This is a genomic window from Marinobacter lutaoensis (assembly GCF_001981305.1).
GTDB classification, from domain to species: domain Bacteria; phylum Pseudomonadota; class Gammaproteobacteria; order Pseudomonadales; family Oleiphilaceae; genus Marinobacter; species Marinobacter lutaoensis.
This window is the reverse complement of record NZ_MSCW01000005.1, coordinates 57672-114945: the sequence shown is the minus strand read 5'-3', so window position 1 is coordinate 114945 and position 57274 is coordinate 57672. Positions and strand designations below refer to the sequence as shown.

General features: G+C 62.7%; 54 protein-coding genes and 1 tRNA gene (2 of these 55 only partly in view). 14 read left to right on the top strand and 41 right to left on the bottom strand.

The features are described 5' to 3' along the window. From pilW to trmJ, 7 genes are all read right to left on the bottom strand, one after another. Positions 1-684, bottom strand: the 5' portion of a protein-coding gene (gene pilW, locus BTO32_RS06780) for a type IV pilus biogenesis/stability protein PilW (protein WP_076723874.1). It extends 117 nt beyond the left edge of the window; the window shows 684 of its 801 coding nt (coding positions 1-684); it begins with the start codon at positions 682-684; the stop codon falls past the left edge of the window. Positions 685-724: 40 nt separating this feature from the next. Beyond that, positions 725-1837, bottom strand: a complete 1113-nt coding sequence (gene rlmN / locus BTO32_RS06775) for a dual-specificity RNA methyltransferase RlmN (protein WP_076723873.1) — start codon at positions 1835-1837, stop codon at positions 725-727. A 60-nt stretch (positions 1838-1897) separates the two neighbouring features. Beyond that, positions 1898-2326, bottom strand: a complete 429-nt coding sequence (ndk, locus tag BTO32_RS06770) for a nucleoside-diphosphate kinase (RefSeq protein WP_076723872.1) — start codon at positions 2324-2326, stop codon at positions 1898-1900. A gap of 69 nt (positions 2327-2395) precedes the next feature. Beyond that, positions 2396-3544 (bottom strand): IscS subfamily cysteine desulfurase, encoded by a 1149-nt coding sequence (locus BTO32_RS06765; protein ID WP_076723871.1) that lies wholly within the window; start codon positions 3542-3544, stop codon positions 2396-2398. 23 nt (positions 3545-3567) lie between these two features. Beyond that, positions 3568-4065 carry a Fe-S cluster assembly transcriptional regulator IscR gene (iscR, locus tag BTO32_RS06760; protein WP_076723870.1) on the bottom strand — a complete coding sequence of 166 codons (498 nt, stop codon included), beginning with the start codon at positions 4063-4065 and terminating at the stop codon, positions 3568-3570. A gap of 77 nt (positions 4066-4142) precedes the next feature. Then, on the bottom strand, positions 4143-4916 hold the full coding sequence (cysE, locus tag BTO32_RS06755) for a serine O-acetyltransferase (protein WP_076723869.1): 774 nt from the start codon (positions 4914-4916) through the stop codon (positions 4143-4145). Continuing rightward, a complete protein-coding gene (trmJ, locus tag BTO32_RS06750) occupies positions 4909-5775 on the bottom strand; it encodes a tRNA (cytosine(32)/uridine(32)-2'-O)-methyltransferase TrmJ (RefSeq protein WP_076723868.1) in 867 nt (288 codons plus the stop codon). The genes cysE and trmJ overlap by 8 nt, the downstream gene beginning before the upstream one ends. A 192-nt stretch (positions 5776-5967) precedes the next feature. Between trmJ and BTO32_RS06745 the strand changes: the two genes are divergently transcribed. After that, positions 5968-6768: an inositol monophosphatase family protein gene (locus BTO32_RS06745; RefSeq protein WP_076724149.1), complete on the top strand. Its 801-nt coding sequence runs from the start codon at positions 5968-5970 to the stop codon at positions 6766-6768. A gap of 76 nt (positions 6769-6844) precedes the next feature. Here BTO32_RS06745 and secF read toward each other — a convergent pair whose 3' ends face one another. The 18 genes from secF to BTO32_RS06655 form a co-directional block, all read right to left on the bottom strand. Then, complete coding sequence (gene secF, locus BTO32_RS06740) at positions 6845-7795, bottom strand: protein translocase subunit SecF (protein WP_076723867.1); 951 nt, start codon at positions 7793-7795, stop codon at positions 6845-6847. Then, on the bottom strand, positions 7788-9662 hold the full coding sequence (gene secD / locus BTO32_RS06735) for a protein translocase subunit SecD (RefSeq protein ID WP_076723866.1): 1875 nt from the start codon (positions 9660-9662) through the stop codon (positions 7788-7790). The genes secF and secD overlap by 8 nt, the downstream gene beginning before the upstream one ends. A gap of 91 nt (positions 9663-9753) precedes the next feature. Further along, positions 9754-10116 (bottom strand): preprotein translocase subunit YajC, encoded by a 363-nt coding sequence (gene yajC, locus BTO32_RS06730; protein WP_076723865.1) that lies wholly within the window; start codon positions 10114-10116, stop codon positions 9754-9756. A gap of 25 nt (positions 10117-10141) precedes the next feature. Further along, entirely contained in the window at positions 10142-11266 is a 1125-nt protein-coding gene (tgt, locus tag BTO32_RS06725; protein ID WP_076724148.1) for a tRNA guanosine(34) transglycosylase Tgt, read from the bottom strand. Positions 11267-11280: 14 nt separating this feature from the next. Continuing rightward, positions 11281-12390, bottom strand: a complete 1110-nt coding sequence (gene queA / locus BTO32_RS06720; protein ID WP_076723864.1) for a tRNA preQ1(34) S-adenosylmethionine ribosyltransferase-isomerase QueA — start codon at positions 12388-12390, stop codon at positions 11281-11283. Positions 12391-12430: 40 nt separating this feature from the next. Next, positions 12431-12517: transfer RNA gene (locus tag BTO32_RS06715), tRNA-Leu, on the bottom strand. A 73-nt stretch (positions 12518-12590) separates the two neighbouring features. Continuing rightward, positions 12591-13811 carry a flagellar hook-associated protein FlgL gene (gene flgL, locus BTO32_RS06710; protein ID WP_076723863.1) on the bottom strand — a complete coding sequence of 407 codons (1221 nt, stop codon included), beginning with the start codon at positions 13809-13811 and terminating at the stop codon, positions 12591-12593. Between the two features lie 31 nt (positions 13812-13842). After that, complete coding sequence (gene flgK / locus BTO32_RS06705) at positions 13843-15861, bottom strand: flagellar hook-associated protein FlgK (protein WP_076723862.1); 2019 nt, start codon at positions 15859-15861, stop codon at positions 13843-13845. A 2-nt stretch (positions 15862-15863) separates the two neighbouring features. Then, a complete protein-coding gene (flgJ, locus tag BTO32_RS06700) occupies positions 15864-16871 on the bottom strand; it encodes a flagellar assembly peptidoglycan hydrolase FlgJ (RefSeq protein ID WP_076723861.1) in 1008 nt (335 codons plus the stop codon). Positions 16872-16881: 10 nt separating this feature from the next. Then, positions 16882-17985: a flagellar basal body P-ring protein FlgI gene (locus tag BTO32_RS06695; protein WP_076723860.1), complete on the bottom strand. Its 1104-nt coding sequence runs from the start codon at positions 17983-17985 to the stop codon at positions 16882-16884. Further along, positions 17982-18689 (bottom strand): flagellar basal body L-ring protein FlgH, encoded by a 708-nt coding sequence (gene flgH / locus BTO32_RS06690; protein ID WP_076723859.1) that lies wholly within the window; start codon positions 18687-18689, stop codon positions 17982-17984. The genes BTO32_RS06695 and flgH overlap by 4 nt, the downstream gene beginning before the upstream one ends. A 40-nt stretch (positions 18690-18729) precedes the next feature. Beyond that, positions 18730-19518 carry a flagellar basal-body rod protein FlgG gene (gene flgG, locus BTO32_RS06685; RefSeq protein ID WP_076723858.1) on the bottom strand — a complete coding sequence of 263 codons (789 nt, stop codon included), beginning with the start codon at positions 19516-19518 and terminating at the stop codon, positions 18730-18732. 84 nt (positions 19519-19602) lie between these two features. Further along, positions 19603-20352, bottom strand: coding sequence for a flagellar basal body rod protein FlgF (locus BTO32_RS06680; protein WP_076723857.1), 750 nt, complete (start codon positions 20350-20352; stop codon positions 19603-19605). Positions 20353-20425: 73 nt separating this feature from the next. Further along, the gene (locus tag BTO32_RS06675) at positions 20426-22321 is read right to left on the bottom strand and encodes a flagellar hook protein FlgE (protein ID WP_076723856.1); all 1896 of its coding nucleotides are present in this window, start codon (positions 22319-22321) and stop codon (positions 20426-20428) included. 27 nt (positions 22322-22348) lie between these two features. Continuing rightward, the gene (locus BTO32_RS06670) at positions 22349-23035 is read right to left on the bottom strand and encodes a flagellar hook assembly protein FlgD (protein ID WP_076723855.1); all 687 of its coding nucleotides are present in this window, start codon (positions 23033-23035) and stop codon (positions 22349-22351) included. 18 nt (positions 23036-23053) lie between these two features. Beyond that, a complete protein-coding gene (gene flgC / locus BTO32_RS06665) occupies positions 23054-23503 on the bottom strand; it encodes a flagellar basal body rod protein FlgC (RefSeq protein ID WP_076723854.1) in 450 nt (149 codons plus the stop codon). Positions 23504-23535: 32 nt separating this feature from the next. Next, positions 23536-23934, bottom strand: a complete 399-nt coding sequence (flgB, locus tag BTO32_RS06660; protein WP_076723853.1) for a flagellar basal body rod protein FlgB — start codon at positions 23932-23934, stop codon at positions 23536-23538. 196 nt (positions 23935-24130) lie between these two features. Further along, a complete protein-coding gene (locus tag BTO32_RS06655; RefSeq protein WP_076723852.1) occupies positions 24131-24688 on the bottom strand; it encodes a nitroreductase family protein in 558 nt (185 codons plus the stop codon). A 136-nt stretch (positions 24689-24824) separates the two neighbouring features. On the opposite strand from BTO32_RS06655, the gene BTO32_RS06650 reads away from it, so the two are divergent. Further along, the gene (locus tag BTO32_RS06650) at positions 24825-25136 is read left to right on the top strand and encodes an Mpo1-like protein (RefSeq protein WP_076723851.1); all 312 of its coding nucleotides are present in this window, start codon (positions 24825-24827) and stop codon (positions 25134-25136) included. A 1-nt stretch (position 25137) separates the two neighbouring features. Then, positions 25138-26598 carry an adenylate/guanylate cyclase domain-containing protein gene (locus tag BTO32_RS06645; RefSeq protein ID WP_076723850.1) on the top strand — a complete coding sequence of 487 codons (1461 nt, stop codon included), beginning with the start codon at positions 25138-25140 and terminating at the stop codon, positions 26596-26598. 8 nt (positions 26599-26606) lie between these two features. Here BTO32_RS06645 and queF read toward each other — a convergent pair whose 3' ends face one another. From queF to BTO32_RS06630, 3 genes are read right to left on the bottom strand one after another with little or no spacing between them, the layout of a single operon-like run. Further along, the gene (gene queF, locus BTO32_RS06640; protein WP_076723849.1) at positions 26607-27431 is read right to left on the bottom strand and encodes an NADPH-dependent 7-cyano-7-deazaguanine reductase QueF; all 825 of its coding nucleotides are present in this window, start codon (positions 27429-27431) and stop codon (positions 26607-26609) included. A gap of 13 nt (positions 27432-27444) precedes the next feature. Further along, positions 27445-28218: an ABC transporter permease gene (locus tag BTO32_RS06635; RefSeq protein WP_076723848.1), complete on the bottom strand. Its 774-nt coding sequence runs from the start codon at positions 28216-28218 to the stop codon at positions 27445-27447. Further along, complete coding sequence (locus BTO32_RS06630) at positions 28215-29165, bottom strand: ABC transporter ATP-binding protein (protein WP_076723847.1); 951 nt, start codon at positions 29163-29165, stop codon at positions 28215-28217. The genes BTO32_RS06635 and BTO32_RS06630 overlap by 4 nt, the downstream gene beginning before the upstream one ends. Before the next feature lie 210 nt (positions 29166-29375). Between BTO32_RS06630 and BTO32_RS06625 the strand changes: the two genes are divergently transcribed. Beyond that, entirely contained in the window at positions 29376-30494 is a 1119-nt protein-coding gene (locus tag BTO32_RS06625) for an organic solvent ABC transporter permease (protein WP_076723846.1), read from the top strand. Here BTO32_RS06625 and BTO32_RS06620 read toward each other — a convergent pair. The 3 genes from BTO32_RS06620 to BTO32_RS06610 form a co-directional block, all read right to left on the bottom strand. After that, on the bottom strand, positions 30484-31791 hold the full coding sequence (locus tag BTO32_RS06620) for an HD-GYP domain-containing protein (RefSeq protein WP_076723845.1): 1308 nt from the start codon (positions 31789-31791) through the stop codon (positions 30484-30486). The genes BTO32_RS06625 and BTO32_RS06620 overlap by 11 nt on opposite strands. A 172-nt stretch (positions 31792-31963) precedes the next feature. Continuing rightward, positions 31964-32560: a hypothetical protein gene (locus BTO32_RS06615; protein WP_076723844.1), complete on the bottom strand. Its 597-nt coding sequence runs from the start codon at positions 32558-32560 to the stop codon at positions 31964-31966. Next, complete coding sequence (locus BTO32_RS06610) at positions 32553-32831, bottom strand: PilZ domain-containing protein (protein ID WP_076723843.1); 279 nt, start codon at positions 32829-32831, stop codon at positions 32553-32555. Before BTO32_RS06610 ends, BTO32_RS06615 begins: the two co-directional genes overlap by 8 nt. 182 nt (positions 32832-33013) lie before the next feature. On the opposite strand from BTO32_RS06610, the gene BTO32_RS06605 reads away from it, so the two are divergent. Continuing rightward, on the top strand, positions 33014-34027 hold the full coding sequence (locus BTO32_RS06605; RefSeq protein WP_076723842.1) for a Fe(3+) ABC transporter substrate-binding protein: 1014 nt from the start codon (positions 33014-33016) through the stop codon (positions 34025-34027). A 178-nt stretch (positions 34028-34205) separates the two neighbouring features. Beyond that, positions 34206-35894 (top strand): ABC transporter permease, encoded by a 1689-nt coding sequence (locus tag BTO32_RS06600; protein ID WP_076723841.1) that lies wholly within the window; start codon positions 34206-34208, stop codon positions 35892-35894. Positions 35895-35915: 21 nt separating this feature from the next. Here BTO32_RS06600 and BTO32_RS06595 read toward each other — a convergent pair whose 3' ends face one another. After that, positions 35916-36395, bottom strand: a complete 480-nt coding sequence (locus tag BTO32_RS06595; RefSeq protein WP_076723840.1) for a thioesterase domain-containing protein — start codon at positions 36393-36395, stop codon at positions 35916-35918. Between the two features lie 125 nt (positions 36396-36520). Then, entirely contained in the window at positions 36521-38188 is a 1668-nt protein-coding gene (locus BTO32_RS06590; protein WP_076723839.1) for an AMP-binding protein, read from the bottom strand. 275 nt (positions 38189-38463) lie between these two features. Between BTO32_RS06590 and BTO32_RS06585 the strand changes: the two genes are divergently transcribed. The 3 genes from BTO32_RS06585 to BTO32_RS06575 all read left to right on the top strand — a co-directional run bounded on the left by BTO32_RS06585 (position 38464) and on the right by BTO32_RS06575 (position 41213). Then, on the top strand, positions 38464-39438 hold the full coding sequence (locus BTO32_RS06585; RefSeq protein ID WP_076723838.1) for an ABC transporter substrate-binding protein: 975 nt from the start codon (positions 38464-38466) through the stop codon (positions 39436-39438). A gap of 68 nt (positions 39439-39506) precedes the next feature. Beyond that, entirely contained in the window at positions 39507-40409 is a 903-nt protein-coding gene (locus BTO32_RS06580; protein ID WP_076723837.1) for an ABC transporter permease, read from the top strand. A gap of 9 nt (positions 40410-40418) precedes the next feature. Next, positions 40419-41213 carry an ABC transporter ATP-binding protein gene (locus BTO32_RS06575; protein ID WP_076723836.1) on the top strand — a complete coding sequence of 265 codons (795 nt, stop codon included), beginning with the start codon at positions 40419-40421 and terminating at the stop codon, positions 41211-41213. Positions 41214-41259: 46 nt separating this feature from the next. On the opposite strand, the gene BTO32_RS06570 is transcribed toward BTO32_RS06575, so the two are convergent. After that, positions 41260-42069, bottom strand: a complete 810-nt coding sequence (locus tag BTO32_RS06570) for a DUF6160 family protein (protein ID WP_076723835.1) — start codon at positions 42067-42069, stop codon at positions 41260-41262. 586 nt (positions 42070-42655) lie between these two features. Here BTO32_RS06570 and BTO32_RS06565 point away from each other — a divergent pair. The 4 genes from BTO32_RS06565 (at position 42656) to BTO32_RS06550 (ending at position 47294) form a co-directional block, all read left to right on the top strand. Continuing rightward, the gene (locus tag BTO32_RS06565) at positions 42656-44794 is read left to right on the top strand and encodes an adenosylcobalamin-dependent ribonucleoside-diphosphate reductase (RefSeq protein ID WP_076723834.1); all 2139 of its coding nucleotides are present in this window, start codon (positions 42656-42658) and stop codon (positions 44792-44794) included. 28 nt (positions 44795-44822) lie between these two features. Further along, a complete protein-coding gene (locus BTO32_RS06560) occupies positions 44823-45521 on the top strand; it encodes a TSCPD domain-containing protein (RefSeq protein ID WP_076723833.1) in 699 nt (232 codons plus the stop codon). 201 nt (positions 45522-45722) lie between these two features. Beyond that, a complete protein-coding gene (locus tag BTO32_RS06555) occupies positions 45723-46763 on the top strand; it encodes a threonine aldolase family protein (RefSeq protein WP_076723832.1) in 1041 nt (346 codons plus the stop codon). Positions 46764-46784: 21 nt separating this feature from the next. Beyond that, the gene (locus BTO32_RS06550; RefSeq protein ID WP_076724147.1) at positions 46785-47294 is read left to right on the top strand and encodes a methylated-DNA--[protein]-cysteine S-methyltransferase; all 510 of its coding nucleotides are present in this window, start codon (positions 46785-46787) and stop codon (positions 47292-47294) included. Here BTO32_RS06550 and BTO32_RS06545 read toward each other — a convergent pair. Continuing rightward, entirely contained in the window at positions 47291-49354 is a 2064-nt protein-coding gene (locus BTO32_RS06545) for a dehydrogenase (RefSeq protein WP_076723831.1), read from the bottom strand. The two genes, BTO32_RS06550 and BTO32_RS06545, sit on opposite strands and share 4 nt — an antisense overlap. A 154-nt stretch (positions 49355-49508) precedes the next feature. On the opposite strand from BTO32_RS06545, the gene BTO32_RS06540 reads away from it, so the two are divergent. Further along, positions 49509-50528 carry a class I fructose-bisphosphate aldolase gene (locus BTO32_RS06540; RefSeq protein ID WP_076723830.1) on the top strand — a complete coding sequence of 340 codons (1020 nt, stop codon included), beginning with the start codon at positions 49509-49511 and terminating at the stop codon, positions 50526-50528. Here the strand turns inward: BTO32_RS06540 and BTO32_RS06535 are convergent. The 6 genes from BTO32_RS06535 to BTO32_RS06510 all read right to left on the bottom strand — a co-directional run. Beyond that, positions 50473-51474, bottom strand: coding sequence for a tRNA dihydrouridine synthase (locus BTO32_RS06535; protein WP_076723829.1), 1002 nt, complete (start codon positions 51472-51474; stop codon positions 50473-50475). The genes BTO32_RS06540 and BTO32_RS06535 overlap by 56 nt on opposite strands. 152 nt (positions 51475-51626) lie before the next feature. Further along, the gene (katG, locus tag BTO32_RS06530) at positions 51627-53798 is read right to left on the bottom strand and encodes a catalase/peroxidase HPI (RefSeq protein ID WP_076723828.1); all 2172 of its coding nucleotides are present in this window, start codon (positions 53796-53798) and stop codon (positions 51627-51629) included. Positions 53799-54199: 401 nt separating this feature from the next. Then, positions 54200-54421, bottom strand: coding sequence for a DUF2835 domain-containing protein (locus BTO32_RS06525; protein ID WP_076723827.1), 222 nt, complete (start codon positions 54419-54421; stop codon positions 54200-54202). A 10-nt stretch (positions 54422-54431) separates the two neighbouring features. Beyond that, positions 54432-56339: a molecular chaperone HtpG gene (htpG, locus tag BTO32_RS06520; protein WP_076723826.1), complete on the bottom strand. Its 1908-nt coding sequence runs from the start codon at positions 56337-56339 to the stop codon at positions 54432-54434. Positions 56340-56440: 101 nt separating this feature from the next. Beyond that, positions 56441-56875, bottom strand: coding sequence for a PaaI family thioesterase (locus BTO32_RS06515; protein WP_076723825.1), 435 nt, complete (start codon positions 56873-56875; stop codon positions 56441-56443). After that, positions 56872-57274, bottom strand: partial view of a PaaI family thioesterase gene (locus BTO32_RS06510; RefSeq protein WP_076723824.1) — the 3' portion only. The gene runs 68 nt beyond the window's last position; only the last 403 of its 471 coding nucleotides appear in the window; the start codon falls outside the window, past its right edge; its stop codon occupies positions 56872-56874. Before BTO32_RS06510 ends, BTO32_RS06515 begins: the two co-directional genes overlap by 4 nt.

Genomic DNA, 57274 nt, shown 5'->3' with positions numbered 1-57274 from the left:
AATCTGGATGCCGGTCAACAGACTCTCCGCGGAATGCGTCATTCTGGGGTTGCGTTGAATAATCGTGGTCAGCCGGCTGTAATAGCGGGATGCCGCCTCAAACTGTCCCTGCGCCACCAGGACCCGGGACAGCGCCAGCAAGGCCCGGGCCTCCCCCCGGGACAACTCCACCGACCGGCGGTAGGCCGCAGCAGCCTGATCCAGGGCGCCCAGTCGCTCCTGGGTCATGCCGAGATTGAAAAACACCGAGCCCCGGTCGTCGTATTCGGTATCCTCGGAAGCCGCCTGGAACTGGTCCCGAGCCTCCGCCATCCGGCCCTGGGCAAACAGAAACGCGCCATAGTAGACCCGCCCCCGGGTGTAATCGGCATCCTCACTGAGCGCCCGTCGGAAACTTTTTTCGGCGAGCTCGGACTCGCCCTGGGCATTGTAGATCAGGCCCAGGGCGGCATGCGCGGCCGGGTCGTCCGGGTCCAGCTTGAGGGCACGATCCAGATGGTGACGGGCCCGTTCCAAATTCCCCTGTCCGATATAGGCGGTGGCAAGCTTGACGTAGTTTTCAACCGCCTTCTCGCGATCCGCTTCCCGGGCAAACGGGCTGTCCGTGGTGGTGACGCATCCGGCCACGGCCAGGGTCAACAACAGCAACAGGGCTCCGCGAAGGTTTACCGATCTGCTTGTCACGACTGCGCCATCCTCTTTGCCTGCTTGGAGTTCCGTGGGTTCAGGGATTCACATGCTGCACCGCAATGTAGCGCTGACTCCGCCGGGTGCGGTCCTCGACCCGGCCCACCAGCTGCCCGCATGCGGCGTCGATGTCATCACCGCGGGTGGTGCGGATGGTGGTGATGTAACCGGCTTCCTGAAGAATCGACTGGAACCGGCGCGTGGCGTTCATGCTGGGCCGCTTGAAGTCGCTCTCGGGGAACGGGTTGAAGGGAATCAGGTTGACCTTGCACGGCAGACCCCGCAGTAGGGTCACCAGCTCACGGGCATGCTCCAGGCGGTCGTTGACCCCTTCGATCAGGGTGTATTCGATGGTCACCTTGCGCTTGTCGGCGAGGCGGTCCAAGTAGCGCCGGGTCGCCGCCAACAACTCCGCGATCGGGTACTTGCGGTTCAGCGGCACCAGCTGGTTACGGAGTTCGTCGTTCGGGGCATGCAGGGAAATCGCCAGGGACACATCGGTCACTTCCCCCAGACGGTCGAGGGCCGGCACCACACCGGACGTGCTCAGGGTGACACGGCGCTTGGAGAGCCCGTACGCCAAGTCCTCCATCATCAGGTTCATGGCGTCGACCACGTTCTCGAAATTCAGCAGGGGTTCCCCCATGCCCATCATGACGACGTTGGTGATCGGGCGTTCCAGGTTTGGATCGAATGGCATGAAGGCCTTGCGCGCCACCCAAAGCTGGCCGATGATCTCGGCCGCCGTCAGATTGCGGTTGAACCCCCGCTTACCCGTGGAGCAGAAGGTGCAGTCCAGGCTGCAGCCGATCTGGGAAGACACGCACAGGGTCCCCCGCTCGCCGTCGGGAATCAGCACGGTCTCGACGCTGTTGCCGTTATCCATGCGCATGACCCATTTGCGGGTACCATCCCGGGAGGTTTCGTCATACACCACCTCGGGACCGCGAATCTCGGCCACCTGCTTGAGTTTCTCCCGCAGGGCCTTGCTCACATTGGTCATTTGGTCGAAGTCATCCACCCCGCGCTGGTGAATCCACTGAAGCACCTGCTGGGCGCGGAAGCGCTTCTCACCCAGGGACTCGAAGAAGGCTTCGAGCTTGGCCTTCGGCATCCCGAGCAGATTGACTTTCTCAGCTACCGCTGTCATGACATAACCTCGATCAGATAACCAATGCGGGGCAATCGACGATTGCCCCGGCCAACGACATCAGCCGCGTGGGCAGATTTCGTCGTCATTGAAGAAGTAGGCAACCTCGCGCTCGGCGGAGGCGGCGGAATCGGAGCCGTGCACCGCGTTCGCGTCAATGGAAGAGGCGAAGTCGGCACGGATGGTGCCCGGAGCGGCTTCCTTCGGGTTGGTGGCACCCATCAGTTCCCGGTTCTTGAGGATGGCACCCTCGCCTTCCAGAACCTGAACCATCACCGGACCGGAAGTCATGAACGCCACCAGATCGTTAAAGAACGGACGCTCTTTGTGCTCCGCATAAAAGCCTTCGGCCTGCTCCTGGGACAGGTGCAGCATCTTGGCCGCCACGATTTTCAGGCCAGCCTTCTCGAACCGGCTGTAGATCTCGCCGATCACGTTCTTGGCGACCGCGTCGGGCTTGATGATAGAGAGCGTACGCTCAATTGCCATAGTCATTCTCCACTCGGGTTCAGGTTGAAAAATCAGGCCTGCGATTATACGCAGTCCGGCGGCAACTGCCTACCGCACGGAGCGAAGGCGGCTAACCACATCAACGATTTGGGCACTGGCATACGCCACCTCCTCCTCGGTCGTGAACCGCCCCATGGAAAACCTCAGGGCCCGGTGTGCCTGCTCGTCGCTCAGGCCGATGCCCCGCAGCACGTAGGATGGCTCGACGGTGGCGGAAGCACAGGCGGAGCCGGAGGAAACCGCCAGGTTCCGCAGCCCCAGCATCAGCGACTCGGCATCCACGCCCTCGAAGGACAGGTTGATCAGCCCCGGCACACGATGCTCGTCACTGCCGTTGAAGGTCACGCCAGACAGGCCCGACAAGCCATCCAGGAACAGCCGGCGCAGGGACTCGAGGCGGGCCATCTCCTCTTCCAGGGCATCCCGCGCCAGTTCAAACGCCTTGCCCATGCCAACAATCTGATGTGTCGGCAGGGTGCCGGAACGCATGCCCCGCTCATGTCCGCCCCCGTGCATCTGCGCCTCGATGCGCACCTCCGGGGAACGGCGCACATACAGTGCCCCGATGCCCTTGGGCCCATACACCTTGTGACCGGACAGGGACAGCAGGTCCACCGGCATCCGACTGACATCCACCGGCGTCTTGCCCGCGGCCTGCGCCGCATCCACATGAAACAGCACGCCCCGCTGGCGCAACTCGCGGCCGATCGCCGCGATGTCGGTGATGCAGCCCAGCTCGTTGTTGACCATCATCAGGCTGACCAGAACGGTGTGTTCCCGCAGCGCCGCCAGCACCCGCTCGACCGGAATCCGGCCATCGGCGTCCGGGGCCAGCCAAGTCACCTCAACGCCCTGCCCCTCCAGCCACTTGCAGGTGTCCACCACCGCCTTGTGTTCGATCCTGGAAGTCACCACATGAACCCCGGTGCGGCCAGCCACCGCCCCCTTGATGGCCAGGTTATCGGACTCGGTCGCACCGGAGGTCCAGACGATTTCCCTGGGGTCGGCATGAATCAGTTCGGCCACCTGCCGGCGGGCGGTTTCCACCGCCGCCTCCGCTTGCCAGCCATAGGCGTGCGTCCGCGACGCCGGATTGCCGAACACGCCATCCAGGGTCAGGTAACCGGCCATTTCCTCAGCAACACGAGGATCCACGGGCGTCGTCGCCGCGTAATCCAGATAGACGGGCTTTTTCATAATTGAGTCAGAAGCTTTGTTTGTCAGGCCGGCGTCTGATCGGTCAAACGCTCGGTATTGATGGTTTCCGACGCCGCCCCGGGCTGGCGACGGTTCTGGCGGTCCGCGACCTGACGGATCTCCCGCTTGCGCATCAGGTCGCCAAGACTGATTTCGCTCAGGAACTGATGGATCCGCTCACTCAGGTCTGACCACAGGTGGTGGGTCAGGCATTTCTCGCCATTCTGGCAATCGCCCTTGTTGCCACAGCGGGTGGTATCCAGGGATTCGCTGACGGCGTCAACCACCTCGGCGATGTAGACGTCGTCCGCGTCCCGGCTCAGGCGGTAACCTCCGCCCGGCCCCCGCACACTGACCACCAGATTGTGGCGGCGCAGGCGAGAGAACAGCTGTTCCAGATAGGACAGGGAAATTTCCTGCCGGGCTGAGATGTCCGCGAGACTCACCGGACCCTGATCCCCGTGAAGGGCAAGGTCCAACATCGCCGTAACAGCATAGCGGCCTTTGGTGGTCAGTTTCATGGCATCAGCCCCGCGATGGGATTGAATCTCGATTGACTCGTGGGAGTATGAATTGACCCACTAAACCAGTCAAGTATTCACCGCCCGTCACCGGCGTCGTCCCGAACGCAGTCGAAGTCCTCGTCCTGCAGCGGCGGCAACTCGCCGTTCTGGTATTCGCTGTTCACCTTCCGGATCGCCTTGCACATGTTCTCGATCCGCTCGTCCACCGCATGCATGTGATCCAGCAGCGCCCGCATCGCCCGGGCCACCGGGTCAGGCATTTCCTCGGTCACACCGTAGGCATCGAAGCCCATGCGTTCTTCCATCTCCTTGCGACGCACCTCGTCCTCGGACCGGCGCTTGACGATCACCCGCCCCGGAATGCCCACCACCGTCGCGCCGGGCGGTACCGCCTTAGTCACCACGGAGTTGGACCCGATCTTGGCACCGTCACCCACCTCGAACGGCCCCAGGATCTTAGCGCCGGCCCCCACCACCACGCCGTTGCCGATGGTGGGGTGACGCTTGCCCTTGTTCCAGCTGGTACCGCCCAGGGTCACACCCTGATACAGGGTGACGTCATCCCCGATCACGGTGGTCTCGCCAATCACCACGCCCATGCCATGATCGATGAAGAAACGCCGGCCAATTTTCGCACCGGGGTGAATCTCGATACCGGTCAGCCAGCGGGCAAACGTAGACACGGTACGAGCCAGCCACTTCAGCCCCAGGTTCCAAAGCCAGTGCGCCAGGCGATGAAACAAAAGCGCGTGCAGGCCAGGGTAGTTGGTGAGCACCTCGAAGGTGTTCCGGGCCGCCGGGTCCCGGTGAAACACGCTGTTGATGTCTTCCTTCAGTCGTTCAAACATGCCCTTTTTCCTGTCCCGCCTCCGATACCTGGGCATCGGAGGGCCGAGGTTGATCGGATGCCTTACCCGCCGCCTTCTGGGCCGCACTCAGAATCCCGCGCAGGATATTGACTTCCATCTGGTCCAGTCTGGCCCGTTGGTACAGCCGCCGCAAGCGGGTCATTAGCTGCCCGGGATTGTCGCGACGATGGAATTCGATGTCCACCAGCGCCTGTTCCAAATGCTCAAAAAAGCCTTCCACCTCACGCACCGTGGCGGGTGCCACGTCCCAGCCGGCCTCACCCGGCCCGGTTACCGAGCCAAGGTATGGGCTGCCCTGCCCTTGTTCAAGGTTGCGCAGGTACAGCATGCGCAGTTCGTAGCACAGAACCTGAACCGCCATAGCCAGATTCAGAGAGCTGTATTCCGGGTTGGAGGGAATATGGATGTGGTGATGGCAACGCTGCAGCTCGTCGTTGCTCAGGCCGTTGCTCTCACGGCCAAATACCAGGGCCACCTGGCCATCCGCTGCGACCCGGGAAGCTGTCGCCGCCGCTTCCGGCGGCGCCATGACCGGCCAAGGTACCTTACGACCTCGGGCGCTGGTCCCCATAACCAGCACGCAGTCGTCGATCGCCTCGTCCAGGGTGGTCACCACCCGGGCCCGGTCCAGGACATCGGAAGCCCCGGAAGAGCGGGCATAGGACGCTTCATCGGGGAAGGAGCGCGGATTCACCAGCCAGAGATTCCCCAGCCCCATGTTTTTCATGGCCCGGGCGACGGCGCCGATGTTGCCGGAGTGGGAGGTTTCCACCAGTACGATGCGAATCCGGTCGTTGTAGGTATCCGTGCCTTCCAGGGGCAGCGCGGGTTTGTGCATGTCGAAAAGCCTGTATCGGTCAGCAGGAGGGTCCCAAGCGCGGCATGATAGCAGAAGCGGCGCCCGGCCACCTCTCCGAAATACCCGCAACCTGTTGGTATCCGTGCTTTTCCGGAGGCAAAAAACAGACAAGGGAAAGGAACTTTTGCTATGATACCCGCCTTTTCCAACCTCCGGACAACGAACACTCAGATGCAACCAGCAATCAAGATGGCCCTGCGCGTCGTACGCCAGGGATCCGATTACCTGAAAGCCCATTTCGAGCGCCAGTCCACTTACGGCAAGGACGAAGGCGAGCGCCGCCGCCAGCTGGAGCGGATGGAGCAGTCCATCTATGACAACTTCAAGGAGCAACTCGAAAAGGCCTACAAGGACCACCACATTGCTCCACTGAATGAGTCAGACGCCGGTGAGCACGAAAAAAGCTGGCACATCTTCCCGCTGCTCGGCCGGGACAACTTCCTTCGGGGCCTGCCGGAGTTCGCGCTGGCACTGGCTCAGAAGAAACAGAACCGCACCGAAAACCTGCTGATCGTACAGCCCATTACCGGCGAGGAGTACTCCGCCTCCCGGGGCCACGGCGCCGCCCTCAACAGTCGCCGCGTGCGGACCTCGGAAATTCGCCAGATCAGCCAGTCTGCCATCGCCACCAATCTGCTGGATCAGGCCAGACATAGCGAGCATGCGCCGCTGTGGGGAGAAATGGCCGCCATGCTGGCCCATGACGCGGCCCTGGTTCGTTCCTCCGGCTGCGTGCTGCTGGACATCGCCCGGGTGGCCGCAGGGAACCTGGATGCCGCCGTCGTGTTCCGGCCCGAACCGGTGGACCTGGCCCTGGGCGTGCCCCTGGCCATGGAGTCCGGCGCCCTGACCGGCGACTTCTCCGGAAATCCGTCCACCGACACTGCCCGACACCTGGTCACCGCCAACCCCAAGCTGTTCCGTGAAGTGCTGAAGACCCTTCACCCGTTCCGGGCGCGCCTGCCCCGCTGACCCCGCCCGAACGGACAACGGACACAAAAAAACCGCCAACTCCCGGGAGTGGCGGTTTTTTTGTATCCGGTACGGCTCACATGCGATTGAGCCATTCGGGCGGTTCTTCCTCCTCCTGAGCCCCCGTCCCCTCCTTAACCGGCAACAGCAGGTCTTCCCGGGTCACGCCCAGGGCAATCAGCAGGTTTGCGGCGACATAGATGGAGGAATAGGTCCCCACCACCACACCGATGATCAGCGCCAGGGCAAAGTTGTTGATGGCCTCACCACCGAACAGGTACAGCGCCAGCAACACCACCAACGTGGTGCCGGAGGTATTGATGGTCCGGCCGATGGTCTGATGAACGGAGGCGTTGATGATTTCCCAGACATCGTCGGTGCGCATCTTGCGGAAATTTTCCCGGATACGATCGGCGACGATGATGGTATCGTTCAGGGAATAGCCGATCACGGCCAGCAGCGCCGCCAACACCGTCAGGTCGAACGTCCACTGGAACAGCGCGAACACACCAAGGACGATGAGCACGTCATGGGCCAGGGGCAGCACCGAGGCGATGCCAAACTTGAACTGGAACCGCATGCCTACATAGATCAACACCACGATCAGTGCCAGCAGCAGCCCCAGACCACTTTCCTCGCGCAGCTCCTCGCCCACCTGGGATCCAATGAACTCAGAACTCACCAACTCCAACTGCGCGCCATTGGCCTTGAGCGCACTGGCCACCGACTGCGCCAACTGATCATTGCCGGCCTCCGCCAGGCGCACCAGCACCGTGGTATCGGAACCGAAATTCTGGACCACGAACTGGTCGTAGCCCGCCGCCTCCAGTGTTGAGCGCACTTCATCCAGGGAGGGTGCCTGGGCATACTCCAGCTCCACCGAGGTACCGCCGGTGAAATCCATGCCGAGGTTTAGCCCCCGGGTCGCCAGCAAGGCGACGGAAACCACCACCAGAACAATAGAAACGATGGAAGCAAGTTTCCGCAGCCCCATAAAATCAAAGGGCTTTTTCTCCAGCTCAGACATTTTCCAGTTTCCCCCCAATCGACAGCTTTTCGATCTTGCGACCGCCATATACCAAATTGACGATGCTGCGACTGATCATCAGGCCGGAGAACATCGAGGTCAGGATGCCGATGCACAGAGTGACCGCGAACCCCTTGACCGGGCCGGAACCCATGGCGAACAGGATCACCGCCACCAGCAAGGTGGTGATGTTGGCATCAAAGATCGATACGAACGCCCGCGAGTAGCCGGCATTGATCGCCAGCTGAGGCGGAACCCCCGCTTTCAGCTCCTCCCGTATGCGTTCAAAGATCAGTACGTTGGCGTCCACCGCCATGCCCACGGTCAGGACGATCCCGGCAATACCCGGCAAAGTCAGGGTGGCGGACAGGATGGACATGCAGGCCACCAGCAGGATGAGGTTCAGGGTCAGCGCCACATTGGCGATCAGCCCGAACAGACGGTAGTAGGCCATCATGTAAATGAGCACCAGGGCGAAACCCAGCGCCACCGACATCATGCCCGCATCGATGTTTTTCTGACCCAGGCTGGGACCAATGGTGCGTTCCTGAACAAAGTACATGGGAGCAGCCAGGGCGCCCGCGCGCAGCAACAGGGCCAGTTCGGAAGCTTCGGGAATCGAATCCAGCCCGGTAATCCGGAAACTGCTGCCCAACGCCGACTGGATGGTAGCCAGGCTGATGATGCCCTTGTCCACCACCCGCTTCTCCACCGTCTGGGGCTCACCATTCACCATCCGGGTTTCGGTTTCGGTCCGGTACTCGATGAACAGCACCGCCATGCGCCGCCCTACGGCGTTGCGTGTGGCCCGGTTCATCAGGTCCCCGCCGACCGAATCCATGGTAATGTTCACCTGCGGCTGACCGTTCTCGTCAAAAGCCTGCTGGGCATTCGCCACGTTGTTGCCGGTGGCGATGATGTCTCGCTCCAGGCGGGCGGTACGACCGGGGTTATCCCTGAAGCCGAATTCCTCGGTTTCCCCCGCCGGCGCATCCGGGCGAGCTTCCAGACGGAATTCCAGATTCGCAGTGGCCCCCAGCACCCGCTTGGCCTGAGCCGTGTCCTGGACCCCGGGCAGCTCGACGATGATCCGGTCCGCACCTTGGCGCTGTACCAGCGGCTCGGCGACACCCAACTCGTTGACCCGGTTGCGAATGGTGGTCAGGTTCTGCTCCAGTGCGTACTCCTGGATGGAGCGGATTTCCTGCTCCGACAGCGACAGCACCAACTGTGGCTCACCACCCTCGGTGCGCTCATCCATCAGAAACTGGTTGTAGCGATTGCGGATCAGGTCAAACGCCTCGGCCCGGGAAGCCTCATCGCGGAAACTGAACAGCAGCTCGCGGTCCCCGCGCAGATCCCCGCCCCGGTACCGGATACGTTCTTCCCTCAGTTCACGCTTGATCTGACCGGAGAGTGCCTCCAAACGCTGGTGAACAGCGGTGTCCATATCCACTTCCAGCAGGAAGTGAACGCCGCCCCGCAGATCCAAACCCAGTTTCATTGGCCCCGCGCCCAGGCTCTTCAACCAGGCGGGCGTGGACGGTGCCATGTTCAGGGCAACCAGGTACTGGTCACCAAGCGCTCGCTGGACCACCGGACGGGCACGCAGCTGGTCATCGGAGCTGGTCAGGCGAATCAGGGCATTCCGGTCCTGCAGCGAACGCCCCTTCACCTCGATCCCCTCACTCTCCAGCGCCTGGACGGCTCGGTCAAGCACGCGTTCGCTGACTTCGGTACTGCTGCGAGCGCCGGTAATCTGGATGGCGAAGTCGTCGGGGAACAGGTTGGGCAGGGCGTAGATGAATCCGATCACGAGCGCGATCAGGATCACCAGATTTTTCCAGAGCGGGTACTTGTTCAGCATGGGGTCCCTTAATAGCCGGCCGGGCGGCCGGCCTTGGTTGTCAGCCAGAAAGAATCGGACAGGCAGGTCGCCGCAAGGTGTCGCTACCCGGTCAGATGTCCTTCAGGGTACCTTTCGGCAGGGCCGCGGCCACGGCCACTTTCTGGACCTTGATTTCGACGTTGTCAGCCACTTCCATCACGATGAAGTCCTCGGTGACTTTGGTGATCTTGCCGGCGACGCCGCCGGAGGTGACCACTTCATCGCCTTTGTTGAGGCCGGACATCAGGGCCTTGTGCTCTTTGGCGCGCTTGGACTGGGGGCGCCAGATCAGGAAGTAGAAAATCAGAATGAAGCCGGCGAAGAAGATCACCTGCCCCATCACCCCCATACCTTGCGGTGCGGGCTCCTGGGCCATGGCAAGCGCCGGAGTCATGGCCGTCAGGCCGGCAACAAGATGTTTCATTGATTTCATCCAATATCTCCGTTGTCTTGGCGGATCACTCGGCGCCATCCAGGGGCGGCACCGTCTCGCCTCGAAGGGCGTAGAAGTTGCTAACAAAGTCCGACAATGTACCTGCTTCAATGGCCCCACGCAATCCAGCCATCAGGTTCTGGTAAAACCGCAGGTTGTGGATCGTATTGAGCTGGGCTCCCAGCATTTCTCCACACTTATCCAGATGATGCAGATAACTTCTCGAAAAATTCTGACATGTGTAACAGTCACACCGCTCGTCCAGCGGCGCGGTGTCGTGCCGGTGCCGGGCGTTGCGGATCTTGACGATGCCGGTGGAAGTGAACAGGTAACCGTTACGGGCATTCCGGGTCGGCATGACGCAGTCGAACATATCAACACCGCGCCGGACCGCCTCGACGATATCCTCCGGCCGCCCGACCCCCATCAAGTAACGGGGCTTGTCCTCGGGCATCCTGGGGGGCAGGAAATCCAGGATCCGAAGCATATCCGCCTTGGGTTCGCCCACCGACAGGCCGCCGATGGCGTAGCCGTCAAAGCCGATCTCCGTGAGCCCGGTCAGCGAACGCTCCCGCAGCGATTCGTACATGCCGCCCTGGACAATGCCGAACAAGGCCGCCGGATTGTCACCATGGGCACGCTTGCTGCGGGCCGCCCAGCGCAGGGACAGCTCCATGGATTCACGAGCCTGCTTTTCCGTGGCCGGATACGGCGTACACTCGTCGAAGATCATCACAATGTCGGACCCCAGGTCACGCTGGACCTGGATGGCAATTTCCGGCGACAGCTCCACTCTGGAGCCATCCACCGGTGAGCGGAAGGTCACCCCTTCTTCGCTGATCTTGCGCATCTCGCCCAGGCTGAACACCTGGAAACCGCCGGAATCGGTGAGAATCGGCCCGTGCCACTGGGTGAAGTCGTGCAGATCGCCATGGGTCTTGATCACCTCGGTGCCCGGCCGGAGCATCAGGTGGAAGGTGTTGCCGAGAATGATCTGCGCACCGATTTCCCGGATGTCCCTGGGCAGCATGCCCTTGACGGTGCCGTAGGTGCCCACCGGCATGAACGCCGGCGTTTCCACCACGCCGCGGGGAAACCTGAGCCGCCCGCGGCGGGCCCGCCCCTGTTCGGCGATTTTCTCGAACGACATGAAGCAGGACCTGGTCACGACGCGCCTCCGGCTGATTCGGGTTTCTCTTCGCCGGTCACCCGGGCGGCGTCCCCGCCCAACAGCATGCCCCGGCTCGGTTCCTGACTGGTCACGAACATGGCGTCCCCATAGCTGAAGAAGCGGTAGCGCTCGGCCACGGCCTCCCGGTAGGCGGCCATGACGTTGGCATGCCCGGCAAAGGCACTGACCAGCATGATCAGGGTGGATTCCGGCAGATGGAAGTTGGTGATCATGGCATCGACGGTTTCAAACCGGTATCCGGGGCGGATGAAGATGTCGGTCTCGCCCCGGAAGGGGTGTACCCGGCCGCCCCGGCTGGCCGACTCCAAGGAGCGCACCGACGTGGTTCCCACCGCGATCACCCGCCCGCCACGGGCACGGGTGCGTTCGATGGCGGCCACCGTGGCCTCGGGCACGTGGGCCACCTCGCTGTGCATGACATGATCCTCAATGTTCTCAACCCGCACCGGCTGGAAGGTGCCGGCGCCCACGTGCAGGGTCACGAACGCTGTTTCTACGCCCCGCTCGGGCAGCGCCTGCAGCATCGCCTCGTCGAAATGAAGGCCAGCGGTCGGTGCCGCCACTGCCCCGGCTTCGCGGGCATACACCGTCTGGTAGCGTTCGCGGTCGGAGGATTCATCGGGCCGATCGACATACGGCGGCAGCGGCATGTGACCGATCCGCTCCAGGAGGTCGAGCATGGGTTCGGCGGACTCCAGCGCCAGGCGGAACAAGGCGTCGTGGCGATCCAGCATGCGCAGGACGCTGCCGTCCTCCAGTATCACGGTCTGGTCGGGCTTGAGCGCCTTGGAGGCCCGCACGTGCGCCAGCACCTCCCGTTCGCCGGTGATGCGCTCGACCAGAATCTCCACCTGCCCTCCCGTAGCCTTTCGGCCAAACAGGCGCGCGGGAATGACCCGGGTATTGTTGAACACCAGCAGGTCCCCCGCCTGGACCAGGTCCAGCAGGTTCCGGAACTGGAGATGGCGAACTTCGCCGGTCAGGCCGTTCAGGGACAACAAGCGGGAGGCACTGCGTTCTTTGAGGGGGTACCGGGCAATCAGCTCATCCGGCAGGTCAAAGTAAAAGTCGGAGACGTTCATGCGGTGGCCGGTCTGGGACTGCAGGACTGATCGATAAAGGTGGTAGCGGCGGGCGGACTCGAACCGCCACGGGTTTTACCCCAACGGATTTTGAATCCGTCGTGTCTACCAATTTCACCACGCCGCCAACGGAGAGTGTGGGCGATTATACCGACGCTGCCCCGGAAAGCAACTGCGAACGTACCTTCCGGGTCAGTGCCTTACAGGCGGTCGAACAGGGACAGCTGGGCCACCTGGGCAAACGATTGCTGGGCGGCCTCCAGGACAAAGCTCTGGAAGCTGAGATTGCTGATGGCCTCGGCGTAGTCCAGATCCTCCAGCTCCGACCGGATCTCCTTGGTGTACAGTCCGGAGTCCTCCAGAAACGCCTGCGTCGACTCCACGGCGTTCAGGCGCCCCCCCAGTTCGGTTTGCTTGAGAATCAGGCTTTCCTGGGCATTGTCGAGATTGATCAGGGATTCGGCGATCAGCGCATCATAGGCGGCCTGACCGTCCGGCGTGGTCTTGTCGAGACTCTCCAGCCCGGCAATCAGCGTCTCGATGGTTCCGAACACCGACTGTTTGTCGCTGATGCCGATGGTGAACTCGCCTGCGGTCGTGTCTTCGCTGACGGTCATCCGCAACCCGGCCACCTCGAACTCTTCCCCCACCTGCAGCGGGCTGGGGTCCGTCGTCAGCACATCGGCCGGTACCACGTTGCGATTCTCAACGGTCACCGAGCCGTCGGCAGCCACCACCACCGTGAGGTCGTCGGGCACTGCGCCGCCAAAGGCATTGCGCAGCGCCTGGCTGTTGTCGAGCGTCAGATCGGAAATGTGGCCGGTGGTGACGGTGGCGGACTTGACCGAGACGGCCGCGGGCACGTCCACGAAGATGCCCTTGCCGTGGTCGCTGATGGCGACGGTCACACCATCGTCGATTTCCAGCACCCGCTGCCCTTCGTCGCCGTTGTATCGCCAGGTGCCGTCCGGCTGCTTCACGAACGCTGGCTGGTCACCCTGGAAGCCACTGAAGATGTATTCCCCGGAGGCGTCCTGGGTGTTGGCGATGTCGGCCAGCTGATCCAGCCGCTGCTTCAGTTCCTCGGCGATGGAGCTCCGGTCGTTGGCGGACAGGGAGCCGTTGCCGGCCTGTACCGTCAGCTCCCGGATCCGCTGGACCAGGTCGACGGCGCTGGCCAGGGCACTTTCTTCCTGCTGCAAACGGTTCTGCGCCAGTGAGGCATTGCGCTGATAGGTTTCGATGCGGGTGACTTCCTGGTCCAGCTTCAGAATGCGGGCGGCCGCGACCGGATCATCCGACGGCTGGTTGACCTTCTTGCCGGTGGCAATCTGCTGCTGGGTTTTGTTCAGGCTGGCATTCAGTTCCTGCAAACGGCTGATGCCGCTGGAAAACACCTGTTGTGACGAAATCCTGATCATGACGAATCACTCCGCGCCCACCGGGGCGCCCTTAACGGAAACTCTGAAGCAAGGTATCAAACAGATCCTGGGCCACGGCAATCACCTGGGCCGAGGCATTGTAGGCCGCCTGGTATTGGATCAACTTGCCGGCCTCCTCATCCAGGTTGACGCCGGACATGGCTTCCCGCTGATTGGTGGACTGCTCCAGCAGGGTCTGACCGGCCTCCAGGTCGAGCTGACTCTGACGGGTCTTGACGCCCACATCCTCAACCAGTCCGGCGTAGCCCTCGGCAAAGCTCTGGGTTCCGCCGTTCATGGTGTTGGCGGTTCCCAGCGCCGCCAACAGCTCGGCGTTCCGGTTATCCGACACGCCGCCAGAATTGAAGTCGATGGTGAAGGTGTCGCCCGGCGCCGGCTCGCCGGAGATTTCGAACTGGAAGCCTTGGTAGCCGGGATCGCCGGGGTCGGCACTGAGGAGGGTGTTGGTCTGGCCCGGATCGTAGGGACCGGTATCCAGCACCGTGCCCAGGGCATCGGTGACACTGTAGCTCAGAACACCCGCCGCTTCCGTGAACGAGACCGTCAGCGGCCCGTTGGCGAGGGTTTGTTGCTGAGTAAAGCCCGGCAACAGGGTGTTGGTCAGCGGGTTACGCACGTTCAGCATGGTGCCCTGGCTGATCACTCCGGTCCCGAGGTTGTCGTCCGAGGTCGTGGCCTTGATCGGGCTCGCCAGGGCCAGGTCTTCCTCCCGGCTGATTTCCAGGTCAATGTTGGCGGCGGCATTGCGGGTCGGCTGGATCAGGAACTTGTCGCCGGCGTTGACGCTGCCACCCTCGTACCGGATGTTAAAGCCCGGCATGTTGATTTCCGCCTCCGGGTCGGACGGCAGACGGCCCCGGTTCACCACCTCGCCGGACGCCTGGTCGATCACTTCGTAGCTGCCATTGTCGCCAAACTGCAGGATCCAGGTTCCCCCCTCCAGGGCCGAGGCATCGGAAATTTCCACCGCGAACTGGGCAGTCTGGGGCTGCTGATTGTTGGCGTTCGCCACCACCCGGCTGCGCTGGACCTCAAGGTCATTGATGCTGCTGAAGAACAGCCCGCCCAGGTCCCCCTCCAGATCCATGCCGATGGCGTGCTGGTGGTTCACCGACTCCGACAGCGCCAGGGCCACCCGCCCCAGGTCGTCGAAGGCCGGCTGCAGGCCCTCGGCCTCGAACCGGCGCAGTCCCCCCAGCGTGCCACCGTTGATCTGGTCATCGACGACCAGGGTCCGGCCACCGGCGGTCAGGGTGAACTCCAGGCTCAGGGGATCCTCGGCGCTGGCGCGGGTACCCAGCACGGAGGCATTGCCCCCCACCACAAGCGCCACGCCGTTGGCCAGGGACACGTTGACCTGACTGCCCTCGGTGGCGGTCACCCGGATGCTGACCAGCTCCGCCAGCTGGCGAAGTTTTTCATCGCGCTGGTCCAGCAATTCGTTGGGCATCTGCCCCTGGGCCAGGCCGGGGGACTCGGAAATGGCCAGGTTCAGCTCGGCAATGCTTTGCAGCAGGGTATTGGCGTCCGCCACCCCCTGCTGCATCTGGGTTTTCACCGACTCCCGCTGCTGGATCAGTTCCTCGTTGAGGCCCTGGATCCGGTTGACCACCTGCTGGGCCTCACTGATCACGGCCTGCCGCTGCGGCAGCGACGTGGGATCTTCGGAAGCACTCTGCAGGGCGGCGAAGAAATTGTTCAGGGCATCACTCAGGCCGGTGGTATCCCCCCCGAGCAGGTTGTCGAGGCGGGTCAGTTCGGTGTTCAGGGCCTCCTGTTCGCCATACAGGGACGAGTCCTCCCGGATCTGCTGGTTCAGGTAGTCGTCCGCCAGCCGCCGAATATTTTCGATGGTCACGCCGCTGCCGATGCTGCCGGCACCGGTACGCTGGCCCTCCTGGGTGGCGAACTGCACTTCCTGACGGCTGTAGCCCTCGGTATTGGCGTTGGTGATGTTGTTACCGGTGGTATTGAGCGCTGTCTGGTGGCTGAGGATGCCGGACAGCCCGATTCCCATGAGCCCTGCCATGATTAGTCTTCCTCCGGATCGACACCGGCCAAGCCGGTTTCATCCATGGTCAGGGTGGTCAGTGAAGCCCCGGCCATGATGCGATTGATTTTGTGGCCATAGTCCGGATCCGTGGCGTAACCGGCGGCCTGCAGCCGGTGCGCGAATTCGGCGGGCTGGTCAGCCACCGCCAGTACGTCCCGGTATCTGGGGTTGGCCTCCAGGAAATCGACGTAGTCACGGAAGCTGGCCTCGTAGTCGGGATAGGCCCGGAAATCCGCCCGCTCCTTCATCGGCCGGCCGCCACGGAACTCCGTGGTGGTGAGGGTGACCGAATCGCCCGACCAGCGGTCATCGGCCTTGATCCCGAACAGGTTGAAGCTCGGGCGCGCGTCGTCACCCTCGATCATGTACCGCCCCCACCCGGTTTCCAGAGCCGCCTGGGCCACCATCAGACGCGGATCGATGCCACTGTCGGCGGCCACCCGACGGGCAATGGGCAGCAGTGTCTGTACGAACTGCTCGGGCGAATCAAACCGTTCGGGCAGGGCCGCAGCACCCTCGCCCTCTTCTCCCGGCCTCACCTCGGTGGTCATGGTGTCCAGCTTGCGAACCTGTTCCGGCAACGCCGGCGATAACGCCGGCAGGCTGCGGTCATAATCAGCCAGGGTGCTCCGGTGCCCGGCCAGTCGGTTGCCCTCGCTGTCCAGCCCCGGCACCTGACGGCTGAGCTGGCGCACCAGGACCTCGGCCAGGCCGGTGCCCTGGGTGTTGGCCATGGTCAGGCTCAACTGGCTGTCGAACAGTTCCTGATAGAAGTCGGAGCGGCTGCTGTGCAGGAAGTTGCCTTCGGAGAACACCTCGCCGGCCTTGCGCATCGATTTCAGCATCTCCGCCAGGAACAGACTCTCGAACTGGCGCGCCACCACTTCCAGGGCGGCCTTTTTGTCCGTCCGGGCTTCTGACTTGAGGGCATTCAGACCGCTGAAATCGGTGTAAATCTGGGCCTGCTGCACGCGGTAGTCCTGCATGGCGACGCCTCTAGATCACAATCAGTTCGGCACGCAGCGCGCCGGCCTGCTTGAGCGCTTCCAGCACCGCCATGACATCGCCCGGCGCCGCGCCCACTTGGTTGACGGCCTGCACGATGTCGTTGAGCGTTACCGTCGGCCCGAACCGGAACATCCGCGCCGGTTCCTGGGAAACGGCAATCTGGCTGTCCGGCTCCACCGCGGTCTGCCCCTGGGAAAACGGGGCCGGCTGTTGCACCTCCGGGTTCTCCTGGATGGTCACCGTCAGGTTGCCGTGGGTGACCGCCGCCGGGCTGACATGAACGTTCTGGCCCACCACGATGGTTCCGGTCCGGCTGTTGATCACGACCTTGGCGGCTTCCTCGGCGGGATCCACCTCGATGTTCTCCAGCACCGACAGGAAGCTGACCCGCTGGGACGGATCCCGGGGCGCCCGCACGGACACCGAGGTGGCGTCGTGGGCATAGGCCATGTCCGGACCGAGCAGACCATTGACGGCCTCGACGACCCGGCGGGCGGTGGTGAAATCCGGACGCAGCAGATTGAACGTGATGGTATCGCCCTGGGTGAACGGCGACGCCACCTCCCGCTCGATGGTGGCGCCGTTGGGAATCCGCCCGACGCTGGGGACGTTGACGGTGATGCGGGAGCCGTCCTGCCCCTGCGCCCCGAAACCGCCCACCACCAGGTTACCCTGGGCCACCGCGTAGATCTGGCCGTCCGCGCCCTTGAGCGGTGTCATCAACAGGGTGCCGCCGCGCAGGCTGTCGGCGTTGCCGATGGACGACACGGTGATGTCGATTTCCTGCCCCCGCTTGGCAAACGGCGGCAGGGTCGCGCTGACGGTGACCGCCGCAACGTTATCGGTGTTGGGGTTCACGCCCTCCGGCAAGGTGATGCCGAACTGGTTCATCATGTTCCGGAAGGTCTGGTTGGTGAACGGCGCCGAATCGCCGGTGCCGTCCAGACCGACCACCAGCCCGTAGCCCACCAACTGGTTGTTGCGCACGCCCTGGACGCGAGCCAGGTCTTTGAGACGGTCGGCCATGGCCGGTGAGGCCATCACCAGCAGCGCCAACAGAATCACGGTAAAGCGGTCACGGGTCCGGATCATAGCGGCCACCATTCGCTGTTGAAGAAACGGCCCAGCCAGCCCATCTGGTTTGCCTGGTCGAAGTCGCCGGTACCGCCGTAGGCGATGCGGGCGTCGGCAATGCGGGTCGAGGCGACAATGTTGTTGGGCTCGATGTCCTGGGGCCGGACCAGGCCGGTCAGGCGGATGTACTCGTCGCCGTTGGTCAGCGACAGCCATTTTTCTCCCCGCACCCGGAGCACGCCGTTGGGCAGCACTTCGGTCACGGTCACGGAAATACTGCCGGCCAGACTGTTGCTCTGGTCCGCTTCCGCCGAGCCGCCGAAATCCCGCTCATGATTGAAATCGGTGGCAATGCCCAGGTTGCTCTTGCCCAGAATGGTGGGCTCAGGCAGGGAAATCTCGTTGTCCTTGGTGATGGTGGTCTCGGCGTTCTTGCTGGCCTGGGTCGACTCCTGCAGCGTAACCGTCAGGATGTCGCCCACGTTCAGCGCGGTGGTGTCGCCGTAGAAGTTGAAATTCCGGCTGGCCTGGAAGATGGCCCCCGATTCGGGGTCCCGTTGCATCATGGCCTGGGGCAGCACCGGCGCGAACGCCGGGTCGTCCGGCATGGCGCGGGGACGGCTCATGGCCGTGCAGCCCTGCAGCAACGCCAGCGCCGAGACCAGGCCCAGGGTGACCAGGGTCCGGTGGCGGGTACGACTGAATGAAGCACCGTGTGTCATGAGGTTACCTTCCCGAATCCGCGTCCGTCGTATTCAACCGTCAGCCAATGTTGTTGGTGATGAACTGCAGCATCTGGTCGGAGGTGGAAACAACCTTGGAATTCATCTCGTAGGCCCGCTGAGTGGTAATCATGTTCACCAGCTCCTCCACCACCTCCACATTGGAGGATTCAATGGAGCCCTGCTCCAACGTCCCCAGGCCGGACAGGCCGGGCTCACCTTCGGTCGGGTCACCACTGGAGTTGGTGGCCTTGAACAGGTTGTTGCCGATGGCCTGGAGCCCCTGCGGGTTGATGAAGTCCACCAGAGTGATCTGGCCGAGGTTGATCGGCGATGCTTGATCGTCGGTCACCGCGGTAACGGTGCCATCCTTGCCAATGGTGATGTTGGTGGCGTTCTCGGGCACATTGATGGCCGGTTCCAGCAGGTAGCCGTCCGGGGTGACCACGTCACCGTCCGAGTTGAGCTGGAACTGGCCGTCGCGGGTGTAGGCCATCTGCCCATCGGGCAGCTGGATCTGCAGGAAGCCCCGGCCATTGATGGCCAGGTCCAGGGGCTGCTCGGTGATCTGCAGATTGCCCTGGGAAAACTGCTTGGTGGTACCGACCACCCGCACCCCCGTGCCCAGCTGCAACCCCGAGGGCAGCTCCGAATTCTGTGTGTTCAGCCCGCCGGGTTGGCGGTTGACCTGGTACAGCAGGTCCTGGAAAACCGCCCGGTCCCGTTTGAACCCGGTGGTGTTAACGTTGGCCAGGTTGTTGGAAATGGTGGACAGTTTGATGTCCTGGGCGCTAAGCCCGGTTTTACTGACCCAAAGTGCTGGATGCATGTGTGTTCTCCTTGCCGCCGGCGGTGTCGGCAGCGGCCAGAATTTGCCGCCCTTACCCCCGGAAAACGGTCACGTCATGGACTATCAGAGATTCTGCAAAAGCCGTGCCGTTGCCTGTGAGTTCTCGTTGGCCGTGGACATGACCTTTACCTGCATCTCGTACTGACGGGACAGCTGCAGGTTGGCGATCATCTCCTCCACCGCGTTGACATTGGAGCTTTCCAGAAAGCCAGACGCCACCCGCAGCGTGGCATCCGCCGGCTCCGGCCCCGCCAGCGCTTGGTCGGGCTTGCGTCGCATGAAACCGTCCAGCCCTTTTTCCAGGGCGTCGGCGGGCGGATTAACCAGCTTCAGCCGATCCACCTCCACCAGCTGACCGCCCCCGCCCGCCGGCACGATCGACAGGGTACCGTCGGCCCCGATATCGATACTCTCGAACGGCGGCAAGGCAATCGGGCCGCCATTGCCGAGGACCATCTCACCGCTTTCCAGCCGCAACAGCCCGTTGACGTCGATCTGCAAGCTGCCGGTACGGGTGAAGACTTCCTCGCCCTGACCATTCTGGATGGCCAGCCAGCCGTCGCCGTCCACCGCCACGTCCAGATCGCGCCCGGTTTCCATCAGGGCGCCGGCGGCGAGGTCGGTACCGGGGCGTTCGGTCATGGCATAGGCCCGGGTCGGATAGGTTTCGCCAAAGACTGGCATGCTGCGGGCCTGTGCGAAATCCTTCTTGAAACCGGTGGTGCTGACGTTGGCCAGATTGTTGGCATGGACGCGCTGGGCCAGCATGTTCTGCTTGGCACCGGACATACCGATGTAGAGGGCTTTATCCATGGGCAAACTCCTGCCGGATATTTGACGTTTGTCAGCTATCCTGCAGGAGTCATGCCATGTTCAGTGGACGGGGTTAGCGGAGGTTGATGATGGTCTGAGTGACGGCATCGGACGTTTCGATGGTCTTGGCGTTAGCCTGATAGTTGCGCTGGGCGATGATCAGATTCACCAGTTCCGCCGACAGGTCCACGTTCGATTCCTCGACGGAGCTGGCCTTGATGGAACCCAGGGTGCCGGTGTCCGGCGCGCCGATGATCGGCTGGCCGGACTCGAACGTCTCCACCCAGGTGGTGTCGCCGACCGGAGCCAGACCGTCGGTATTGTTGAACGCCGCCAGCGCCACCTGCCCCAGCGCCTTGGACTGGCCGTTGGTGTACCGGGCAAAGATGATGCCGTCGTCGGACACGTCCAGCCCCGACAGACGGCCCGTGGTATAGCCGTTCTGCTGCTGGTCGTTGACCCCGAACGAAGCACCGTACTGGGTGGTGTCGGCGAAGTTGATCACGAACGCCGAACTGGTGGGCGGTTCGGGAATCGGGCTGACCACGCTGGTCGGGTCCGCGGGTGGGCCGTCGGCGCCGTTGGGGTCGCCATTGGCGTCCTTGGGAATCCAATCCGTGACGATGATCTCGCCGTTGGGGTCACCGTTGACCGACAGCAGCTCACCGTCCTGGTCGAACAGCGCGGTGTAGGGCTGGAGATCGGTGCCGGCCACCAGCTCGCCGTCGATCTGGAGGTAAATCGACCACTGACTCTGACCGACCCCATCGCCCGGAGATGGATCCTTGACGAAGAACTGCGTCAGCTCGTGGGAGTTGCCGAGGCTGTCGTAGATGGTGGTGGACGTGGCGTGGTTGTAGGTGCGCTGGTCGATCGGGTTGAATTCGTTGGTGATCCGGATCGGTGAAGCGTCGAAGGCCAGCTCGAAGTCGTTGTCCGTGGCGACCGCCGAGGCGACACTGGCCACCTCGCGATCTGCAGTCACGTTCACGTCACCCTGAACCGTGGCCGTGCCGGTGCTGCCGTTGGCGCTGTAGTTGTAGTACAGGTCCTCGCCCCGACTGTGGATGATCCGAAGTTCCGGTGTGCCGGCATTGTCGACCACCGACGCCGAGATTGCCGTTTCGCTGGAGTTGTTGATGGCATCCGCCAGGTCTTCCAGGGTATTCACGCCGGAGAGATCCAAAGGCAGGACCGCGCCATCGATGGACAGCTCAAACACCAAGTTGCCTGCGGTCTGCGCCGCCTGAAGATCAGCGTCGGTCAGGCCGGAAAGGGTGGCGGTGGTGGTGGCGGAGGCACTGACCCCCGGAGCGTCGTCGATGGCGGCGGCCGCTTCCCGGGCGGAGGCAGCCGGATCGATGGTGACACTGTAGTCACCGGTGCCGTCACTGTACTGGAACGAGAAGGTTTCGCCCTGAAGATCGGCCACCGACACCGGGCCAATATCCCGGACCCGCTGCTCCAGCACCTCCTCACGGGAGTCCAGGTTCAGCTCGCTGACCAGACTGGTGGTCCGACGCGGCGCCAGGTTGCTGGTTTCGATCTGCAGATCGCCGCGGATCCCCGACAGGTTGCCATCGTCATCGGCGGTGTAACCCTGGACCCGCATACTCTGGTTATTGACGACATAGCCGTCCTTGTCGATACCGAACTGGCCGGCGCGCGAATACCGGATTTCGCCGTTATTGCTGAGAATAAAGAAGCCGTCACCGCTGATCGCCAAGTCCAGGCCGTTGTCCGTGAAGCTGATATTGCCCTGACCGAACGACTGCTGGACATCCTGAACCCGGACGCCATCACCGATCGGGTTGGTGCCTGCGCTCAGAAAACCGCTGGCGTAGAGATCCCCGAACTGCACCCGACTGCTCTTGAAGCCGACGGTGCTGGCATTGGCAATGTTGTTGCCGGTGACATCGAGGTCCACCGACGCCGCGCGCAGTCCGCTCAGCCCTGTATTAAATGCCATGATTCACCTCCTGATACCGCACCGGACTCAATTGACTTGCTGGACATCGGACAGGGCAATGGAGCCCATACCGGCCAGGTTGAGGGTAATGGAGCCCCCCTGCCCCAGGGAGACGCTGTCGACATTGGCGCTGACCAGGGTGGACAACTGCTCGGTGCCTTCCGGGTAGGACGCCTGGGCGACCATCTGGTAGGTTCCTTCCGGCATGTCACTGCCATTGCCGTCCTTGCCATCCCACACAAACGACATCTGCCCGGCCGAGGCACTGCCCAGTTCCATCTGGCGTACCAGCTCGCCGCTGCTGGAATAGACAGACAGCACCACGCCACTGGTGGACGCCGGCACCTCGATGGCGCCGGAAATTTCACCGTCCGCGCCCAGCACGCCAACGTCGGAAGGCGCCAGCACCGTCTTGCCCACCATCGCCGAGGCCTGCAATGCCTGAGTGGAGCGGAACTGAGTCACCACGTCCTCCACCGTGCTGGAGAGCGACTGCATTTCCTCCAGCGAGCTGAACTGCGCCAGCTGGGCAATGAATTCACCGTTATCCTGAGGCTCCAGCGGATTCTGATGCTTCAGCTGGGCCAGCATCAGCTCCATGAACTCGTTCTTGCCGAGTTCGCTGCTGCCGGAGGAACTCTCGGTCTCCGTCTGCTGGCTGATCCGGTACTGGCTCAGAACGTCCGAGACGTCTGATACATTGGTCGTGCTCATCGGTAGCTCCTTAGCCCCTTATTGCTGACCCAGCGTCAGAACACGCTGCATCATGGACTTGGCGGTATTCATGACATCCACGTTCATCTGGAAACTGCGGGACGACGACATCATGTCCGCCATTTCCTCGACCACGTTGACATTGGGGTAGAAAACATAGCCGTCCTCGTTCGCTGCCGGATGGTCCGGCTCGTAACGCATCTGCAGCTCGGCATCGCTCTCGACGATGCCGGCCACCCGAACGCCTGCGCCGGGCCCGGTGTCCCCGAACCCATCCGTGCCCGAAGCCTCCGGGTTCAGCAGGGCCTGCTGAATGGCGGCAAACACCGGTTTACGCGCCCGATAGGTGGTGTCGGTGCTGGAGCTGGCGGTTTCCGCATTGGCGATGTTGGAAGCCGTGGTGTTCAGCCGCAGCGACTGCGCGGTCATGCCGGAACCGGCGATGTCAAAAATGCTACCCAAAGACATGATCTACTCCTTCTCTGCCAGGGACCGGCGGCTTACTCGCCCTTGAGGGCTTTGGTCAACCCGCTGAACTTGCTGCTCAGGAACTGGAAGCTGGCTTGAAAATCCATGGCATTGCGCATGAAACGGCTTTGCTCCTGCTGGGCATCCACGGTATTGCCATCCACCGACGGCTGGTACGGCACCCGGTACAGCAGCTCGTCGGAGCCGTCCGAGGCGGCGGCATCCAGATGCTGCTCGTGGGTCCGGTTCAGGGACAGGCCGGACATCGAATCCTGGGCCTTGGCCATCATCGCCCGAAAGTCCAGATCCCGCGCCTTGAAGCCGGGCGTGTCGGCGTTCGCCAGGTTGTTGGCCAGCACCTCGGCCCGCTTGACCCGGGCCTGCAGCGCCTGCTCGTGAATCCCCAGCGCCTTGTCGAAAGAAATTGCCATACGGCCTCCCAAACGCTTGCCGGCCTTTGCCGGTGTTCGTGTCTGGTAGGGCTTAAGCAAGGGGGATGCCAACCCTGGGAGCGTGGGGCGAGGCCCCGGAATTCCGGGGTTGGACGGGGAATGTCCGATGGCTGGGGCGGCAAGAAGGGGTGTCCGGGGAAAGGAAGGCGGCAAACCCTTTCCCCTGCCGGAGTGCCTAGACCTCCGGCCAGCGGCGCACGAACTCCGCCACCGGCGGACGGGGCACTGACGGCTTCGCCATCGCCACGGTACCGGTATAGATGAAGCCGGCGATGTGTTCGTGGGCCTCGACCCCCAAAGCGTTCCGCACCGCCGGGTTGTACGCCATAGGTCCGGTCCGCCACATAACCCCGAAACCGGCCTCCTGCAGAGCCAGCTCGAGGAAGCCGACACCGGCGGCGGCGGACATCACCTGCTCCACTTCCGGTACCTTCGGGTGTGCCTTCGGCGATACAATGGCGACAATCACCATCGGGGCCCGCAGCGGCGCCCTGCGGGCCTTTTCCAAATCCTGGTCGGAGGCTTGCTCGGGGCAGCAGGCGGCAAACAGCTCCCCCAGCCGCACCCGTCCCTCGCCTTCGATGACCAGGTAACGCCAGGGGCGCAACAGGGCGTGATCGGGAGCCCGGGCGGCGCAGGCGAATGCCCGCTCAAGCACGTCGTCACTCGGCGCCGGCGCCACCAGGCGCGGCTCGGAGGTTCGATTGAGAATAAACTCGGTAACAGGCGTCATGACTCCTCGCGGTCCGTTGGCTGGATGTTCATGCCTACCATGTAGGGCACGCATGTGAATTGTGGGTTATACGTAATGCTGTTAACCTTTGGTCGTAGTCACCCCGACGAACAATGATAACGAAGCGGCGGCAACAATGAGTGAACAGCGGACATTCCACAGTTTTTCCGAATTCTATCCCTACTATCTGGAAGAGCACAGCGACGTGACCTGTCGACGACTTCATTTTCTGGGCAGCCTGCTGGTGCTGGTTGTCGGCCTATGGGCCCTCGCCTCCGGCCGGCTCGTCTGGCTGCTGTTGCTGCCGGTCATCGGCTACGGTTTCGCCTGGATCGGCCACTTCAAGTTCGAGAAGAACCGCCCCGCCACCTTCCGATACCCCCTCTACAGCCTGATGGGCGACTGGGTGATGTTCCGGGACATGCTGATTGGCAGGATCCGGTTCTGACATGATCAGTGCCCCCGCAGACCTGCGCAACGCCAGCAGTTGCGCCAGCAAGGCCCTGGGACCGGAGCCGGCTTCGGGTGCCATCGCCATCCCACCGATGCCGGATTACAACGGCCGGGTTCTGGCCTACACGGCCACCGCCGTCATCATCGTGGTCGGCGTCCTGCAGGACGCCTTCCCGCACTGGCTGCTGTGGCTGCTGGCCGGTGCCCTGATCTGGCCGCACTTGGCCCACGGTCTGACCCGCAAGACCTTCCTGAGCCGGTCATCGCGCATCCGCCAGAAAATGCTGCTGGTGGATTGCGTGATCGGCGGCGCTTTCATTGGCCTGACCGGCCTGGTGGCCATCCCGGCGGTCTCAGTGGCCCTGATGCTGATGTTCAGCTGCCTGATCATCGGCGGCATCCGCCAGTGGCTTCTGGGCAGTGCGTTCATGGCCCTGGGGCTGGTGGCCGGCATCGCCGCTGTGGGCCCGGCCGACTCATTTCAGTCCCCCCTGCTGACCAGTCTCTGCGCCATGGCCTCCACCGGCCTCTACATCTGCGTCACAGCCTTCTACTCACATCAGCAGGCGCGGGCCCTGATGCTCGCCAAGACGCAGATCCAGAACCAGCGGGAGCAGTCGATCGCGCTTTCGCACAAACTGGCCAAGTACCTGTCTCCCCAGGTCTGGCAGTCCATCTTCACCGGCGAACGGGACGTGCGCCTGGAGACCCAGCGCAAGAAACTGGCCATTTTCTTCTCCGACATCAAAGGGTTCACCGAGCTGTCCGAAGAAATGGAACCGGAAGCCCTGACCGAACTGCTGAACCACTATTTCAACGAAATGTCGGAAGTCGCCCTCAAGTACGGCGGCACCATCGACAAGTTCGTCGGCGACTCGATCATGATCTTCTTTGGCGACCCCACCAGCCGGGGCCTGCGTGAAGATGCCTTTGCTTGCGTCTCGATGGCCATCGACATGCGCAAGCACATGAAGATCATGCGCCAGAAATGGCGCAGCCAAGGCATCAAGACGCCCCTGGAGATCCGCATGGGCATCAGCACCGGCTATGCCACCGTCGGCAACTTCGGCGCCGAAAACCGGATGGATTACACCATCATCGGCAAGGAAGTGAACCTCGCCAGTCGCCTGGAGTCCCTGGCCCAACCGGGTGAAATCCTGATTTCCCACGAGACCTTTTCGCTGATCAAGGACCGCATCCTGTGCCGGGACAAGGGCGAGATCACCGTCAAGGGCTTCACCAAACCGGTTCCCATTTACGAAGTGGTGGATTTCCGCCGGGACATGGGCCCCAACCGCAGCTTCCTGGAACACGAGCACAGCGGTTTCGCCATGTATCTGGACTCCCAGAAGATCACCGAGGAGGAACGCCAGCTGATCCTGCGCGCCCTGGAGGACGCGGCGGATCGGCTGCGCGCGGAGGAAGATCTGCCGGACGAAATCGGCAAGTTCGGCTGAGCCGGCCGCTACTGCCGAATCAGCCTCGGGCCGGCACCGCCCCCGGGCGAGGTGCTGCGCCAGGGGTTGATGTCCAGCCCGCCTCGCCGGGTGTAACGGGCGCAGACGGTCAGCGCCTCCGGTTTGCACCGCGCCATCAGGTCGGTGAAGACGGTTTCCACGCAGTGCTCATGAAAGTCCTGCTTGTTCCGAAAGCTGACGATGTAGCGCAGCAGCGCAGAACGGTCGATCCGGGGCCCGGTATACTCGATCAGCAAGGTTCCCCAGTCCGGCTGCCCGGTAACCGGGCAGTTGCTCTTGAGCAGGTGCGAGCACAGCCGTTCGCTGACCCGCTCGGCACCGTCCCGCAACCGCAACGACTCCGGCGCGTAGTGATAGACCACGTCCGCCACCGGCTCGTCATCAATCAGCTCGTAGCCCTCTGGCCGCCCCTCGGCCATCGCTCCGGTATCGACCTCCCTCAGCTGCACCCGTACCGGCGCACCGGCGGCGCCGGACAGATCCTCGCTCACCACTGCCCGCAGCCGCTCGGGTGACGCAAACACTTCCTGGTTGAGCGAATTGAGATAGAGCTTCAGGGATTTCGATTCGATGATCGAAGGCGAATCCGCGGGCACGTGAATCTCCGCCCAGGCCACCGCCGGAACACCGCCCGGCCGAAGCCAGGACACCTCCCAGGCCTGCCAGAGGTCCTCGCCGAACCAGGGCCAGCGGCCGTCATCCAGCCCCAGGCGGCGCCGGTTTTCCTGGCGGGCCACCGGGAACAGCAGAGTGGGATCGTAATGCTCCGGGTATTCGCTGGACTTGCCCAGCGGCGCGTCGTGCAGTGCCATAGTCATTCCTGTGTCAGTGGCGAATGCCCTTGCCCCGCGCCAGCATGCGCAGGGCGACCACCGCCAGAACCACGATAAAGGCGAGAATCATACCAAGAGAAACGTACGGATTGACGTCCGAAACACCCAGGATGCCGTACCGGAAACCGTTCACCATGTACAGAATTGGATTCGCCATGGACACCGCCTGCCAGAAGTCCGGCAGCAGCTGCACGCTGTAGAACACGCCACCCAGGTAGGTCAGCGGCGTCAGCACGAACGTGGGCACGATGGAAATATCGTCGAACTTGGTGGCCAGCATGGCGTTGATAAAGCCTCCCAGGGCAAACAAGGCCGAGGTGAGGATGACGGTGGCAACCACCATCGGCAGATGGTGGATGGTCAGGTGCGTGAACGCCAGCGACAGTACGGTAACGATCGAGCCGGTGCCCAGCCCCCGGGCCATGCCACCGGTCACATAACCGGCCAGGATCACCCAGTTCGGCACCGGCGACACCAGCAACTCCTCGATGCTGCGTTGGAACTTCATGGAGAAGAACGACGACACCACGTTGGAGTAGGAGTTGGTGATCACCGACATCATGATCAGCCCAGGGACGATGAACTGCATGTAATCGAACCCGCCCATGACGCCGATCCGGGAGCCGATCAGGTTGCCAAAAATGATGAAGTACAGCGTCATGGTAACCGCCGGCGGCAGCAGGGTCTGCGGCCAGATTCGGGTAAACCGCCGGATCTCCCGGACGACGATGGTGGTGAAGGCTACCCAGAGCGCCTGTAAGCTCACGCCACGCCCTCCTCTGGTTCGTGGTGTTCGACGCTGTTCCGCTCCACCAGGCGCAGGAACAGTTCTTCCAGGCGATTGGCCTTGGTCCTCATGCTGATGACCTTGATGCCGAGGCGGTCCAGCTGCGCGAACACCGGATTCAGCCCCTGCCCTTTCTCCACATCGACCTCCAGGGCACCGTCATCGTTGATGCGGCAGCTCACGGCCTCCAGCCGGGGCACTTCCGTCAGCTCACGCTCGGTGTCGAGCACGAACGTCTCCACGCTCAGCTGCTGCAGCAACGCCCGTTTACTGGTGTTCTGGAGAATCCGGCCATGATCGATGATGGCGATGTTGCGGCACAGGGCCTCGGCCTCTTCCAGATAATGGGTTGTCAGAATGATGGTGGTGCCCTGGCGGTTCATCTCTTCCAGAAAAGCCCACATCGAGCGGCGCAGTTCGATGTCGACGCCGGCGGTGGGCTCGTCCAGAATCAGCAGGCGCGGTTCGTGGACCAGGGCCCGGGCAATCATCAGGCGCCGCTTCATGCCGCCGGACAGCATCCGGGCCGGCGTCTCGCGCTTGTCCCACAGGCCCAGCTTGCGCAGGTACTTTTCTGCCGAGGCCGCGGCCTGGCGCCGGGGAATGCCGTAATACCCAGCCTGGGTGGTCACAATATCGAACACCTTCTCGAACTGGTTGAAATTAAACTCCTGGGGCACCACCCCCAAGTGCAACTTGGCCTGCGCCAATTGGGTATCGATGTCGTAGCCGAACACCCGGACCCTGCCCGCAGTTTTGTTCACCAGCGAAGACACAATCCCAAGCGTGGTCGACTTACCGGCGCCGTTGGGCCCAAGCAGGGCGAAGAAGTCCCCTTCCGCCACGTGCAAATCAATGCCCTTGAGCGCCTGGAAGCCATCGCCGTAGGTCTTGGTCAGACCTTCGATTTCCAACGCATTCCTCATAGCGTCCTTCCGATCCAGGAGGTTGACCGACCGGGGCCGACACCGCCGGTGGCACGGATAAAAAGTCGAAAGCTAGTGATTGAGGCGGTTGCCGGAAATTCAAGGCCGCCCGGCGTCGGGCAAACCCCGAAACTGAGACGGGTATCGCGATATGCCCCGACGCCGCTACCTATAATGCAGTTACAATAAATTACAAGACACCGCCAGGTCATGATGTCCGTCCGCCGAATTGCCCCCCTGTTGTTCTTTGCCCTGATGTTCACGCTCACCGGCTGCCTGGGCGATGGCGGCGCCTCCGGCTCCGACACCCAGGTGGGGCGACTGAACTTCCACGGCTTCAGCGGTCTGTCCTACCAAACCGCCAGCCAGAGCGGCACCACCAACGCCCGGGGGGAATTCCGTTACTATCCTGGCGAAACGCTGGAACTTCGGGTCGGCGACCTGGTGATCGCCAGCGGCGTGCCCGCGCAGGCGTTCATCTCACCCCTGGAGTTTTTCACCGATCTGCGGGCTGACCTGCAGATCCCCCGGGTAGACGACGAGCAGCTGAGAACCCATACCCTGACGGAACAGGCCCTGCTGCAGGAGGTCAAGCTGCTGAACCTGACCCGATTCCTGATGTCGTTGGACTGGACCCAGGGCGTCCGCGAGGGCGAAGGCATCGACATTCGCCAACGGGTGATTGAACAGCTCAACGCCGCCCTGGCGGCGTTGGATCAACCCATCGATTTCACCGTTTCCCAGGACGCCTTCACCGCCGGGGGCGACACCCCCTCGCCGGCCAACCAGGTACTGGCCAGTATCTGCTTCTACCCACCGGACAGCGAGCTGTGCGAGGCGCCCCCCACCGAGGCCGAGATCGAGGCCGCCCCCGAACGGCCGGAGAACGAGGATGACTGGGACCCGGACGTGACCTATAAGGAAGAACTCCAGGCCAAGCGGGACCGTATCCTGAACGCCGTGCGGAGCCTGGACGAGATCGACAACGAAGACGCCAGGACCTACCTGCGGCGGGAACTCCAGGCCATCAGCACGACCCTGGCCAAGCGCTACTATCTGGAACACTACGTGGCCAGCCATCCAGCCACCGACACCGCCATCAAATCCGTGCGGGTGAAGAAAATCGGGGGGCGTCCCCAACTGGGAGAAATCGAAGCCATCAGCACCCGCCCCCAGGACGTGACCGTTCACGCCTGGAGCTGGCAGGACGCCGAGGTTGAATACTTTGTCAGCGGGCCGCCGGACGGAGAATCGGAATTGCTGATTGCGTTTCGCCCAGAGAACACCTACCGCTGGGTGCGAAAGAGCCTGCGGGTGATTATCCGCTGATCAGACGGCCCAGGCTCCAGCGGGCCTCCGCACCGGTGATGTCATAGTGCGCCGGATCCAGCCCCTCGGTGCCATGGGGCAGACACTCGCGAATGGTGAGAACATCGGCCGCGTCCCGCCCCTCGTTGTGGCGGGCCAAGTCGATGATCCGTGCCGACTTCAGGGGCCGCCGGGCAGCATCGGTCATCACCATGACCCTGGGCCAGAGCCGGCGTTCCGGTGAATGGGACACCACCACGCCCCGCTGGCCATCGCTCAGTTCCACCAGGCTGCCGGTGGGATAGACCCCGATGGCCTGGATAAACGCCTCCACCAGATCTTCCTGGAATTCGATGTTCCGCATCTCATACAGCAGGCTGACCGCCCGGGCCGGCGTCATCGGTTCCTCGCCCCCTTCCCGGGGCCCCACCAGCGACTCGAAGTATTCGGCAATGCCGGCCACCTTCGCCAGCAGCGGAATCCGGTCACCGCAGACGCCTTCGGGAAAACCGGAGCCGTTATGCCGCTCCCGGTGCCCCTGCACGACGCTCAGCACCGCCCGGGAAACACCCGTGCCCGCCAGCAGCGCCACCCCTTTCTCAACGTAGGTGCGGTACAGTGCGAAACTGTCCGCGTCGAACTGGCCGGGGTGCCGCAGCAGCTCCCGGGGTAAGGCGGTCTTGCCCACCTGGGACAGCAGACACCCCTGCCCGAGGTGATTCAGCAGACCTTCGTTCAAACCCAGTTGGCGACCGCAGACCAGCGCCCAGACCGCAGTATTCAGGGCGTGGCGATAGAGGTAGTCATCGTAGTTGCGGACCCGGCTCAGCCAGAGCAGGGCATCGGGTTGGCGAATGACACTGCCCACCATCTTCCGGGTCACCTCGGCAACCGCCTGCAAGTCCGGAGCCTGCCCACGCCCCACGGTATCGAACAGCCGCTGCAAGGCCACTTCCGCATCGTTCAGCAGACGCCGGGATACCCGGATCTCTTTCCTGAGCGTTGACACCACCGGATAGCGCACCGGCTCACGAATGGCCAGCGGCGGCAGCTTGACGACTTCGCGGCCACCACCGGCGCGACCGATGCCGCGGCCGAACACCGGCACCACCCCGCGACGTTCGCTGACCTCACGAACCTCCGCGACATCGATCATGACCCACTTGCAGTGGGACATGAGCGCGCGGATGTCATCCTCGGAACGGATATAGAACCCCTGAATGGGAAACGGCGTTTGGTGCCAGGGCCGGTCGAGGTCGGACACGAACATGCCCACCTCCAGGTCATGGACCGAAACCTTTTTCTGCTGAACGCCCACAGGCCACCCCTGACACGTAGATTTTTCGATGTTTAACATTGTGCCGCAGGCAGCAGGGGAATCCATTACCTTTGGGTAGCAAAATTCTACCGTTCAGCCACAGAATGTAATGAAAGCGCACGGAGAGGAAACAAAATGTAGCAGTGTGACACGTATCACAGTCGAGCGCCCGTCAGTCGGAGCGACACACCGACTCGTCGAACGCCGGGGGGCGAGCCGCCGCCGATCCCCTGGGTGCCCGCTTCGGATAGAGCGTGTAGGGAACGGACGAGGCCCGAAGGTAATCCTGATCCACCACCTCACCGGCCCGCGTCACCACCGGGCGCATCGGCACACACAGAACCCGCAGGTGAAGCTGGTCGGGCAATTGCGGGATCGTCAGATCCGGCTGCTCCGGATTGAGCAACAGGCAGGCGCCGGCAGGCGCCCCTGCCCCGGGAAACACCACCCGATCCAGGCCCGGCTCGGCACAGGCCCGGACCCCGGGACCGCAGTCCCCCGCTCCGTCCGCACCGGCCTGGCGGAGCAGCCAGACCCGTTCGCTGCATTGGGTCTCGACCCGAATCGCGGTGGCCTCGTCGTCCTGAAGCCACCAGTCCGGATACTCGGCGGTCAGCCAGGACACCCGCACCTGACGAGGCTCACCCCGGGAGTTTTCCGCCGGAAACATGGCGTAATGACTGTAATAGCTCGCGCAGCCGGACATTCCAGCCACCAGCCCGGCGGCGAGGCTCCCCAGCAGCCACCGGCGGGCGATGTCCCTAGCCATGGACGTCCTCGAATTGCAGCCCGTAGCCGTCGTCGGTCCTGCGCACCACCACCATGGGCAGGATCGGGGCCGGCACCGGCAGCCCCTGGACCTGAACCGTCACCCGGTCACCGATCTCCGGATGGAACGGCTCCGACTCCACCACGATGAACACGCCCCCGTCCGAAATGTCCCGGGTGGAAAAAAGAAACGCCCCCAGGGTTTCATGGACCACCCTGACCTTCGCGGACATCGCCGTGCGGATGTGCTCTCGCCGATCACTGCCAACCATATTCACTTTTCCGGTGGATTGATGCCGTTCTTATAATACGCCAGAGCATAGCACCGTTTTGGTCGACGCATCTCATACTGGCAATTGACTTGACTCCCACCATAACACAAATGAGAATGGTTGCCGTTTTTAGGCGCTTGCGCCCCGCAAGCCGTACTGTCAACCGAACCGAGGAACACTCCATGCGACTCAAGATCGCAGCCGCGGCCGCCCTGATCCTGGCGGCGCTGCCGTTTGCCGCGTCGGCGGATGGCGAGGTCAACATCTACTCCTATCGCCAAGCCTACCTGATCAACCCTCTTCTCAAGGCTTTCGAGAAGGAAACCGGCATTGAAACCAACGTCGTCTTCGCCAAGAACGGACTGGCGGAGCGTCTTGAGCGGGAGGGCCGCAACAGCCCGGCGGACGTGGTCATGACCGTGGACATTTCCCGAATCAACGAGCTGGTCGAGCGCGATCTGGTAGCCAGCGTTCGCAGCGACACCCTGGAGAAGAACATCCCCGAAAACCTGCGCCATCCCGACGGCAAATGGTTTGCCCTGACCACCCGCGGCCGCCTGATCTATACCTCAAAAGACCGGGTCAAGGCCGGCGAAATCACCACGTACGAGGAACTGGCCGATCCCAAGTGGAAAGGCCGGATCTGCACCCGCAGCGGCAAGCACCCCTATAACATCGCTCTGATCTCTTCCATGATTGCCCACCACGGTCTCGAGGAAACCGAACAGTGGCTGCGCGGCCTCAAGGCCAACCTGGCACGCAAGCCCCAGGGGGCGGACCGGGATCAGATCAAGGCCATTGCCGAAGGCGTCTGCGATGTCTCCATCGGCAACAGCTATTACTACGGCAACATGCTCCAGGACGAAAACGAGCGTCCCATTGCCGAGCAGGTGCGCCTGGTGTTCCCGAACGCCGACGGCCGGGGCACCCACATCAACATCAGTGGCATTGCCCTCACCAAGAGCGCTCCGAACCGCGACAACGCGATCAAGCTGATGGAGTTCCTGTCGTCACCGGAGGCTCAGCGCATTTACGCCGAGGCCAACACCGAATACCCCGCCAACCCGGCGGTCAAGCCGTCAGGACTGGTTGCCAGCTGGGGTGAAATCCATCCCGACGCACTGCCCCTGCAGACCATCGCCGCTCACCGGGATGAAGCGGTCAAGCTGGTCGACCGGGTCGACTTCGACGGCTGATTCGCTCTCCGCTTCCACGCTCCGGAAGTCCCCATGTTCCGGACACTCGACACAGGGGCGCCCATGGCGCCCCTGTGTCGTTAAACCCGCCCCGAAATGACGCCGATCATTGCAGCGCCAGATTCCGCTGATTACAATCGGCAATCCTTCTCACTAGCATTTCAATGACGGGAGCCCCATGACCGAAGCCGTAACCGTCGTCGCCCCCGCGACGTCCGAGCCTCTGCTGGCCAAGCGTGCTTCCCGTCGCTGGATTCTTGCCGCCACCCTGATCAGCGCCATCGTGGCGCTACCGGTCCTGTCGGTGCTCTATCTGGCTCTGTTCCCCGAGGAGAACATCTGGCCCCACCTGATCGACACCACCCTGCCCCGCTACCTGACCACCACCGTCAAGCTGATGCTGGGCGTGGGCGTCCTCACTCTGGTGATCGGGCTGGCCACGGCCTGGACCGTAACCATGTGCGAGTTCCCCGGGCGCCGATTCTTCGAGTGGGCCATGCTGCTGCCATTCGCCGTTCCCGCCTATGTGATCGCCTATGTCTACACCAGCCTCCTGGATTACGCAGGCCCCGTGCAACGGGCCCTGCGGGAGGTGTTTGGCTGGCAGAGCGCAAGCGACTACTGGTTTCCGGAAATCCGCAGCCTCGGGGGCGCCACACTGATGCTGGGGCTGGTGCTGTATCCGTATGTCTACCTGTTGGCGCGGGCCGCGTTTCTGGAGCAGTCGCCATCCCTGTTTGCGGTCAGCCGAAGCCTCGGCCATTCGGCCCTGAGCACGTTTTTCCGTGTGGTGCTGCCCATCGCCCGGCCGGCGGTGGCGGTTGGCCTGTCGCTGGTGCTGATGGAGACGCTCAACGATTTCGGTACCGTCGACTTTTTCGCCGTGCAGACCCTGACAGCGGGCCTGTTCGATACCTGGATGAACCTGGGCAACCTCGGCGGGGCCGCCCAGATCGCCACCACCATGCTCGCTTTCGTGGTGATTTTGGTCACGCTGGAGCGCTACTCCCGACGCAAACAGAAGCAGTACGCCGCCCGGGACAACCGGGAACCCATTCAGCGCTTTAACCTGTCCCGACCAAGGCAGGCCATCTGCCTCGCCGTTTGCCTGATCCCCTTTACCCTGGGTTTCGTGGTGCCGGCGGCCACCCTCGGGCTCTACGCCTGGGAATATTTTGGTGAAAGCTGGAACCCGGATTTCGTGGAAAACACACTGAACAGCCTGCTGCTGTCTGGAACCGCCGCCCTGACCACCCTGGCCGTGGGGGTGGTCCTCGCCTACAGCCGCCGGCTGCACGACACCCGGGGCATGCAGGTTCTGATGCGTCTGTCCGGACTCGGCTACGCCATGCCCGGCGCGGTACTCGCGGTGGGGGTGATTGTCCCCCTGGCGGGCTTCGACAACTGGCTGGATGGCGCCCTGAGACGCACGGTCGGTGTGAGCAGCGGGTTGCTGCTCAGCGGCACCACCTTCGCCCTAGTGTTCGCTTACACTGTGCGTTTCCTGGCGGTGTCGGCGGGCAGCGTGGAAAGCGCCCTGCAGAAGGTCACCCCCAGCATGGACATGGCCTCCCGCTCACTGGGCGACACTCCGGGCCGAACGCTGGTCCGGGTCCACCTGCCCATGCTGCGGGGCACCCTGTTGACCGCCGCGCTGGTGGTGTTTGTCGATTGCATGAAAGAGTTGCCGGCGACCCTCATCCTGCGTCCGTTCAATTTCGAGACCCTGGCCACCTATGTTTACCAGTTCGCCTCAGATGAACGGCTGTTCCACAGCGCCCTGCCCTCACTGATCATTGTCCTGGCGGGCATCGTCCCCATCATCCTGATGAGCCGTTCCATCGCCAATACCCGCTCCATCGCCTGAACCGGGAGACGGATGTGCCGGCTAGCGGCCGGACCGCACATCCCGGACCACGAACCGGCCCTGAAAAACCGCCACCGGTTCCCCCGCAGGTACCGGCGACGGCGTGCCACAGAACACTTCCGCCGTCAGATCCAGGCGCGCCTTGCCATGCCGGGCCAGGCTCTTGCGAAAACGCTCCGGAATTTCCCCGCCGGGCAGTCGGCACACCACAAAGAAATCCGACGCCACCGGTTCCAGGTAGTCGATGGTACCGCTTTGCACCACCACATGACCTTTCAAGCCAAGGTCGGACAGCGCCAGCTCCGTCAGTCCCCAGGCGGCGGTCACCGCCGCCGCATAGACACTGCCGCCAAAGCCGGTGCCCTGGTGGTTGCGGTTGGGCTCCAGGGGCGCGGACAGCACCAGTGTCCGGCCATCCCAGGACTGGAGCTCGATGCCCAGAGCCCGGGACAGGGGAATCTCATCGTGAATGCGTTTCTGAAGAAGAACCAATTGGGACATAAACTCCTCCTGACTACCCGAAGTTTAGGCCCGCCCCTGGCGTTTCCCTATGCGACTTACGTCGCCCGGAGAGCAGAAAGGCCCGGGTCTCCGGGCCTTTCCCTCAAGCGCCACCGCCGGCGCGCTTACTGCCAGATCACCGGCTGCTTCTGGGCGTACCAGCTGTCCACCTTCGACTGATAGGCATCCTCGACCACGTTGCGCTTGAGCTTCAGCGTCGGTGTCAGGAAGCTGTTCTCGATGGACCACTCGTCGCTGACCACGGTGATGAAGGCCAGTTGCTCGTGCGGATCGACGGTCCGGTTCACCTCCTGGATCAGCGCCTTGAAGCTGTCCTCCAACTCCTTACGGAACGCCTCGTCCGCCAGTTTGGGGCGGGTTTCCTCACCCAGCATGACCAGCGCGTGGGGCTGGGTCTGGTTGGCGCCGGACACACACACCATCTCAATGGCGTCATGGGACATCAGGCGATTCTCGATCGGCGCCGGAGCGATGTACTTGCCTTTGCTGGTCTTGAAAATCTCCTTGATGCGGCCGGTCAGTTTCAGGCGGCCCAGCTCGTCGATCTCGCCCTTGTCACCGGTCCGGAGAAAGCCGTCCTCGGTGAAGGCTTCCCGGGTTTTCTCCTCGTCTTTGTAATAGCCCATCATGGTCGCAGGGCTCTTGACCAGCACCTCGCCTTCCTCGCTGATTCTCACTTCCACGCCCGGCAGCGGCTCACCCACGTAGCCGGTGCGGGTCCGGCCCGGCTTGTTCATGTGCGAATAGGCGAAATTCTCTGACATGCCGTAACCTTCCAGCAACTCCAGACCCAGATTCCGGTACCAGTCGAGTACGTCATGCGACAGGGGCGCCGAACCGCTGCCGGCCAGTTTGACCTTGTCCAGCCCCAGACCCTTGAGGATCTTTTTCTTGATCAGCCGATTGAGCACGGGCACCTTCAGCAGTCGGTCCAGCTTCTGCTTCGGCAGTTTTTGCAGCACCCCGTGCTGGAATTTCACCCACAGACGGGGAACCGACAGGAACAGCGTCGGCTGGGCCCGCTGCAGGTCCTTCACGAAGGTGTCCAGGGACTCGGCAAAATAGAGTTCGAAGCCGGCATACAGGGACCCCAGTTCCACGAAGGTACGCTCGAACACATGCGCCAGCGGCAGGTACGACAGCATACGTTCGTTGGCCCCGACGCCCAGTGTCTGAATACCTCCCGTCGCGGCAAACGCCATGTTGCCGAAGCTCAGCATAACCCCCTTGGGCCGGCCGGTGCTGCCGGAGGTATAGACGATGGTGGCCAGTTCGTCCGCCGCCCGGTGGCTTTCCCCCGCCAATGGCGCGTGCTGGCGGATGATGTCGTCCCAGGTTTCAAAATCGTTGGGAGGGCTCAGCGGATAGGAGATGCAGCGAACCGACTCGGGCACGCCCGGCTTCATCATCTCCCAGTCGTCCAGCTTGCCGACAAACAGAACATCGCACTCGGCGTGGTTGAGGATGTAGTTGACGGTATCCGCGTTCAAGGTGGGGTACAGCGGCACGGAAACATGCCCCGCCATCCAGATCGCCCAGTCCGTCATGATCCAGTGCGCGCAGTTCTTGGAGATCAGACCGATGCGGCTCTTTTCCGGGAGGTCGAGGGACTTGAGATAAGAGGCCATGCGCCGGGCCTCCTCCACGGCCCGCCCCCAGGTGTACTCGACCACTTGGCCGTCACCAACCGGCTGGGTCATGTAGCGGACGTCCTTCTTCGCCGTTTCCCAGTGGTACACCATTTCCAGGGGAAGCTTGTTCGTTGTGTCCATGGACTTTCCTTTATTATTAGTTACGTTGTGCACAAAATCGCCGGTTATCCGGCTTGTTCGAGTCATTATTAGACTTTCGTAGGGTATTTCAACACGGTATCGCCCGGCAAGGTGTGACCAAGCCAAAACTATTCAAAAAAAACAACTTTCTCTGTTTTGCCCCAGAAACCGCGTCTTCCCTACCCCCTAACCCGCAGGGCTGTGGTAAACTTCCGCACTTTCCGGATTCCGGACCCGACACAACGTCAAACCAGTCATGACTCGGAGATGGGGATATGGCCAAGAGAACTCTGCGCACTCTCGTGGGTGCTTCACTGCTGGCGGCGGCAAGCCTGGTCCAGGCGCAGGACGCCAAGACCGTAGCCATTACGCAGATCGTTGAACACCCGGCACTGGACGCCGTCTACCAGGGTATCAAGGACCAGCTGGCAGAACAGGGTTACAAGGAAGGCGAAAACCTGACCGTCCTGCACGAGAGCGCCCAGGGCAACGCGGCCATCGCGTCCCAGATCGCCCGCAAGTTCGTGGGCGAGAACCCCGACGTCATCGTGGCCATCGCAACTCCGTCCGCGCAGACCGTGGCAGCGGCGGCCAAGAATATCCCGGTGGTGTTCTCCGCCGTTACCGATCCGGTTGGCGCCAAACTGGTCCGATCGCTGGAAGCCCCCGGCGGGAACATCACCGGCGTCAGCGACATGCTGCCCATCGAGAAGCATATCGACCTGCTGCAGCGGGTGATGCCGGAAGCCAAGCGCATCGGCACGGTGTACAACCCCGGTGAGGCCAACGCGGTATCCCTGGTGAATCTGCTGGACGAACGACTGGCTGCCCGCGGTCTGACCCTGGTCAAGGCTGCAGCCACCAAGACCTCCGAGGTGCTGGGCGCGGCCCGCTCGCTGGTGGGCGATGTCGATGCCATCTACCTGACCACCGACAACACCGTTATCAGTGCCGCCGAGGCGGTCATTTCCGTGGGCGAACGCGCCAAGATTCCGGTGTTCGCCGCCGATACCGCCACGGTCGAGCGCGGCGCGGTGGCGGCCCTAGGCTTCAACTACTATGAGCACGGCCGCCAGACCGGACAGATGGTCTACCGGATTCTCCAGGGAGCCGGCACCGCCGACATGCCGGTGGAAACCATGGACACCCTGGACCTGTTCGTTAACCCGGACGCCGCCGAGCGGATGGGCATCACTCTGTCCGACGACCTGATCCGGGACGCCAAGGAAGTCATCCGGAACAACCAGTAAACGCCCTGACCCATACGGGCGGACCCCACAAGGGCCCGCCCGTTTTTCGTTCACAGTGAAAACGACCCATGCTCAGTGAAATTGCTTTTTACGGTGCCCTCGAAACCGGACTGATCTACGGTCTGGTCGCTTTCGGTATCTACATTTCCTTTCGTGTCCTCGACTTTCCCGACCTGACGGTTGACGGTAGCTTCCCGCTGGGGGCCGCCGTGGCCGCCATGCTGATCATTCATGGCTGGAACCCCTGGATTGCCACCGGTGCTGCCGTACTGGCGGGCATGGCAGCGGGCGCGGTGACCGCCCTGCTCAATGTCAAACTCAAGATCCTGAACCTGCTGGCCTCTATTCTCACCATGATCGCCCTGTACTCTGTCAATCTGAGAGTCATGGGGCGTCCCAACGTCGCGCTGCTCACCGAGGAAACCGTACTGACCCCGTGGTACGACCTGGGGCTGGCCTTTCATCAAGTACCGGTGCTGCTGTTCGCCCTGGTGGTTCTGGTGGCCCTGCTCCTGCTGTGGCGGTTCATGAAATCAGAGGTGGGTCTGGCCATGCGCGCCACCGGGGCCAATCCTCGCATGGCCCGGGCCCAGGGCATCGCCACCGGCGCCATGATCGTCCTCGGCGTCGCGCTGTCCAATGGGCTGGTCGGACTGGCCGGAGCGCTGTTCGCCCAGAGCCAGGGCGCCGCGGATGTCACCATGGGCGTGGGCGTGATCGTGATCGGCCTGGCCTCCCTGATCGGGGGTGAGGCCCTGGTCACGCCTTCTTCCGTGATCCGGGCGCTGATCGCCTGCGTGGTGGGCGCCATCATCTACCGACTGGCCATCGCCTTCGCCCTGAACGCGGATGTCCTGGGCCTCCAGGCCCAGGATCTGAACCTGATCACCGCCGTTCTGGTCACTCTCGCCATCGTATTGCCCGGCGTTCGCAATTCCGTCGTCGGCAAGCTCACTCGCAAGAAAGCCTGAGGACACGACATGATCAGTGCAACCGATCTCCGACTGACCTTCGGCAAGGGAACCCCCCTGGAGAACCCCGCCCTGCGGGGCATGAGTCTGACCGTGAACCAGGGTGAGTTCGTCACGGTCATCGGCAGCAACGGCGCCGGCAAATCCACGTTTCTCAACGCCCTGGCGGGCGAGGTGATGGTGGACAGCGGGCAAATCATCGTGGACAACCAGGATGTCACGCGCCTGCCCACGCACAAACGGGCCGCCCGTGTGGCTCGGGTGTTCCAGGACCCCCTGGCGGGCACCTGCGAAAACCTGACCATCGAGGAAAACCTCGCCCTGGCCATCAAGCGGGGCCAGCGCCGGGGACTGAGCGGCGCCGTCAAGAAACAGTATCTGGAACGGTTCCGTGACAGCCTGTCATCCCTGAAGCTGGGGTTGGAAAACCGCTTGGGCGACAAGATGGGCCTGCTCTCCGGCGGTCAGCGTCAGGCGGTCAGTCTACTGATGGCTAGCCTGACCCCCTCCAGCATCCTGCTGCTGGACGAGCACACCGCCGCTCTGGATCCGAAGACTGCGGCCTTTGTCCTGGAGCTCACCCAGAAGATCATTGAAGAACAGAAGCTCACCGCTCTGATGGTGACTCACAGCATGAAACAGGCGCTGGAGGTGGGCTCCCGCACGGTGATGCTGCACCAGGGGCAGGTGGTGTTCGACATCGCCGGCAAGGAACGGGAGGGCCTGGAAGTGAAAGACCTGCTGGGACTGTTCGAGCAGCAGCGGGGCCTGAAGGTGGACGACGACAGTCTGCTGCTGGGCTGAACTTGGCAGTGGGGACCGGCGCCACCCGGCTCCGGTCCCCGCCGCCTCAGTGCCCGTAGATGAGCATCGAGGTATCGGTGATCGCCAAGTTGTCCAGAGCAACGGAACCGATGGAGGTCCCTCCCACCAAGATACCACCGATGCGGATATCCGCCTCAAAGGTGTGCAGATCGATGGCCAGGCTGTCCACGTTCTGCGCGTTCCGCGCCTTGTAGATGTCCATATCGACCCCTGCGAACAGACGCAGTGGCTGGGGTGCCTGCAGATCATAGTCCGCGCCGGTCAGCTGGAAATCCCGAATGCCCAACGCCAGGAACGGCACGTCGAAGTCCATGTCGTCGATGGCGATGTCCGTGCGGAAATTCAGGGTGTCAGTGGCGGTGTCGACACGCAGGGTTCCCGAGCCGATCAGCGCATCCATTCGGAAGTTGTCCATCACCGTGGTCGAACCGCCGCTGCCGGCCAGATTCCAGGCACCGGTGGTGACCCTCAGATCCACCGCATTGAACGACAGCGGCAGCAGGTTAATGATGGCATCGCCATCATTGGCCAGGTCAATGTTGATGCGGATGTTGTCAAGGTTGTCACTGGCGGTTCCAACCAGGTTCACACCCGTTTCGGAAAACATGTCCGTGCGGTTGGCGCCGCCTACGACAATGTCGTTGATCTCCAACGAACCCTCGTCGGTGTAGATGAATCGGTCGATGTTGATCCGGGTTTCCAGTTCGATGGTGACACCGGCCTGGCCGGTGATATTGCCCATTGAGTCATCGTCCAGTTGCCGGATTTCCGCCAGCACGGCCGGTGGCGCTCCGGCCACGCACAGCGCCAGCACAGTAGGTTTCAGGCCTTTCATTGTTTTTGTTCCTTATTATGGTCGTTATCACTTCCTGTGGGCCCCCGCAGGACTTCGGCACCACACCGATACTTTAGCGACAGGTCAACGCCGGATACGTGCAGGTGTCACAAAAACCTGCATTTGCAAATCATCTGGCCCGAGCCGGCGCTTTTATAACCACTAGATATAGTGATCCGAAACAACATCACACACGGCCCCACCTAACAGAAGTTTCCCGAAATTCAACCCTTCCGCCATTGATTTTCTTTGCGGAGGCGGTGAGGGTCATAGTTCCCTTCTTATTCACAGACCACTATATCCTGTTATACTTTCGCAAAAGATGCCCATATATTGGGCCAATAGCACAAATCCAACCCGCCTTTCAAGAGGCACACACGGGGCTGGCATCCAGCCCCTGGCAAGGATCACAGATCGGCCCTGGCTCGCCCCGATACCCCATATTTTCGCCCAGAACCACCATATCTTGTGGTTGATCCAACGGCGCCGGGGGCTGGCCGCGGGTACGACCGACAACTGGATTCAGGGACCGGCACCGGGAACGGTGTCGCCAACAGAACGACAGAGCAAACGACCGAGGGTGGCAATGAACGCTAAGGCACAGGCAGTGGTTACGACGATTCCGATGCAGGAAGCCTCACTGGACATCTGGAGCAGCAAATACCAGCTCAAGACCAAAACCGGCGAACCCGTCGACAAGGACATCAACGCAACCTACGAGCGGGTCGCCAAGGCCCTGGCCGAGGTCGAGAAAAAGGAAGTGCGCACCAAGTACATGAAGGAATTCCTCTGGGCCCTTCAGAACGGTGCCATCCCCGCCGGACGGATCACCTCCAACGCCGGTGCCGAGGCCCACAAACCGGCCACGTCCACCATCAACTGCACCGTGTCCGGTACCATCAACGACTCCATGAACGACATCCTGGAGAAAAACCACGAGGCCGGCCTGACCCTCAAGGCCGGTTGTGGCATCGGTTATGAGTTCTCCACCCTGCGTCCCCGGGGTGCCTATGTCGCCGGCGCCGGCGCCACCACCTCCGGCCCGCTGTCCTTCATGGACATCTTCGATCGCATGTGTTTCACCGTGTCCTCCGCCGGCGGCCGTCGGGGTGCCCAGATGGCCACGTTCGACGTGCACCATCCGGACGTACTGGAGTTCATCCAGGCCAAGCGGGAAGATGGCCGCCTGCGTCAGTTCAACCTGTCCCTGCTGATCACCGAGGATTTCATCCAGGCCGTGCGCAACGGCGACGACTGGCACCTGTCCTTCCCGGTCACCCGGAAGGAGGTCGAGGATGAAGGGCTGGACCTGAACGACGACACCCAGTTCGTGTACCGGGATTTCCCGGTCCAGGACGGCTACGTGGTCAACGACGAAGGCAAGGTTGCCTGCCGCATCTACCGCACGGTCAAAGCCCAGTTTATCTGGGACACCATCATGACCAGCACCTACGATTACGCCGAGCCGGGCTTCATCCTGATCGATAAGGTCAACGAGATGAACAACAACTGGTTCTGCGAGGAGATCCGCGCCACCAACCCCTGCGGTGAGCAGCCCCTGCCCCCGTATGGCAGCTGCCTGCTGGGCTCGGTCAACCTGACCAAGTTCGTGGAATACCCGTTCACGGAGAAGGCCAGCTTCAACTACGAGAAATTCCGCAAGGTGGTGGCCATCTTCACCCGCATGCTGGATAACGTGGTGGAGATCAACGGCCTGCCGCTGGCCGAGCAGCGTCACGAAATCACCTACAAGCGCCGGCACGGCATGGGCATCCTGGGCCTGGGCTCCACCCTGGCCATGCTGCGCATGCCCTACGGTTCCAAGGAGTCCGTGCAATTCACCGAGGACGTGGTTCGAGAAATGGCGGTGGAAGGCTGGCGCCAGGCCCTGGCCCTGGCCGAGGAGAAGGGGCCGGCTCCGATCATGGAGGACGAGTTCGAGATCACGCCGAAGATGCTGCGCCTGCGCCCGGAACTGGCCCGGGACGGTTACAAGGTGGGCGACAAGGTCAAGGGCAAGGTGCTGCACGCCAAATACAGCCGCTACATGCAGCGGATTGCCGAAGTGGAACCGGAGCTGGTCAACCAGCTGGCGGAAAAAGGTGGCCGTTTCACCCACCACACCTCCATCGCGCCGACCGGTACCATCAGCCTGTCCCTGGCCAACAACGCCAGCAACGGCATCGAACCGAGCTTCTCGCACCACTACGCGCGCAACATCATCCGCGAAGGCCGTAAGACCAAGGAAAAGGTGGACGTATTCTCCTTCGAGCTGCTGGCGTATCGGCACCTGGTCAACCCCAGCGCCATGCCGTTCTCCGATGATGAGGACAAGAAACTGCCGGCCTACTTCACCACCTCGGACGATGTCACGCCGCAGCAACACGTGGACATCCAGGCCGCGGCCCAGAAGTGGGTGGATTCCTCGATTTCCAAGACCGCGAACGTTCCGACAGACTTCGCCTACCAGGACTTCAAGGACATTTATCTGTACGCCTACGACAAGGGCCTGAAGGGCTGCACCACCTTCCGCTTCAACCCGGAAGCCTTCCAGGGCGTGCTGGTCAAAGAAAAGGATCTTGAAAACACCCTCTACGAGTTCACCCTGGACGACGGCAGCAAGGTGACCCTGCGAGGCAACGAACAGGTCGAGTACGACGGCGAGATCCACACCGCCGCCAACCTGTTCGACGCGCTCAAAGAAGGCACCTACGGCAAATACTGATCCGGGAACCGACCACAGGAACACCAACATGACAGTCAAGATTAGCAAGAAGATCGTCGGCTACCGCGTGAAGAAGGCCGACCCCGAGGCCACCCAGGCACAACAACCGGCACCGCAGGCGGACCAGAAGCCGGTGCAGATGAACGAGTACATTGAGCGCCCCGACTTCCTGCTGGGCACCACCTACAAGATCAAGCCTCCGGTGGCCGAGCACGCGATGTACATCACCATCAACGACATCCTGCTCAACGAAGGCACCGACCACGAGAGCCGGCAGCCCTATGAGATCTTCATCAACTCCAAGTCGATGGAGCATTTCCAGTGGGTCATCGCCCTCACCCGGGTCATCTCGGCGGTGTTCCGCAAAGGGGGGGATGTCACCTTCCTGGTGGAGGAGCTGCGCTCGGTGTACGACCCGAACGGCGGCTACTTCAAGAAAGGCGGCGTGTTCATGCCGTCGCTGGTGGCCGAGATCGGTGCGGTGATCGAGAAGCACCTCAAGGCCATCGGCCTGCTGGAAAGCGAGGAAATGAGCGAGACCACAAAACGCATCCTGGCCGAGAAGCGGGCGGAGTTCGAAGCCTCCCAAAGCAGCGCCACCAACGACGAGGCGACCAGCGAGTACCCCGCCAACGCCACCGTCTGCACCAAGTGCAACACCAAGGCGGTGATCGTCCTGGACGGCTGCGCCACTTGCCTGTCCTGTGGCGACAGCAAGTGCGGCTGAGCGGGCGGTATCGCTCCTTGGCGGCCCCCCCCTGCCAGACCACAGTGACGCTTTCCAAGGCCCCGGTTCTCCGGGGCCTTGGTTTTCTGGGCTGGCGCGTCCCCGAGCTCGCCAGCCTGTAAAGAAACCTGACGACATGCCGCCATCTGGTGTAATTTAGTGGCTTCACCTTGCATCTACAGTGACCAGAGGAGGCCTTCCGTGTCCGTTTCCGCATCCGAACAGTTCGCCAGCGACAACTACAGTGGTGTCTGCCCGCAAGCATGGAATGCCATGGCCGAAGCGAACCGGATGGACGAGCCTGCCTACGGCGAGGACCGCTGGACACAGCGGGCAGCGGACGGGCTGAGGGCCCTATTCGACACCGATTGCGATGTCTATTTCGTGTTCAACGGCACGGCCGCCAACTCCCTGGCGCTGGCTGCCATCGGCCAGTCCTTCCATAGCGTGATCTGCCACGAGCTCGCCCACATCGAAACGGATGAGTGCGGCGGGCCGGAGTATGCTTCCAACGGCGCCAAACTGTTGCTGGGCCAGGGGCCCAACGGCAAGCTGACGCCCGAGAGCATCGAGCACCTGGTCACCAAGCGCACCGACATCCACTACCCCAAACCCAAGGCCGTCAGCCTGACCCAGGCCACCGAGGTGGGCACTCTGTACACGCCGGAGGAACTGAAGGCGATCCGGGATGTTGCCGACCGGCACCGCTTGAGCATCCACATGGACGGGGCCCGCTTTGCCAACGCCGTTGCCGCCCTGGATGTCCATCCGGCCGAGATCACCTGGAAGGCAGGGGTCGACGTACTCTGTTTTTCCGGCACCAAGAATGGTCTGGCCATGGGCGAGGCGGTGGTCTTTTTCAATCACGACCTGGCCGAGGATTTCGAGTGGCGGTGCAAGCAGGCCGGACAGCTGGCCTCGAAAATGCGATTCATCTCCGCGCCCTGGTGCGGACTGCTGGAGCAGGATGTCTGGCTGGAAAACGCCCGCCATGCCAATGCCTGCGCGGCCCGGCTCGAAGCGGGCCTGCGGGATTTGCCCAACGTCACCATCCGATACCCTCGGCAAGCCAACGGCGTTTTCGTAGACCTGCCGGAAACTGTACAGTCGGCCTTGCGTGATCGCGGCTGGAGGTTCTATAACTTCATTGGCGGATGCGCCCGCCTGATGTGCTCTTGGTCCACCACCGAAGCCCAGGTGGATCGGTTCCTGGCTGATGTCCGCGCACTGTTACTGGAATGAATGATCGGGCAGGAGACCACCATGACAACGCAACTCACCATCGATTACGAAGTGGCCCCCTGTTCGCTGGGCTGGTTCGCCATCGGCACCACAGCGGACGGCCTGTGTGCCCTGGAGTTCAGTGACCGGGCCGAAGCTCTCCCTTCCCGGCTGGCGGAACGCTTCCCCGAGGCCACCCTCAGACCGCGTCAGGGTGAGCCATCACCGGCCCTGGCCCGGGTGGAAGCCCTGTTGCGCTCGCCCCGCTCGGCTCCGGACCTGAAGCTGGATCTCCAAGGAACGCCGTTCCAGAAGACGGTCTGGCAGGCCCTGATGGCGATCCCGGCCGGCAGCACCGTGTCCTATTCGGAGCTGGCCAAACGTCTCGGCAAGCCCAAAAGCGCCCGGGCCGTGGCGGGGGCCTGCGCCGCCAACCGGGTGGCGCTGGTCGTTCCCTGCCATCGCGTCGTCCGCAACGACGGCCACCTGGGGGGCTATCGCTGGGGCCTGGAGCGCAAGCGCGCGCTCCTGCAGATGGAGGCCGCGGCCTAGCCGGCGGCCCTGGCCCTGGCGGCTTCCTCCGCCAGGGTCCGGACCCGTTCGAAATCCTCATCGGTGAACACGCCGTTAACGCCGGACACGGAGGCGAGTTTCATGCCGTGTTTCAGGCCCAGCTTGTAGATTTCCCGCACCTTCTCCCACTCGATGTTGAGTCCCAGGGTGAAGTTCTCGAAACGCCCCGCCAGCGCCAACACGATGGTCTCCGCGAGACAGGCATAGGCAATGCCGGGCGGCAGCCCGATGTCCTTCATCCGCGCCTCCCCGGGCAACTGAATCTCCCCGGACTCGATGACCAGCACATCCGGACGTTTTGCCACGTCCTCCGGCGGTATGTCCAAGGGACGAGCAACGTCGGTGATCACACAGCCCGGCTTGACCTTCATGATGTCGAGAATGCGCTTGCCGGCACCGGAGGTGGCGGTGACGATCATGTCCATGTCACCGATGTCCCGGTCGGTCGTGGCCGCCACGTGCACGGTGGCCCCGGGGGTTTCCTGGCCGATGCTTTCCTGCAGTGCAAGCAGCTTCGCCGTTTCCGGCGCCACCAGGTAGATTTCCGATACCGCCTTGGCGAGCAGTCGCGCGCACACCGAGCCGATCGCCCCGGTTGCTCCCACCACCATGGCCTTACCGGCAATCCGGCCGTCCTCCGCCAAGTGGACCCGGCCGATTCTCCTGGCCGCCTCGTGGGCCGCCCACAGGGCGCCGGAGGCGCTGTAGCTGTTGCCGGTGGTGATCGGCAGCGGCGCTCGCTTGGCTACGGTCAGGCCGGCATCGCCCACCACCTTGGTGAAGGCGCCCAGGCCCATGATCTGCGCGCCCAGGCGCTTCGCCAGCCGGGCCGCCGCCAGCAGGCGGCGGTAGGTAAACTCCGGACCGTGCGCCATGATTTCCCGGGGCGTGCCTCCCACGGTGATCAGCCAGCCTTCCACTTCGTCCCCTGTCGGCGAGCGGATGCCGGACACCTTCGAGTAAAGAAACGGCGGCGTGTAGGCCACCGCCTTTTCCACCAGGTTCATCACCGGTGCCGGGGATACACGGGCGATCCAGTCCAGGGGTGGGGTCTTGGTGAGGTACTGCTGAGACAGTGGGTGGATCACGAAGGCGAAGCGGTTCACCCGACGGTAGCCGTTCGGGTAGAGAATTCTCGGCGTCATGCCCAGGCGCTGGATCACGTCCAAGAAGTCGTCTGGGCCCAGCTGCTCGGGCATCCGGCCCAGGACGGCACTCATCAGGGCTTCGAGCACATTGGTTCCGACCGGTCGCCCTGCCAGCCAGGGGCTGTAATCCACCACCATGGCGACCCGACGGGCACGCATCCAGTCCAGCACCGCGTCGGTGACCCTGGACGTGATCACGGTCTTGCCGTCGAGGTCGTCCGGTGTCAGAGCGGCCAAGTCAGCCACCGTCGCTACGATCACATGGGCATCCCGCACTGCGCCGGCCAGGCTGGTTTCCACCAGGCGTTCCCCCAGCCGGTACAAGGCGCTGTGTTGCAGCGCGCGGATGGCCCGGGCAGTAGCACGATGAAACGTCAGCGGCGCGGTCAGGCGAGTGTAGGTTTCCAGTTGCTCCAGCGAGGTCAGAAACCTGGGGATGCCGAAATCCAGGTACGGGTCCGCGAAACGGATGTTGTCGGTGTGCTCGGCCAGGGCCCGGGCAACACGGTACCCCGCCTGGCCATTGAGCAGGAGCACCCGGGCGTTGTCAAAGAAATGCCCCAACTCCGTCTGGGTATGCCGCACGGCCCATTCCTGAAGGATGCCGCGCAGACGGGCACCGGTGGTGACCGGTTTCTCGGCCACCCGGGCTTCCAGCCTGGCGGTGTCCGGATGCTCAACCCGTTCCCGCCCGACCTGGTAGTGATCGTGCACCATGCTCAGCCCGATGGCATCGGCCTGACCCTGAATCGAATCGAGCAGCGCGTCCGCCCGATCCAGGCTGCCGTCCGTCCCGACCCTCACGATCCGGACATCGTGCCCCAGAAATTCCGTTTCCAGCTCATAGTCCTCCTCGGAGGATCCCTGGCTGACACTCACCACCGTTTTCATAAGCCGATGCCCCGTTTGTTACTGTTGTTGTTTCTTCAGCCTACGCCATAGGATCGGAAATAATCTTATCCCAGGTCAAATTTTCACCGCCGGCCCAGGGTCTACACTTATCGGACAGTCAACGGATACCGGTTACCCGGTCAAGGAGGTCCCCATGTCGGTTCAGGCACAACGCCAGGCCACCATCGCACAGCTGATCCAGCCCGGCAAAGGCATTCTCGCGGCGGATGAAAGCCACCCAACCATCGCCAAGCGTTTCCAGGCGATCGGAGTCGAATCGACCGAAGCGACGCGTCGGGCCTATCGCAGCATCATATTTTCCACCCCGGACCTGGGCGCCCACATCAGCGGCGTGATCCTGTTCGAGGAAACCCTGGGCCAGCACAGCCTCGATGACGAGCCGATGCCCAAACTGCTGGAACGCCAGGGCATTGTGCCCGGAATCAAGGTGGACAAGGGCAAGGGGCCGCTGGCCAACGCCCCGGGAGATGAAATCACCTACGGCCTGGACGGCCTGGCAGAACGGCTTGCACACTATCAGTCCCTGGGCGCGCGCTTCGCCAAGTGGCGTGACGTGTACCATGTTTCCGATACCCTGCCCTCGCCCCAGGCCATCGCCGCCAATGCCGAAATGCTCGCCCGTTACGCCGCAATCTGCCAGGAACGGGGGGTGGTGCCCATTGTCGAGCCGGAGGTGCTGATTGACGGCGGCCATAACATCGAACGGGCCGGCGAGGTCAGCGAAGCCGTACTTCGCGCGGTATTCGAGGCTTTGTACCGGCACCGGGTGGAGCTGGAGACCATGCTGCTCAAACCCAGCATGGTGACCCCCGGCAAGGACGCCGGCAGGGCCTCGCCCCCGGAGGTTGCGGAAGCGACTCTGCGGGTATTCCGTCGGGCGGTGCCGGCGGCGGTGCCCGGCATCGTCTTTCTCTCCGGCGGCCAGACACCGGAGGAAGCCACCGAGAATCTGGACGCGCTCAACCGTCAGGGTGATCAGCCCTGGGCCCTGAGTTTTTCCTATGGCCGGGCCCTGCAAGAGCCAGCACAACACGCCTGGGCCGGTCACCCGGACAACACTGCGGCGGCCCAGCAGGCCCTGTACAAACGGGCGAAACTCAATGGCTTGGCACGGGCCGGACGCTATTCGCCGGAGCTGGAGCAGGTGGACTGACCGGCGCTTGCTCCAGGCACCTCAGCAACGGCTCCAGGGCCCGGATCCGGCGGGCCTGGGGCCACAGCCGGTCTGCCTCGGCGAACCCCTGGCGCAGATAGTTCAGCCACTGCTTGATCCGACCGACCACGTACGTGTCCTCAAGCCGCGTGGTCAGGGCCTGGGCGTAGTCCCGAATCAGCGGCGTCACCTCGGGCCAAGTCATCGCCGCGATCTCCTCGCCCCGCTGGGACGCCTTGATCCGGGCCGCCAGGTCCGGCCGCGCCACCAGGCCTCGCCCGATCATCACATCGTCGCAACCGGACGCCTGCCGGCAACGCCAGTAGTCCGTCACGGTCCAGATATCGCCGTTGGCAATCACCCGGGTCGGCACGGCTTCGCGCACCCGGGCAATGTCTTCCCAATAGGCGGGCGGCTTGTAACCGTCCACCTTGCTGCGGGCATGCACTACGATCTCCGCCACTCCGGCGTCGGCCAGGGCCTGGGCACAGGCCACGCCCATGGAGCGGTCGTCGTAGCCCAGCCGCATCTTGGCGGTGACCGGCACCGACGCGGGCACCGCCCGCCGGACGGCAGCGGCGATCTCGTGCAGCCGCTCCGGCTGGCGCATCAGGACACAGCCGCCCTGGTGGCGATTCACCGTCTTCGCCGGACAGCCGAAATTGAGGTCCACCTGCGTCGCCCCCAATGCCACCGCCCGAGCGCCGTGCAATCCCATTTGTACCGGGTCGGACCCCAGCAACTGGACCGCCACCGGCACTCCGGCCCGGGTCAGGGCACGGTTGTGAAGTTCCGGCGCGTACTTGTAAAAAATCCGGGGCGGCAGCATCCCCTGGGTCACCCGGATGAATTCGGTAACACAGCCGTCAATGCCACCAACCCCGGTGAGGGTTTCGCGGATCGGGGCATCGACCAGCCCTTCCATCGGGGCAAGCAGAATTCGCATGGTCACTCCAGATGACAACGCTCGGAACCAGGGACAGACGGCCGGAGAACCGTGGGGTGTACGGCCGGGAACAGGCCGCGGATTGTAGGGGATTTGCCAGGGGCTTGGTAGTCGGGCGCCCCGAAACCGGGGCGCCCTGGTCAGGCAGGTTGTTACTTGATATCGAAGCGGTCGGCGTTCATGACCTTGGTCCAGGCCGCCACGAAGTCCTTGACGAACTTCTCCCGGGCGTCGCTCTGGGCATAGACCTCAGCGTACGCCCGCAGGATGGAGTTGGAACCAAACACCAGATCCACTCGGGTGGCCGTCCACTTGACTTGGCCGGTCTTGCGGTCACGAACCTCGTAGAGGTTGTCACCGACCGGAACCCCGGTGTTCGACATGTCGGTCAGGTTGACGAAGAAGTCGTTGCTGAGCACCCCTTCGCGGTCGGTGAACACGCCGTGCTTGGTGCCACCATGGTTGGTGCCGAGCATGCGCATACCACCCACCAGTACCGTCATTTCCGGCGCGGTCAGACCCATCAGCTGGGTACGGTCCAGCATCAGCTTCTCGGGGGACACCGAGTAGTCTTTCTTCAGCCAGTTGCGGTAGCCGTCATGAATCGGCTCCAGCGGGGCAAAAGAGTCGACGTCGGTCATGTCCTGACTGGCGTCGCCACGGCCCGGGGCGAAAGGCACCGCGATGTCGAAACCCGCCGCCTTCGCCGCCATTTCGATCCCAACGTTGCCCCCAAGGACAATCACGTCCGCCAGGCTGGCGCCGGCCTCGTCGGCAATCCCCTGCAGAACCCCCAGCACTTTCGCCAGGCGCTCGGGCTCATTGCCTTCCCAATCTTTCTGGGGCGCCAGCCGGATCCGGGCCCCGTTGGCCCCACCGCGCATGTCGGACCCCCGGAAGGTACGGGCGCTGTCCCACGCGGTCGCTACCAACTCACCGATGCTCAGGCCGCTTTCCGCAATGCGGGTCTTGACCCCGCCAATGTCGTACAGGGTGTTGCCCGCCGGTACCGGATCCTGCCAGATCAGGTCTTCCTTCGGCACATCCGGCCCCAGGTAGCGGGACTTGGGCCCCAGGTCACGGTGGGTCAGCTTGAACCAGGCGCGGGCGAACACTTCGGAGAAGTAGGCCGGGTCTTTGTAGAAGCGCTCGGCGATTTTCCGGTATTCGGGGTCCATCTTCATCGCCATGTCCGCGTCGGTCATGATCGGATTGTGGCGAATGGAGGGGTCTTCCACGTCCACCGGCTTGTCTTCTTCCTTGATGTCAATCGGCTCCCATTGCCAGGCGCCGGCCGGGCTCTTCTTCAGCTCCCATTCGTAATTGAGCAGCAGATGGAAGTAGCCGTTGTCCCACTGGGTGGGATGGGTGGTCCAGGCGCCCTCGATCCCGCTGGTGACCGTGTTCCGGCCGACCCCCCGGGATACCTTGTTGATCCAGCCCAGGCCCTGATCCTCGATGTCTGCCGCTTCCGGGTCCGGCCCCAGGTTGTTGGCGTCGCCGTTGCCGTGGCACTTGCCCACGGTGTGACCGCCGGCGGTCAGGGCCACGGTTTCTTCGTCGTTCATGGCCATGCGGGCGAAGGTTTCACGCACGTCCTTCGCGGTCTTGAGCGGGTCCGGATTGCCATCCACCCCTTCCGGGTTGACGTAAATCAGCCCCATCATCACCGCCGCCAGCGGGTTTTCCAGATCCCGTTCACCGGAGTAGCGGCTCTTGGGGTTGTCGCTGGGGGCCAGCCATTCGTCCTCCGAGCCCCAGTAGATGTCTTTCTCCGGGTGCCAGATGTCTTCCCGGCCGAAAGCAAAACCGAACGTTTTCAGTCCCATGGACTCATAGGCGATGGTACCGGCCAGAATGATCAGGTCCGCCCAGCTCACCTTGTTGCCATACTTCTGTTTGATCGGCCACAGCAGGCGGCGAGCCTTGTCCAGGTTGACGTTATCGGGCCAGGAATTCAGCGGCGCAAACCGCTGGTTGCCGGTGGCGGCGCCGCCCCGGCCGTCGGCGATCCGGTAAGACCCCGCCGCGTGCCAGGCCATACGGATCATCAGGCCGCCATAATGTCCCCAGTCAGCCGGCCACCAGTCCTGGCTGTCGGTCATCAGGGCATGCAGGTCTTTCTTCAGGGCCGCCACATCCAGCTTTTTCAGCTCTTCTCGGTAGTTGAAGTCCGGGCCCAGGGGGTTGGTCTTGGTATCGTGCTGGTGAAGGATGTCCAGATTCAGGGCATCGGGCCACCACTTCATGACATCGCTGCCCTCGGTGGTATTGGCGCCGTGCATTACCGGGCATTTACCACCGGTCATTTGGTTGTTGGCCATGTTGCTCTCTCCTTTTGCTATCGCGTCATTGCATTGGCATTGGCTGGTGACTCGAACATCTATCACTATAGTTGAACCGCATGCCCTTGCAGGGGCCCCGCGGATACAGCAACCGATGTCCGTTCGGGTCTCGTTGGTGAAGCAATCGCTCCGAGCCTTCCCCCCTCCTATTGCGCCAGGGCGTAGTTCACCATGTACTCCACCAACAGCTGGAGTACGGGGAACCGTTCAGGCCGGGATGAACCTTTGTGGCTGGGCATGGGATAACTCCTGCGCTAACGAGAACACCCTAACCATAGGCACGCGCCAAAGAAAGATACAATTAATTAAAAGAACGAAGTTAAGAGTTTTTAGTTATCGAAAGACAGAAGGCATTCGCGACCCGGAGAGTGCAGCCGGCCCTAGGCCACGCGTTCAATGGAAGAGAACTTGCCCTGGTCGTCGAACTGAATGCGGAAGGTGCCGTGAATGCCGTCACGGAGAAAGTAGCGGGACAGGATGCGGGCCGGGAAACGGACGGTGCGTCCGTCCCGGGCCCGGGCGTGGACCTCGCTGGCGAGCCCCTGGTAGAGCTTGAGCCACTCCTCGGGATCGATGCTGAGGTCCACGACGATATGCGGCATGGCGCGAGGGTCAGTTCGCCAGTTCCAGCAACAGCCGGTTCAGGCGGCTGACGTAGCTGCCGGGATCTTTCAGCTGTTGCCCGCTGGCAAGAGTGGCCTGATCGAACAGAACCGCCGCCAGCTCGTTGAAGCGCTCGTCCGAGCTTTCCTGCTCCAGGCGCTGGACCAGCGGATGCTCCACATTGATCTCGAAGATCGGCTTGCTTTCGGGCACCTTCTGGCCGGCGGCTTCCATGATCTTGCGCATCTGCGCGCCCATGTCGAACTGGCCCACCACCAGACAGGCCGGAGAGTCTGTCAGACGGTTGGTGGCCCGGACCTCCTGCACTCGGTCGTCCAGAGCCGCCTTGATGCGATCGAGCAGCGCCTTGTGCTCCTCAGACGCCTTTTCCTGCTGCTGCTTGTCTTCCTCGGTCTGGATGTCTCCCAGGTCGAGGTCGCCGCGGGCGATGTCCTGGAACGGCTTGCCGTCGTACTCGGTCAGGTAGCCCATCATCCACTCGTCGATGCGATCCGAGAGCAGCAGTACTTCGATGCCGTTCTTGCGGAAGACTTCCAGGTGCGGGCTGCTCTTGGCCGCGGTGAAACTGTCGGCGGTGAGGTAGTAAATCTTCTTCTGGCCTTCCTTCATCCGGCCGATGTAGTCATCCAGCGAAACATTCTGGGTGGCCTCGCCGGTGTGGGTGGAGGCAAAACGCAGCAGGCCGGCAATTTTCTCCCGGTTGGCGAAGTCCTCCGCCGGGCCTTCCTTGAGCACGTTGCCGAATTCGTTCCAGAAGGTCTGATAGTCCTCGGGCTGTTTCTTGGCCAGCTTGGCCAGCATGTCCAGAACCCGCTTGGTCAGGGCATTGCGGATGCTCTCGACCGTGTCGTTGTTCTGGAGAATCTCACGGGACACGTTCAACGACAGATCGTTGGAGTCGATCACCCCCTTGGTGAAGCGCAGGTACAGCGGCAGGAACTGCTCGGCGTCATCCATGATGAACACGCGCTGGACGTAGAGCTTCAGGCCACGGGGCGCTTCCCGGTTGTACAGATCGAACGGAGCCCGCTTGGGAATGTACAGCAGGCTGGTGTAGTCGAGCTTGCCCTCAACCTTGTTGTGGGACCAGGTCAGAGGGTCCTCGAAGTCATGGGCGATGTGCTTGTAGAACGCCTTGTATTCCTCGTCCTTAATCTCGGTACGCGGCAGGGTCCAGAGTGCCGTGGCGTCGTTGACGGCCTCCTCCTTCGGCTCCGGCGTCCCGTCCTTGTCCTTGTCGTCATCAACTTCGGCCTTCATCAGCACCGGGAAGGAAATGTGGTCGGAATATTTCTTGACCAGGCTGCGCAGTGTCCAGCCGTTGGCGAACTCCCGGGCGTCCTTCTTCAGGTGCAGAACGATTTCGGTTCCCCGTTGGGCCCGGTTGACCGGCTCGATGCTGAACTCGCCGTCACCCCGGGACTCCCAGTGCACACCTTCCTCGGCCGGCGTCCCGGCCCGGCGGGTGAACACATCCACCTTATCCGCCACGATGAACGCGGAATAGAAGCCCACCCCGAACTGGCCGATCAGCTTGCTGTCCTTCTTCTCATCACCGGACAGCTGCTTGAGGAACTCGGCGGTGCCGGACTTGGCGATGGTGCCCAGGTTGGCGATCACATCGTCACGGTTCATGCCGATACCGTTGTCGGCCACGGTGATGGTGCCCGCCTTCTCATCGTAGTCGAGGCGGATTTTCAGGTCGGCGTCGTCCTCGTACAAGCTGTCGTCCTTGAGCGCGGCGAAACGCAGCTTGTCACAGGCATCCGAGGCGTTGGAGATCAGTTCGCGCAGAAAGATTTCGCGGTTGGAATACAGCGAATGAATCATCAGATGAAGCAGCTGCTTCACCTCAGTCTGAAAACCCAGGGTCTCTTTTTGCGACTCAACCGTCATGGCTTGTTTTTCTCCTGCTATCAACAACCGAAAGGGTAACCCCATCGTCTTTCGGAGGGAGATGGGGCCTGAACCTGGCATTTCAAGCCCCGGTGGGTCGCTCAGTCCTCCAGCAGGAAATGGGCCCGGGCCATGGCGATCGGCTCCTGGCGGGACTTCTGCCAGGCCATCACCATGACATTGGCCACTCGGTTGCCCTGGCGGGTCAGCCGGCACTCGGCGAACGTCTCCCGGTTCAGGCCGGCACGCAGGTAGTCGAGGGAGAAATCCACGATCCGGGGCATGCGCAGGGAGTCCTGGGACATCATCAGATAGATGTTGGCGGCCATTTCCATGAAGCCACCGATGACACCGCCGTGAATCGCCGGCAGGATCGGGTTGCCGAGGTTGGTCTCTTTGCTGGGCAGGCGGAAGATCAGGTCGTCCCCGAAGCGTTCGCAGGCCAGGCCGATGAAGGTGGCGTAGGGAATGCTCTCCAGCATGCGGGAGAAGTCACCGGTCTCGCGGGTGTAACGCAGGATTTCCGGGTCGGTCATTCGGCACCTCCGGTAATCAGGTCGCGATAGGGTTTGGGCGAGGCGTCCCGGCCGATGCGCATGAACGTGGCGACGCAGTTGGCCACGGTGTCACCGCCATCCTGATAGGCCTCGCACCGGGTGAAGATGATGTTGCGGGTGATCCGGTAGGCCTCGGCCCGGGCATACACCGGCTTGCCGGGTTCCGCCGGGCGCATGTAATCCACCCGCAGGTCAAGGGTCGGACACAGCTCGAACTCCTCCAGCGCGCACAGGATGACCGACCCCGAGGCGGTGTCCATCAAGGTGGTGATGGCTCCACCGTGAATGACGCCGGTATCCGGATTGCCGATGATGCGATCGCTGTAGGGCAGGCACAGGGTGAGATGCCCTTCCCCGGCATCGGTAACCGACAGGCCC

Coding starts and splice junctions, on each gene's coding strand:
- htpG (WP_076723826.1), bottom strand. CDS start 56,339: ATGACGGTTGAGTCGCAAAAAGAGACCCTGGGTTTTCAGACTGAGGTG.
- BTO32_RS06670 (WP_076723855.1), bottom strand. CDS start 23,035: ATGAGCACGACCAATGTATCAGACGTCTCGGACGTTCTGAGCCAGTAC.
- yajC (WP_076723865.1), bottom strand. CDS start 10,116: ATGAAATCAATGAAACATCTTGTTGCCGGCCTGACGGCCATGACTCCG.
- ndk (WP_076723872.1), bottom strand. CDS start 2,326: ATGGCAATTGAGCGTACGCTCTCTATCATCAAGCCCGACGCGGTCGCC.
- BTO32_RS06625 (WP_076723846.1), top strand. CDS start 29,376: ATGATGTCCGTCCGCCGAATTGCCCCCCTGTTGTTCTTTGCCCTGATG.
- BTO32_RS06650 (WP_076723851.1), top strand. CDS start 24,825: ATGAGTGAACAGCGGACATTCCACAGTTTTTCCGAATTCTATCCCTAC.
- BTO32_RS06560 (WP_076723833.1), top strand. CDS start 44,823: ATGACAGTCAAGATTAGCAAGAAGATCGTCGGCTACCGCGTGAAGAAG.
- flgH (WP_076723859.1), bottom strand. CDS start 18,689: ATGACACACGGTGCTTCATTCAGTCGTACCCGCCACCGGACCCTGGTC.
- BTO32_RS06535 (WP_076723829.1), bottom strand. CDS start 51,474: ATGCGAATTCTGCTTGCCCCGATGGAAGGGCTGGTCGATGCCCCGATC.
- flgC (WP_076723854.1), bottom strand. CDS start 23,503: ATGTCTTTGGGTAGCATTTTTGACATCGCCGGTTCCGGCATGACCGCG.
- BTO32_RS06580 (WP_076723837.1), top strand. CDS start 39,507: ATGCTCAGTGAAATTGCTTTTTACGGTGCCCTCGAAACCGGACTGATC.
- flgG (WP_076723858.1), bottom strand. CDS start 19,518: ATGCATCCAGCACTTTGGGTCAGTAAAACCGGGCTTAGCGCCCAGGAC.
- BTO32_RS06570 (WP_076723835.1), bottom strand. CDS start 42,069: ATGAAAGGCCTGAAACCTACTGTGCTGGCGCTGTGCGTGGCCGGAGCG.
- BTO32_RS06585 (WP_076723838.1), top strand. CDS start 38,464: ATGGCCAAGAGAACTCTGCGCACTCTCGTGGGTGCTTCACTGCTGGCG.
- queA (WP_076723864.1), bottom strand. CDS start 12,390: ATGAACGTCTCCGACTTTTACTTTGACCTGCCGGATGAGCTGATTGCC.
- BTO32_RS06615 (WP_076723844.1), bottom strand. CDS start 32,560: ATGGCTAGGGACATCGCCCGCCGGTGGCTGCTGGGGAGCCTCGCCGCC.
- BTO32_RS06610 (WP_076723843.1), bottom strand. CDS start 32,831: ATGGTTGGCAGTGATCGGCGAGAGCACATCCGCACGGCGATGTCCGCG.
- BTO32_RS06600 (WP_076723841.1), top strand. CDS start 34,206: ATGACCGAAGCCGTAACCGTCGTCGCCCCCGCGACGTCCGAGCCTCTG.
- katG (WP_076723828.1), bottom strand. CDS start 53,798: ATGGCCAACAACCAAATGACCGGTGGTAAATGCCCGGTAATGCACGGC.
- BTO32_RS06680 (WP_076723857.1), bottom strand. CDS start 20,352: ATGGATAAAGCCCTCTACATCGGTATGTCCGGTGCCAAGCAGAACATG.
- BTO32_RS06695 (WP_076723860.1), bottom strand. CDS start 17,985: ATGATCCGGACCCGTGACCGCTTTACCGTGATTCTGTTGGCGCTGCTG.
- BTO32_RS06765 (WP_076723871.1), bottom strand. CDS start 3,544: ATGAAAAAGCCCGTCTATCTGGATTACGCGGCGACGACGCCCGTGGAT.
- flgL (WP_076723863.1), bottom strand. CDS start 13,811: ATGATCAGGATTTCGTCACAACAGGTGTTTTCCAGCGGCATCAGCCGT.
- flgB (WP_076723853.1), bottom strand. CDS start 23,934: ATGGCAATTTCTTTCGACAAGGCGCTGGGGATTCACGAGCAGGCGCTG.
- secD (WP_076723866.1), bottom strand. CDS start 9,662: ATGCTGAACAAGTACCCGCTCTGGAAAAATCTGGTGATCCTGATCGCG.
- BTO32_RS06540 (WP_076723830.1), top strand. CDS start 49,509: ATGTCGGTTCAGGCACAACGCCAGGCCACCATCGCACAGCTGATCCAG.
- BTO32_RS06745 (WP_076724149.1), top strand. CDS start 5,968: ATGCAACCAGCAATCAAGATGGCCCTGCGCGTCGTACGCCAGGGATCC.
- iscR (WP_076723870.1), bottom strand. CDS start 4,065: ATGAAACTGACCACCAAAGGCCGCTATGCTGTTACGGCGATGTTGGAC.
- BTO32_RS06515 (WP_076723825.1), bottom strand. CDS start 56,875: ATGACCGACCCGGAAATCCTGCGTTACACCCGCGAGACCGGTGACTTC.
- BTO32_RS06655 (WP_076723852.1), bottom strand. CDS start 24,688: ATGACGCCTGTTACCGAGTTTATTCTCAATCGAACCTCCGAGCCGCGC.
- BTO32_RS06565 (WP_076723834.1), top strand. CDS start 42,656: ATGAACGCTAAGGCACAGGCAGTGGTTACGACGATTCCGATGCAGGAA.
- flgJ (WP_076723861.1), bottom strand. CDS start 16,871: ATGCAGGACTACCGCGTGCAGCAGGCCCAGATTTACACCGATTTCAGC.
- rlmN (WP_076723873.1), bottom strand. CDS start 1,837: ATGACAGCGGTAGCTGAGAAAGTCAATCTGCTCGGGATGCCGAAGGCC.
- flgK (WP_076723862.1), bottom strand. CDS start 15,861: ATGGCAGGGCTCATGGGAATCGGGCTGTCCGGCATCCTCAGCCACCAG.
- BTO32_RS06550 (WP_076724147.1), top strand. CDS start 46,785: ATGACAACGCAACTCACCATCGATTACGAAGTGGCCCCCTGTTCGCTG.
- BTO32_RS06590 (WP_076723839.1), bottom strand. CDS start 38,188: ATGGACACAACGAACAAGCTTCCCCTGGAAATGGTGTACCACTGGGAA.
- queF (WP_076723849.1), bottom strand. CDS start 27,431: ATGGCACTGCACGACGCGCCGCTGGGCAAGTCCAGCGAATACCCGGAG.
- cysE (WP_076723869.1), bottom strand. CDS start 4,916: ATGTTTGAACGACTGAAGGAAGACATCAACAGCGTGTTTCACCGGGAC.
- BTO32_RS06545 (WP_076723831.1), bottom strand. CDS start 49,354: ATGAAAACGGTGGTGAGTGTCAGCCAGGGATCCTCCGAGGAGGACTAT.
- BTO32_RS06675 (WP_076723856.1), bottom strand. CDS start 22,321: ATGGCATTTAATACAGGGCTGAGCGGACTGCGCGCGGCGTCGGTGGAC.
- secF (WP_076723867.1), bottom strand. CDS start 7,795: ATGTCTGAGCTGGAGAAAAAGCCCTTTGATTTTATGGGGCTGCGGAAA.
- BTO32_RS06605 (WP_076723842.1), top strand. CDS start 33,014: ATGCGACTCAAGATCGCAGCCGCGGCCGCCCTGATCCTGGCGGCGCTG.
- BTO32_RS06525 (WP_076723827.1), bottom strand. CDS start 54,421: ATGCCGCATATCGTCGTGGACCTCAGCATCGATCCCGAGGAGTGGCTC.
- BTO32_RS06595 (WP_076723840.1), bottom strand. CDS start 36,395: ATGTCCCAATTGGTTCTTCTTCAGAAACGCATTCACGATGAGATTCCC.
- tgt (WP_076724148.1), bottom strand. CDS start 11,266: ATGTCGTTCGAGAAAATCGCCGAACAGGGGCGGGCCCGCCGCGGGCGG.
- trmJ (WP_076723868.1), bottom strand. CDS start 5,775: ATGCACAAACCCGCGCTGCCCCTGGAAGGCACGGATACCTACAACGAC.
- BTO32_RS06630 (WP_076723847.1), bottom strand. CDS start 29,165: ATGAGGAATGCGTTGGAAATCGAAGGTCTGACCAAGACCTACGGCGAT.
- BTO32_RS06575 (WP_076723836.1), top strand. CDS start 40,419: ATGATCAGTGCAACCGATCTCCGACTGACCTTCGGCAAGGGAACCCCC.
- BTO32_RS06645 (WP_076723850.1), top strand. CDS start 25,138: ATGATCAGTGCCCCCGCAGACCTGCGCAACGCCAGCAGTTGCGCCAGC.